This window comes from Cobetia sp. BMC6, assembly GCF_029991385.1.
In the GTDB taxonomy this organism is placed as follows: Bacteria; Pseudomonadota; Gammaproteobacteria; order Pseudomonadales; family Halomonadaceae; genus Cobetia.
The window spans coordinates 345,324-402,994 of sequence record NZ_JAKUMF010000003.1; the positions used below are offsets into that span (position 1 = coordinate 345,324).

The following is a 57,671-nucleotide window of genomic DNA, read 5'->3' on the forward strand; positions in this document are numbered from 1 at the left end:
GGCGTCCGCGCCCCCTGCTGCATGATCAACGAGGCTGCGCCTTCCACGGCCAGCCGTGCGGGGATCTGCTCCTGCACCAGCTCCCACGCCGTCAGGCGAGAGCCTTGCCACCAGGGGCGCGTTTCGTTGACATGCACACGGCCAAGAATGCCCTGAGCGTAGGCGGTACGGATCACGCCCAACGCCGTGCCGTGGCCGCCGGTGGCCAGCGCGCCGGTATTGCAGTGGGTCATGACCTCGCACCGCGTCTCGCCTTGTGCAAGGGAGGCCGCAATCACCTGGGCACCAAACTCGGCCATGCGCAGATTGTCGTCCAGATCCTGCTCATGAATGCGCACGGCCTCCTTCAGCAACGCTTCATACGGGGCCTGCGACTGGGTGGCGTGTGCGGCAATCACCTTGCGCATGCGATCCAGCGCCCAGAACAGGTTGACTGCTGTCGGACGCGAGGCAGCCAGCACATCACAGGCGCTGGCCAGGCGTGACTGCCAGTCGCCGCCCTCGCGGTTGATGACGAAAGCCTCCAGCGCCACGCCATAGGCGGCGGCGATCCCGATGGCCGGTGCACCGCGAACCACCATGTCGGTAATGGCAGTCGCGACCCCGCGTGCATCCTCAAGCAGCACCTCGCGAGTTTCACCCGGCAGCAGGCGCTGGTCGAGCAGCGCAAGCTTCACCGCCGGCTGAGTGACATCAGAAGTGACATCATGAGTGACGCCAGCGCGGGCATCGGGCTGGGCTACTGCCGTGTCTTCTTCCCGCGACGCACACTCTTGCTGGCTTACCCAGCGAATCGGAACCAGGCTCATGACCACTCCCCGTTGCTACATGACAATAATGTCGACTGGCCATCGCGCGTGGCGCGACGTCCTGCCCCATCGTAACGCAAGTGCCCGTCATGATGAGTTTTTTGCGCTGGACGCTGACCCGCGACGGCAGTCGGATTAGAATGGTGGAATCGTGCCCGAGGGTAAGGTGCCTGTACAGGCCTGACACCTCCCGAACAGCACTTCCGTAACGGTAAGGATGCAAAGATGAGCGATAACGACACCCAGCAAGATGCCCAGCCCCAGGACCATCTGGGCAATGTCGATGCCAGCGAGATCGCCAAGTTCTCGGCATTGGCCAGTCGCTGGTGGGACCGTGACAGTGAATTCAAGCCGCTGCATGACATCAATCCGTTGCGGGTCGACTATATCGACACCCACGCTGGCCTGGCAGGCAAACGCGTGATCGACGTCGGCTGCGGCGGCGGCATTCTCTCCGAAGCCATGGCACATCGTGGTGCCCAGGTGACGGGTATCGACATGGGTGAGGCGCCACTTTCCGTTGCCCGCCTGCACCAGCTGGAGTCCGGTGTCGAAGTGGACTATCGCCAGACCACCGCCGAAGCCGCTGCAGAAGAGATGGCCGGCCAGTTCGACGTCGTCACCTGTCTGGAAATGCTCGAGCACGTGCCGGACCCATCCTCGGTGATCGCGGCCTGCGCACGGTTGGTCAAGCCCGGCGGCATGGTGTTCTTCTCGACCATCAACCGCAATCCCAAGGCGTATGCCTTCGCGATCCTCGGCGCGGAATATGTGCTGCAGATGCTGCCACGTGGCACTCACGAGTATCGCAAGTTCATCCGTCCGGCCGAGCTGGGTCGCTGGACACGTGATGCGGGCCTCAAGATGGAAGGCTCCACCGGCATGACCTACAACCCGCTGACGCGCAAATATCGCCTGAATTCCTCCGACCTCTCCGTCAACTACCTGATGCACACGCGTCGCCCGACCGAGGGAGAGCTTGCGTGAGCCTGCCGGCCGCGCTACCTCGCCCCGCCGCCTTGATCTTCGATCTCGATGGCACCCTGGTGGACACCGCGCCAGACCTGGCACGCGCCACCAATGAGCTGCGTCAGCATCACACCCTGCCGGCGCTGGACTACGACGTGATTCGCGCCGAAGTCTCGCATGGTGGCAGCGCTCTGGTGACGCTGGCCCTGGGCCATGAGCTCGATCATCCCGAGCATGCCAGCGAGCGCACTCGCCTGCTGGAGTTCTATGCCCGCGATGTCGCGGCGCACAGTGTGCTGTTCCCGGGCTATGACGCCCTGATCGAGATCTGTCAGCGCGCAGGCCTGCCGTGGGGCATCGTGACCAACAAGCCCCGTCAGTTCGCCGAGCCGCTGATCGCCGCGCTCGAGCTTACGCCCGGCTGCCTGCTGTGTGCCGATGACCTGCCTGTCAAGAAGCCGCATCCAGAGCCTCTGTGGGAGGCGGCGCGCTGCCTCGGCGTCGATGCTTTCGAATGCTGGTACCTGGGGGATCATGACCGTGACATGCAGGCGGCTCGCGCGGCGGGCATGCTGGCGGTCGCGGTGCGCTACGGCTATGTCCGTGAGGGTGACGATGTGGACGCCTGGCCTGCCGATGTGTGGTTTGACACCTCGGAAGAAGTCATCAATGCCGCGCTCCGGGCAGCAGACCTGCGCTGACCGAGCGACATGGACACAGCTCGCACGAACCAGCCCCTACGAGCGAGTGATCCGCAGATGAATATCAGAAGATAGACACAAGCAGCCAGACACAAGAACGCCGACGGCCAATGCCGTCGGCGTTCTTGTTGTAGGGTACATCGAATGACACGCCTGGCGGCGTCACTCGTCATCCGATGAGGCGTTGATAATCGACCAGCACTCAGGTTTTCGGCGGTTGGGCATCGAACATCTCGCCGGTACGACCACGACTGTCCGGCCCCATCAACCACAGATAGGTCGGCATGATGTCGGCGGGCGTGCGCAGGGTATCGGGGTCTTCGGCCGGAAACGCCGACTTGCGCATCGGAGTCCGCGTGCCACCGGGATTGAGCGTATTGACCCGCACCTGACTGGTATTCTCCAGTTCCTGAGCCAGCATCTGTGAGAAGCCTTCCGTGGCGAACTTGGAGACACTGTAGGCGCCCCAGAAGGCACGCCCCTTGCGCCCGACACTGGAGCTTGTCAGCACGACGGAGGCATCCTTCGAGGCCTTGAGCAATGGCAGCAACGCCTGGACCATCCAGATGGGCCCATTGATATTGACCTGCATGACCTGCTCCCACAGCGCCGGATCATACTGCTCGAACGGAGTGATCTTGCCCAGCAGGCTGGCGTTGTGCAGCAGACCATCCAGACGACCGAACTCGCTGTGCAGGGTATCAGCCATCTGCTGATAATCCTTGAGGGAAGCCCCTTCAAAGTTGAGCGGATAGATGGCCGGCTGTGGTGCTCCCAAGGCCTCGATCTCGTCATAGACTTCTTCCAGCTTGGCAATGGTTCTGCCCAGCAATATCACCGTCGCCCCATGTCGCGCATATTCGACTGCCGCTTCACGCCCAATGCCGGACCCCGCCCCGGTCACCAGAATGATTCGCCCTTTCAGCATGTCGTCCGGGGCCTGATAGTCGATCTTGCACTCTGCCATGGTGATATCCCTGTCTGAGATCTGTCGTCAACGGCCGATAAGAGTCACTGCCTCTTCACCGGCAATACTTGCTTGGCCACATGGGTCGCGCTCGGGTCGCCTGCCGATGGCATGATGGGCCGAGCGCCACATAACGCAAAGCCCCCACCTGGTAGAATACCAAGCGCGGGCTTTGGGGAATACAGGTGGCCAATGGCCACGGGCACTCAGGTGCCGGAGGATAGGAAGTCCTTGGCCATGGTGCCAGCCTTGCTGTCCGGATACTGCTGGACCAGCTTCTGGAGCAAGGAGCGACTTTCCTGTGCCTTGCCTTGACGCGCCTTGACCAGCCCCAGCTTGTACATCGCATCCGGCACCTTGCTGGATTGCGAGAATTCGCTGATCACGGTCTCGAAGGCCTGGGCGGAAGCATCCAGCTGATTTTTGGCCGAATACAGCTCGCCCAGCCAGTAATGGGCATTGGCTGCGAGATTGGAATCCCCATGGTCCACCACGAAGGCTTCAAAGGCGACAATGGCACCATCGAAGTCGCGAGACTGAACCTTGGCGAAGGCTTTCTCGTAATCCTTCTGGGCCGCTGCACCGCTGTCGGCATTGCTGGCGCCATTGGTGCTGGCTGCAGCACCGCCGGCACTTGCACCGCCAGTGACTGCCGTTGCTGCCTGTGAATCGACAACCTGACCGTTCTCCCCGGCGGAAGCGCCGCCAGAAACCCGCTGCTCCAGATCCAGGTAGCGTTGCTGCGACATCTCGGTCAGGCGCTTGAACTGATATTCCAGCTCATCGATCCGGCCGCGAAGCCGGGCAATTTCCTGTGCCTGTTCGTCGAGTTGGTTGAGAAGGGTCAGGGTGCCGCCGCCACTCAAACGAGTATTGGCCTGCTGATAGAGCGAGTTTGATTGCCCAGTGAGGTCCTCGACCGTCGGTGCGGCCAAAACGGACAACGGGAGCAACAAGGCTCCCGCACCGAACAACCCTTTCAGGCTGTGTTTCATGCTGTCGGCTCCGCCGAATCATCATGGTATCGCGCAAGCAAGCCCGGGGTTCAAGGACATGCCTCTAGCCCGGGCCAGCTCAACACGAGTTTCTATCGTCTCCGCGCCTACTTGGGGAGGAGCGGAGGTGAACCGTGCTTAGTAGTCGAAGACCACACGACGGTTTTTGGCGTAGGAAGACTCGCCGTGGCCCTGGACTGCCGGACGCTCTTCACCGTAGGAGACGATCTCGATCTGTGACGGAGACACGCCCTGGACAGTCAGGAAGCGTGCGACAGACTTGGCACGACGCTCGCCCAGACCCAGGTTGTATTCACGAGTACCGCGCTCATCAGCGTGGCCTTCCAGAACGACATTGGCGCTGGTGTTGGCTTTCAGGTACTGAGCGTGACCCATCAGGACGCTTTCGAACTCAGGACGGATGGTGTCCTTGTTGAAGGCGAAGTAGATGGTACGCACGTCAGGCATGGTGGCGTTGCTCATCTGGCTGGCGTTGCTGTTGGCACCAGTGTTCATGCCGACAGTGTTCGCACCGCTGTTGGCTGAATCCATGTCGCCGTCCTGAGCGCCGCCGCTGCTGGAACAACCTGCCATGACGCTCAGGGACAGGGCAACCAACAGACCTTTTGCATACGGGGTGAACTGCATTGTGAAACTCCTTGCTCTAATGGGTACGAATGCCAAGCCTTTCTTGGTGACTCAGTTGCATTCTAGTGGTTTAGTTCAGGAACGGCGACCACGCAGGTTCACGCACGTCGCCTTGTGCTGACGGCAGGGAGAATTGTGCCCTTCCGTCTGCCGACACCTGGCCCAGGACCCCGCGGGTTCCTTGCTGAGTGGCATATATCACCATAGTGCCATTCGGCGCAACACTTGGTGATTCATCCCACTGAGTATCGGTCAGGGAGGTAACCCGACCGCTCTTCAGATCTTGCTTGGCAACCTGATAACCGTTGCCTGCGCGGTTGATCATGAACAGGTTCTCGCCATCGGGTGAGATGCGCCCGCGGGAGTTGTAATTGCCGGTATATGTCACACGTTCCGTGCCGCCGGACAGATCAAGACGATAGATCTGAGGGGAGCCTGCACGATCAGAGGTGAACACCATACCGCTACCATCCGGCAACCAATCCGGCTCGGTATCGATCGCAGGATTGTTGGTCAGACGCTGAAACTGTCGACTGGCAATATCCATCACATAGATTTCCGGCTGGCCGTCCTTTGACAATGCCATTGCCAGTTTACGACCATCCGGCGACCAGGCTGGGGCACCATTGATGCCTCGGAAACCTGTCAGTTTTGCACGACGACCACTACCCAATTCCTGCACATAGATAGCGGGACGTTCGGCTTCAAAACTGACATAGGCCAGCTTCTTGCCATCCGGCGACCATGCTGGTGACATGATCGGTTCATCGGACGCCAGAACCTCCTGACTATTGTGGCCATCTGAGTCCGCCACGTACAGGGCAAAGCGAATATTGTCGCCAACACCTTTGGCGGTAATGTATGCGATTTTTGTCGAGAAAGCACCGCGAATTCCAGTAATTTCCTCAAATATTTCATCGCTCATATAATGGCCACGCGCGCGCAGCTCACCATTGCTTCCGGTGATGACTTCGCCAAGCATGCGCTTGTTACCCAGCACGTCCATCAGCTCATACTGGATGCTATAACCACCATTGCTGGCCGTCTTTACCTGCCCCACCACGAGGTAACTGGCCCCCAGGCGCTTCCAGTCATTGACAAAGACGTCCTGCGTCGTACCCGGCAACGCGATCAGATTGTCGCGCTTGATCGGGTCGAACTGGCCACTGCGCGCCAGGTCATCGGAGATGATGCGTGCGAGGTCCTGCGGCAGACTTCCCCCGGTCAGATTCTCGAACGGCACGACAGCGATAGGTGTGGCGCTGTCATTGCCCTTGGTGATCTCGATGGTCAGGTCAGCTCTTGCCAGGCTGGTCACTGCCAGCAAGGCGGCTGCCATCATCCATGCGGTCAATCGTCTCATCGGCCCAGGTCCTCTGGATTGAAGTACAGGTTGAAGTTTCGGAACTGGCTCTTGGCACCAGCCGGCAGGTCCTGCATCTCGGTAAACGGCGCTGCTTTCTGGATCGCCTGAACTGCGGAGCGATCGAAGGCGGCGTTACCACTGCTCTTGCTGACCGCAGCCGCTACCAATTCGCCTGTCGGCAACAATGACACTCTCAGCGTAACCGTCATACCGGGAACGGAGCCCGAGGGCCGATTCCAATTCTGTCCGACATACTTCTTGAGCAGGTTCTCGAAGCTGTTGGCTGCCTGAGCGGCCTGTTTGGCGCCACTGATGGCGTCACTTTCACTGTCTATCAGGCTATCCAGCGAGCCGGCAGAGGCCTGCGCCGCTTTCTCGGCAAGTGCCTTCTGGCGTGCGGCCTCAGCGGACGCTTTCTTGCGCGCTTCTTCCGCCGCCTTGGCCTTGGCTGCTTTCTCCTTGGCGGCCTTTTCCGCTGCTGCCTTGGCTGCCTTTTCCTTCTCGGCCTTTTCCGCTGCTGCCTTGGCCTTGGCTGCCTTTTCAGCTTCCGCCTTCTTGGCTTCAGCGTCTGCCTTGGCCTTGGCGGCCTTTTCCGCTTCGGCTTTCTTGCGTGCTTCTTCTGCAGCTTTTTCCTTGGCGGCCTTTTCGGCTTCCGCCTTGGCCTTGGCAGTCTTCTCGGCTTCCGCCTTTTTCAAGGCCTCGGCCTTGGCCTGCTTTTCCGCTTCTGCTTTCTTGCGATCAAGGGCAATCGCCTTGGCTTCCTCTGCACGCCTGGCCGCTTCTGCCTTGGCCTTGGCGGCCGCCGCCTGCTCGGCCTTCAACTGCTCTGCTGCCTTGGCCTGTTCAGCTGCCTTTTGCTGTTGAGCCTTCTGGGCAGCCGCCTTTTCCTCGGCGGCGCTGCGTTGCTGCTCCGCTGCAAGCTCTGCCTCTCTGGCCGCCTCTTCCTTGGCGCTCTGGCGCTGATCGGACTCTTCAGCTGCATCACGCGCCTTGCTGGACTTCGCCTGCTGGGCCTGATTGGTCGTGGTCTCGGTACTGACCAGTGTCGCATTGACGATGGTGGTGTTGGTCTTCTCCGGTTCGGATTCCGGCCAGCTCACCAGAGTCAGAATCAGGATGCCCAGGTGCAGGCCAACGGCCAGCACTACAGGCAATCCCAACCCGACCCGCTGTTCTATCTCTGGCTGACTCATCCATCAGCCCTCGGTCGGTGGTTCTGAAATCAGCCCGACATTGGGGACACCGGCGCCCTGCAGCGTGCTCATCAGTCCCATGACATCGCCGTAGGGCGCTGTCCTGGCACCCTTGACCAACACGGGCGTCTTGGGCTTCTCGGCCACGATGGACGCGACTTTGCTGCCCAGTTCATCCAGTGCCACCGGCGTGCGCTTGTCTTCATCCGACCCCAGATCGATGTAGTAATTGCCGCTGTCGTCCAGCGAGACGATCAATGGCGTCACATCATCGGGATTGTCGATCGGCTTGGAGGTGACCTTGGGCAATTCGACCTGAACCCCCTGCGTCATCATCGGCGCGGTGATCATGAAGATGACCAGCAACACCAACATGACGTCGATGAAGGGCACCACATTGATCTCGGAGGACAGCTTGCGCTTGTGCCCTCTGCTATACGGTCCTTTCATTGACTCGCCCCCCTTCAAGCGTCGTTGCTGCCACGACCGTGCAGATTACGATGCAGAATGGAGTGAAGTTCTTCGGCGAAGTCTTCATAGCGACCCAGTAGCTGATCAGCACGGCTGGCCAGACGGTTGTAGAAGATGACGGCCGGGATGGCCGCGAACAGGCCCATGGCAGTCGCGACCAGGGCTTCGGCAATCCAGGGGGCGACGGTGGTCAGGGTTGCCTGCTGAGCAGTACCCAGCGCCTGGAAGGAGCCCATGATGCCCCACACGGTGCCGAACAGACCGACATAGGGGCTGACGGAGCTGACCGTGGCCAGAAACGGCAGGTGAATATTCAAGCGCTCTTCCTCACGTGACAGCGTGACGCGCATGCTGCGTTGCACGCCATCCATCACCGCATCGGCATTGCTGGACTTGGGCTTGAGTCGGCTGTACTCGCGGAAGCCGGCACGAAAGACGCCGGAGGCACCCGGGGTGGACTCTTCATCCGCCGGTAACTCACGATAGAGGTGATTGAGGTCGACCCCGGACCAGAAGCGCTTTTCAAATGCCGCGTAAGCCTGCTTGGCACGGGACAATGCCATCCCGCGCTGAAAGATCACCACCCAGGATGCAATGGAAGCTGCCAGCAACAGCAACATGACTGCCTGAACGACCAGACTGGCGTTCACGAACAGCGAAATGATCGACATCGAATCTTCCACGGAAATCCCTCTTTACTTGGTTCAGTCTGTGCCACCGTCATTCAGTGACACGATAAGTAATCTGTTCATCAGCCTGGTGTCTCTGTGCCTGGCTGACAGCGGCCTCCTCGCGCCTTGTGGTCTCAGACCTCAAGAGCCGCGAGCAATTCCCCGGGCCAGCGTCTGGGGCGCAAGGTCGTGGCATCAACGCATGCGATCACGACTTCCGCTTCGCTCAATATCTGCTCACCGCGCAGCGCCTGTTGGGTGAACGTCAAGCGAGCACCGCGTAATGCGCCTGCCGTTGCCGTCACGGTCAGCAGATCATCCAGATACGCAGGACGAAGATAACGATTTGTTACACTGTGTACTACCAACTGAATGCCCTTTTCAAGCAAGGCTTGCTGCGTGAAGCCCTTCGCTCGCAACCATTCACTGCGTGCGCGCTCCATGAAGCGCAGATAATTCACGTAGTAGACGATGCCACCGGCATCAGTATCCTCGATGTAGACACGCACAGTGTGGTGAAAACATGCAGCTTCACCCTTCAACGTATTTCCTGCGTCTTCAGATGTCATGACGCGTCATTTCCTTCCTGTCCCAGGCGCGCCTGCTCTTCGCGTGGGGTGATCCCGAAGTGCAGATAGGCCGAGCGTGTGACCAGACGCCCACGCGCCGTGCGCATCATGAAGCCCTGCTGGATCAGGTAGGGCTCCAGAACATCCTCGATGGTATCGCGCTCTTCCCCGATGGCCGCCGCCAATGAGTCGACCCCGACCGGCCCGCCATCGAACTTCTCGATCATCGCCAACAGCAGTCGACGGTCCATGTGATCCAGACCGTGGCTGTCGACATTGAGCATGTTGAGCGCCTTGTCGGCCACTTCCAGCGTCAAGCGACCATCCGAGCGCACTTCGGCGAAGTCACGCACCCGGCGCAGCAGGCGATTGGCGATACGCGGCGTGCCGCGGGAACGTCGTGCAATCTCCAGTGCCCCGTCCATCTCGACTTCCATGCCGGAAAGCCTGGCACTGCGGGCCACGATGTCGGTGAGTGACTCGATATCGTAGAACTCGAGGCGCTGAACGATACCGAAGCGATCGCGAAGCGGCGCCGTCAGCAGCCCCGCCCGCGTCGTCGCGCCCACCAGGGTGAACCGTGGCAGCTCAAGCTTGATCGAGCGGGCTGCGGGGCCTTCACCGATCATAATATCGAGCTGATAATCTTCCATCGCCGGGTAGAGCACTTCCTCGACAGCCGGTGACAGGCGGTGAATCTCGTCAATGAACAGGACATCGCCTTCCTGCAGGTTGGTCAGCATCGCTGCCAGGTCGCCTGCCCGCTCCAGCACCGGCCCTGAGGTCGACTTGATATCGACACTCATCTCGCTGGCGATGATATGCGCCAGCGTCGTCTTGCCGAGACCGGGCGGGCCGAAGACCAGAGTGTGATCCAGACTATCGCCTCGCCCTCGCGCGGCACTGATGAAGATTTCCATCTGTTCGCGGACGATGGGCTGTCCGATGTAGTCACTCAGCGTGCGCGGCCGGTTGGCGCGATCGATCCGCTCTTCCGGATCATGCGTCGCCGCGGAGATCAGTCGGTCCGACTCCATCATGATGCTTGCTCAACTCCTGATGACGCAGGTCACGCACATGACACGGGTCATGGCCATGAACGTGCGTCAGTGGCAGGTGACAAGGTTCGCCAAGGCTATGCAACGATCTAGCGCATCTGCGTTCAAGCGCGCACTTTCTACCCCAGTAACCTGCCAACCCCTAGTCAATAAATCCAATCACGATGCGCCATTTCCTTCACGGAAACTATAGGGCGCATGTTTGCTGCTCTGGCAGGGTCTCAGCTGGCCATCTTGCGCGCCAACGCCGCCTTGATGAGCGCTTCCGTAGAGGCGCCGGTCTCCAGTCCGGAGAGCATCTTGGCCGCCTCGACAGGCTTGTAGCCCAGTGATACCAGCGCGGCTTCGGCGTCCGCCAGAGGATGCGTGATCGGCGGTTGTGGCTGGGAGGCACGCGCCATTTCATCCAGACCATCATCCGCCGGCAGCGTCCAATGCTTGAGGCGATCGCGCATCTCGATGATCAAGCGATCCGCCGTCTTCTTGCCGACGCCCGGCAGGCGTGTCAGCGCTCGGCTATCTTCGTCATGAACACAGCGGATGAAATCGGACTGCTCCATTCCCGACAGAATCGCCAGCGCCAGTCGCGGACCGACACCGGAGATCTTGATCAATTCACGGAACAGACGACGCTCGGGCTCCTTGCCGAAGCCATACAGCAACTGCGCGTCTTCGCGCACCACCAGGTGGGTGTAAAGCTGGCAATGTTCGCCCACGGCCGGCAAGCCCAACAGGGTGTTCATCGAAGCTTCCAGTTCATAACCGACACCCTGTACGTCAAGCACCAGCTGCGGCGGTTGTTTTTCCAGCAATGTCCCGGTCAGGCGTCCAATCATGTTGCGGCTGTCCTTGCTCGGCAGAGAATGTATTCGTCAGGATCCTGCTGCTGGCAGGCCCGATTCTCTGCACGGATTGTTACAATGCGGGCAAGCCTACCAAAGATGAAGCGCAGGCGGCATGTCCCAGTGTCACGACGAATTTGTCGCATCTTTCTGACAGTCATACCTTGGGTGAGGACCCGAAGCCTGATGCCGCGCGGCTTGGCGCATCACGCAATCGGCTGCTGCCAAGCTCGGCAGACACTCTACAAGTGACTGAAAAATCGCTATTAATTGAGCACAATACCGCATTTGTCGCTCAGCGGCATGTCAGGCGTCAGGCTCGAAGTCTCGCCAGCTGCTGCTACGCCCCACGCGGGTTCCCTTGCGTCGACTGGTATTCCCCAGCCCCAATGCTTCCAGCTGGTCATTGCCGGGCGTCAGTCGTCGACGCGCGAAACAATGCGTCAAGGCGATGGCCAGCGCATCGGCGGCATCGGCCTGCGGCGTGGCGGAGAGCTTGAGCGTATGCGTGACCATATGCTGCACCTGAGACTTCTCGGCGGCACCGGTACCGGTCACGGCCTGCTTGATCTGCCGCGGCCCATATTCGAACACCGGCAAGCCGTGATTGGCCGCACACACGATGGCAGCCCCGCGCGCCTGGCCCAGCTTGAGCGCCGAATCGGCGTTCTTGGACATGAAGACCTGCTCGATGGCGAATTCCGCGGGGCGATGCAGGGCGATCACCTCGCTGATACCGGCATAGATCTGCGCCAGGCGCTGGTCCAGGCTGACCTGTGACATGCGGATGCAGCCACTGTCCACATAGCGAGGCTGAGCCGCAGAGACATCCAATACCCCATACCCGGTCAGACGTGAGCCCGGGTCGATGCCAAGAATGATCATGCCGCTGCCTCGTCTCTCACACCTTGCGTCTTCGCTGTCGTCATCACGCCATCGCTCTTACTGTGTATATAACCAGCCACCATGCCACAAAAAAGGCGGTGCGACACTGTCATTGCCTGACGTGAACGCCAGCAAACAGTCTCGCACCGCCTTGTCGGGCTTGCTCGCCCACTAGCCTATCAGGCCAAAGGGGCAAACCTGCCACCGCGGGACCGCCCGGGTCTGATCGAATCAGTCCAGACGGCCCCACCAGTCACTCTCTCGGTCATGCGCCGCTGAATCAGGCCTGGCCGCTTTCGTCTTCGACCTTGACCTTCTGACGCAGACGGATGTTCAGCTCCTTGAGCTGCTCACCGCTGACCACGCCCGGAGCGTCGGTCATCATGCAGCCGGCGCTCTGGGTTTTCGGGAAGGCAATCACTTCACGAATGGTCTTGGCGCCGGTCATCAGCATCACCAGACGGTCGAGACCGAAGGCCAGACCACCATGGGGCGGCGCGCCGAACTTCAGGGCGTCGAGCAGGAAGCCGAACTTTTCTTCCGCTTCTTCTTCACCGATGCCCAGCACTTCGAACACGGTACGCTGCATGGCCTGATCGTGGATACGGATGGAGCCACCACCCAGCTCGGTGCCGTTGATGACCATGTCGTAGGCGCGAGACAGTGCCGCTTCCGGGTTGGCCTTGAGCTCTTCCGGTGTGCAGGACGGCGCGGTGAACGGGTGGTGCAGCGCACTCAGGCGGCCGTTGGCATCGGCTTCGAACATCGGGAAGTCGACGACCCACAGCGGTGCCCACTCGCGGGTGTAGAGGTTGAGGTCTTCACCCAGCTTGACGCGCAGCGCACCGATGGCTTCGGCCACGATGTTGGCCTTGTCAGCACCGAAGAACACGATGTCGCCATCGACGGCGCCACAGCGGTCCAGCACTTCGTCCACGACGTCTTCCATGAACTTGACGATCGGCGACTGCAGACCCTCGATGCCCTTGGCACGTTCGTTGACCTTGATCCACGCCAGACCCTTGGCACCGTAGATGCCGACGAACTTGGTGTAAGCGTCGATTTCCTTGCGTGACAGGCTGGCACCGCCCGGCACACGCAGCGCGGCGACGCGGCCCTTGTCGTCCTTGGCCGGGCCGGAGAAGACCTTGAAGTCCACGCCGCTCATCAGATCATCGACATCGACCAGTTCCAGCGGAATGCGCAGGTCCGGCTTGTCGGAACCGAAGCGGCTGATGGCCTCGGAATACGGCATGGTCGGGAAGTCGCCCAGCTCGACATCGAGCACTTCTTTGTAGAGACCACGGATCATGGTCTCGGTCATGCCCATGATGTCCTGCTCGTCGACGAAGCTGGCTTCGAGGTCGATCTGGGTGAACTCCGGCTGACGGTCAGCGCGCAGGTCTTCATCACGGAAGCATTTGGCGATCTGGTAGTAACGATCGACACCGGCGACCATCAGCAGCTGCTTGAACAGCTGCGGAGACTGCGGCAGTGCGAAGAAGCTGCCGGCGTAGGTGCGGCTCGGCACCAGATAGTCACGTGCGCCTTCCGGCGTGGCGCGGGTCAGGATCGGGGTTTCGATGTCGAGGAAGCCCAGGGCTTCGAGCTGGGCGCGCACGCTGTGAGTGATGCGCGAGCGCAGGCGAAGCTTCTCGATCATGTCGGGACGACGCAGGTCGACATAACGATACTTGAGGCGAACTTCCTCACCGACCTTGTTGTGGTCGTCGAGCTGGAACGGCGGCGTCTGTGCAGTGTTGAGCACTTCGACGTCCTTGGCCAGCACTTCGATCATGCCTGTCGGCATGTTCGGGTTCTGGGTGCCTTCCGGGCGCAGACGGATACGGCCCTTGATACGCAGCACGAACTCGCTGCGCGCCTTGTCGGCAGTGGCGAAGGCATCGACGGTGTCCGGATCGACGACGATCTGGGCGATGCCATCACGGTCGCGCATGTCGAGGAAGATGACGCCACCGTGGTCGCGACGGCGGTGCACCCACCCGCACAGAGTGACATCCTGATCGATCAGGGTCTCGTTCAGTTTGCCGCAATAGTGGCTGCGCATGTTGATTCCTTGTTGCTCAAATTCATGATCGACGCGCTGATGCGCATCTGTCTCAGAGGGCCTGCCGTTGGCGATGAGGGTCAAGGGTACCCGTTGGGCGCCCTTGACCCTCATCACGCTGATGCCTGACGCACTATCCCAGCTATGTCAGGCGGTGCTGTCGCTACCACCGGCCAGATTCTTCTTGCTGCCGGACTTGAAATCCGTCTCGTACCAGCCACTGCCTGCCAGACGGAACCCGGCGGCGGAGACCAGCTTCTCGAGCTGGTCCGTCTTGCATTCCGGGCACTCCGTCAGCGGCGCAGCGCTGATCTTCTGCAACTTGTCCATCCGATGGCCACAGGCCTTGCAGTGGTATTCATAGATCGGCATGGTTTTCTTTCCTGACGATACTGGTCACGGGGCTGTCTGAGCACCGTGAACCATGACAATGTTATGCCTTGCGGCGCGTCTTGCGTTCAGCGCACCTGCGGCCCCAACATGAGAGCTTTCGCAAGCACCAGCAAGAGACGCCTACAATAAGGCCAGTTGAGCGGCTTTCAAGTCAAAGCGAAAGGGACACATTATAGCGTGCTCGGCCCCGTGCGGGGCAACACCCAAGCACAAACCGGCCCAGACACCAGGTACTCGACCTTGCGGGCCAGCCTTTCTGTCTTCCTATCTATCTTCCTACGCCATCATGAGGCACCTATGTCCGATCACGATCGTACTGCGCAGTCTCCCTCGCATTCTTCCACGCCCGCTTCCTCTCACTGCGAGCCCACCTCGTCTACCGGCGCCCCGCAGGCCGTCATGCTCGATGCCGGCTCCGTCGGTGATGGCCTGGACTTCTCGCGCCTCGAGGCCCGTCTGGAAGGATTGGTCTGTCATGACGCCACCGCGCCCGAGGAAGTGGTGCCACGACTGAGCGGTGCCTCCATCGTGTTGGTCAACAAGGTACGCATCGAGGCGCACCACATGGATGAGCTGCCGACCCTCAAGCTGATCGCGGTGATGGCGACCGGCACCAACAATATCGACATGGCGGCCGCCGAAGCACGTGGCATTCGGGTCATGAACGTCAATGCCTACGGCACTCATTCGGTGGCACAGCACACCTGGATGCTGCTGCTGGCACTGGCTGGCCGCCTGCCGGAATACCAGACCGACATCGCCGCGGGCGAGTGGCAACGCAGTCCGACCTTCTGCCTGATGGGCCGCCCCGTGGTGCAGCTGTCCGGCAAGCATCTGGTCATCATCGGCAAGGGGGAGCTGGGCACCGCGGTGGGCAGGCTGGCCGAGGCGTTCGGCATGCGCGTGACCTTTGCCGCTCGCCCGGGCACCGCCCCCACCGCCGAGCGCCCCGCGCTGGAAAGCCTGCTGCCCCAGGCCGACGCCATCAGTCTGCACTGCCCGCTGACCCCAGAGACGCAGCATCTGATCGATGAGCAGGCGCTCGCCGCCATGAAGCCCGGTGCATTGCTGGTCAATTGCGCCCGCGGGGGCATCATCGACGAGGACGCAGCACTGGAAGCACTGGCCACCGGACAACTCGGCGGCCTGGCGGTGGATAGTCTGCCGGAGGAGCCGCCGCGTGAAGGCCATTCGCTACTCTCGGCCCTGGAAAGCCAGCACCATTCGGCGAATGCTCCCTTGAATCTGATCGTCACGCCGCACAATGCCTGGATCAGCCAGGAGGCGCGCCAGAACATGCTCGATCTCAGTCTGGCCAATATCGAGACATTCCTGAGCGAACACGCCTGACACGGCCACAGCCTCGCTGCGCCAGGCATCGACGCCGAGTGGCAGGTGCGAGCGGTACATCACGAAAAAGCCCCCGAACCGGCATATATGCCGGTTCGGGGGCTTTTTCCTGAGTGGTCAGCATCAACGGATGCGGATATGCATGCCCGCCGCCTTGAGGGCATTGCCTTCAGCATCCCATGACACCACACGGCCACGTGAGCTCAACAATACCCATCGGGTGCCGTTCGCTCTCTCCTTACTCTCCTTCTCGTCGCCCTCTTGCGCGCCTCCCGCCCGTACACCACCATCGCCAGCGGCCAGGCTCCGCTGTTGCAGGGGCTTGTCGCCGGCATTGCCTGTTTCGGCGTCCATGTCGACTTCGTTCATTCCCATCGCCTCGATCTGCTGAAGGTCCTCTTCCTGCGGCGCACGCATCCGGTACTGGCACTCACAGCTTTCGCCATAGGTAGTGATGATCTTGTGTCTGAGCGCATGTACCTGCTCGAGATCCTCCGGGTGAATCAAACGATCGAAGTCCATTTCACGCATCGCCAATGGTTCGTGGCCCGAAGCGCCGAGCATCTTCCAGAGATTGGGGTGGATATGAACGATGCGCTCAGGTATGTCCACTTCCCACAGGCTATCGCCACTGGCTTCGAGGGAATCTAGCAAGCGACGCTCGCTGGACTGCAATTCCTTCTGCGTCTGGCGCAGCCGCTGATACATCTCTTCGGCGGTGGCGTTGGCGTCATCCAGCTCGACGATGCCACTGCCGCCCGCGGATTCGACCTCCGCACCCATGCCGATGCGATGCAGTCGTTCACGCAGCTCGGCCAGCGGCACCGAAAGGCGACGGCTGATGTGGTGCGTGCGCCAGCCCATGAGAATGAAGAAGGTGAAATAGAACAGGATCAGGCCGCCGACCAGCGCCATGCCGACCAGCTGGAAGTTGCGCCCGATCTCGGCGGTACGAAAGAAGACGGCACTCTCTTCGACCATGCTCAACATGATCCAGCCATTGCCCGGCAAGCGCTCCCACGCCACCTTGTAGGGCGCCCCCGCCACATTGACGCTTTCCAGGCCACGCCGCTGCTCCAGAATACGGGGCGCGAGTCTCTTGAAGACATCATGACCTTTCAGCTCCAGCTGAGCGGGCCGAATGACATCCTCTTCCTGGAGGTCATTGGCATCGGGAATTTCCAGCGGCAGCAGCGACAACAACTGCTCACCGGCCCGCGGGACGGCGAGTGAGCGTCCCTCGGCATCGAACAGCATCGCGAAGCCTTGCCAGGGCAGCTCCATCGCCAGCACCTGATTGACGATCACGTCCAGGGTCATGTCGACGCCGACGACGCCGAGAAATTCGCCCTGCTCGGAATAGAAGGGACTGACGGCCGACGCCATCCAGCCATTGTCGGCCGGGTCTTCGTAGATATCGGTCCAGATGGTGTTTCGCGAGGGATTTGCCTCTGGCGCGGCCAGATAGAAGAAGGAGAAATCCCGACAATCGTGGTCGGCTGGCACCAGCGAGGCCAGATCGACATAGGGGAAAAGGCGGACATAGCAATCGGCCATCGTGACGAAGGACTGCACCACGGCCGAGTGCGAAGATACGACACTGCGCATGATCGGGTCGACCGCTGTCATGCGCAGTGCCAGGGGAATGTCCTGCTCGAGGCCTGGCAAGGCGGGATAGAAGCCGCTGCCCTGATTGTCCGCCGTCTGCTGACTGGCCCAGACACCGCTTGGCAAGCTTGCGTGACGGGCAATCTCGCGAGCCGCCACCCCAGTGCTGGCGTCGCCCATGGCCAGTTCGCCTGCCTGGGCACCGAGCCCGCGTGACAGGTTCTGGACATGTTCCAGTTGCTGGCTGAGTGACTTGGCCTCCCGTAGCATCGCCAGATTGAGCTCACTGCTCGACTGGGATTGCAGGTAATTGAGGTTGGCATCACGAATCTCGTCATTGGACACGAAATACACCGCCACCAGGGCGGTCTCGACCAACAGCAACGGAATCATGGTACTGGTGAAGAGTGCTCGCCAGACCCACTTCTTGATCGTGACGGCGGGTTGCTTCGACTCCGACATGGGCGACTATCCTGAATCCAGCGAGATGACAGGAAGTATGCACTTTCTCTTGCGTTCCAAGAGGCTAATAGCTTCAACGCTTAAACATGACCTAAAGGTCAGACCTTGGTGATACGACTGGGGACAGGCGGCCAAGGCTTTGCTAGGATGCTCGCCCCCAAGGAGGCTGCATGCTTTACAACTACGGTTCTATCAATATCGATCACGTCTATCGGGTACCTCACCTGGTACGACCGGGTGAAACCCTGGCGAGTCTCTCCTACCGTCAGGTACTGGGTGGCAAGGGTGCCAACCAGTCGCTCGCGCTTGCGCGCGCCGGAGGCGACGTCACGCACTGGGGCCGCCTTGGCAACAGTGATCGCTGGGCACTTGAGCCGCTGGAAAGCGCCGGTGTCATCACCTCGCAGGTCGAGCTGAGCGCCAGTGCCAGTGGCCACGCCATCATCCAGGTGGACGACCACGCCGAGAACAGCATCATTCTGCATCCGGGTGCCAATCACGGTTTCACCGATGAGCATCTCGCGACGCTGTTCTCTGGTGTGACGCAGGGAGATTGGCTGCTGCTGCAAAATGAGTGCAACGCACTGGGCAAGGTCATCGAGCTGGCACATGCCAAGGGCATGAAGATCGCCTTCAATCCGGCCCCGATGGGGGCTGATGTCCTGCGCCTGCCGCTGGAACACTGCCAGGTGCTGTTCCTCAATCGTGGCGAAGCGGCACAGCTGGTCGAGCTGGAAGAGAGCGCGCCTGTCGCCACCCTGCTCGCCGCGCTGCACACTCGTCTGCCTGATACCGAAGTGGTCATGACTCTGGGCAGTGAAGGCGTCTGCTACCAGCTGGGGGAACAGCGCATCCAGCTGCCGGCGCATCGCGTCAATGCCGTGGACACCACCGCGGCAGGCGATACCTTCATCGGCTATTACCTGGCAAGCCAGATCGAAGGTCAGAGCATCGAGGAAAGCCTGCGTCGTGCCAGCACCGCCTCTGCCCTGTGTGTGAGCCGCGAAGGCGCAGCGCCGAGCATTCCGCTGGCCAGTGATGTCGCCGCTGCCCTGGCCGAATGGCCGACACTCGACGTCCTGAGCAACTGAGTCTTCGAGCAACAAGTCTCTGAACGACTGAACTACCTGCACGGGGCACCACCACGTGGCCCGTGCTAAGCCCGTGTCACCTCATGGGCGCCCTGTTGGCGTAACGCCCTCTATTGCAGGTCACTTCTTTCACGAGGTCAGCATGAAAACACCGATTATCTTTGATACCGATCCGGGCGTGGATGATGCCCAGGCGATTGCCATCTGTCTGGCGCATCCGGACATCGAATTCCTCGGCATGACCACCACCTTCGGCAACGTCACCATCGAGACGGCCACCTCCAACGCCCTGCTGCTGGGCGAACTGGCGGGCCAGGAGATCCCGGTCGCCCAGGGCGCTGCCCAGCCGCTGGTCAAGGACAAGTTCCCGGCGCCGGCGCACATCCACGGCGCCAATGGTCTCGGCAACATGGAGATCCCGGAGCCCAAGGGCAAGGCGCTGTCCGTCAGCGCACCGCAGTTCATCGTCGAGCAGGTCAATGCGCGTCCGGGCGAGATCACCCTCGTCGCCGTCGGCCCACTGGGCAACCTGGCCACCGCACTGCAGCTGGACCCGAGCATCATCAGCAAGGTCAAGCAGGTCGTCATCATGGGCGGCTCCATCCGTGAAGGCGGCAACGTCTCACCGGTCGCCGAAGCCAACATCTTCAATGACCCGCATGCCGCCGCCAAGGTGCTGACCGCCGGCTGGCCGCTGACCATGGTCGGTCTCGATGCGACGCACCGCTGCGTGCTGTCTCCGGCCCATGTCGAGCGTATCCGCGTCGCGCAAGGCGCACTTGGCGAAGTGCTGTCCGGCAGCTATCAGTTCTACAAGGCCTTCTATCAGGAAGCGCGTGGCATCGATGGTTGCTGCCCACACGACAGCTGCGCCCTCGCCTGGCTGATGAAGCCGGAGCTGTTCACTACCGAGCGCGGCCACCTGAATGTCGAAGTCGAAGGCCTGGCCGAAGGTCAGACACTATTCGCCCCTGAGGGTCGCGAATTCCTCGGCAACCAGTGGTCCCAGACGCCGCTGGTCGACGTCTGCATCAATGCCCAGGGCGACAAGGTCGTCGAGTGGATCACCGACGTGCTGACCGCCAAGGCGTCCTGATCCGATGCCCGGCAGGCCCGCCTGGGTCTGCCATCGGCCTTGCCAACAAATCGAGCCAACGCCCGTCAGCCTCATTGCTGGCGGGCGTTGGCTCGATTTGTGCATTCGCGCTTGTTCACCTTCCCCTATCCTTTCCTTCCCTCTTCTCCTCTCCGGCGTCTCTCCTTTTACCGCAACTGCCTTCCCACGCCCCGAATACCGAGAAGTTGCTGAGTCATGAAGAATTTTTCAGCAAGATAACGGGATAAACTTTTGAATAACCCTTACCAGACGAGAGTGAATGACGAGCCGTTCGGCGCATGCACATAATCTGATACGCTAGCGGAATCTCACTGGGCAAGCGCCTTATACGCCGCCCCATCCTGCCTGCCACGGAGCTCATCATGCCTTCGACGACAACGTTGCCCTCTGCCCCCGCTGCAACGCTTCGCACTCAGGATTCTCCCGCGATCGCCGACACCCAGTACGACTGCCTGGTCTTCATCGGTCGCTTCCAGCCCATGCACCATGGCCATGTTGCCGTGATGGAAGAAGCCCTGCGCCTCGCGCGGCAGGTCATCGTGCTGGTCGGTTCTGCCTGGCAGGCACGTTCACTGCGCAACCCGTTCACCTTCTCTGAACGCACGCGCATGATCCGCAGCTGCTTTGATGATGCCAACAATGCGCGCCTGGAAATCGTGCCGTTGTTGGATGCCCTCTACAACGACGATGTCTGGGTACGTGATGTGCAGCGCAAGGTACGCGATATCGCGCGTCCGCAGGCCAATCGAATGCCGAGAATCGCGCTGATCGGTGCCAATCGTCGTGACAGCAACAGCCAGTCAAGCTACTACCTGAGCCTCTTCCCGCAGTGGGAGTCGGTAGCGGTGCCACTGCGCGAGGGGATGGAGGCCAGCCGTATTCGTGAGGTCATCTTCACCGAGCGCGCCCGCGCAGAAGATTGGCTGGACAACGAGGGGCTGGAGCTGCTGCCACCGCCGGTGGCTCAGCATCTGCATGGCTTCCTGGAGGAGACCGCGTGGCAAGGGCTGGTCGAGGAACGTCGACTGCTGGAGCAATACCGCGCCGCCTGGAGCGATGCGCCCTACCCGCCACTGTTCATCACGGTCAACGCCGTGGTAGTGCAGTCCGGTCATGTGCTGCTCACCACACGTCGCGCGGCACCCGGTAAGGGGCTTTACGCCCTGCCTGGCGGCTTCGTGCAACCCCAGGAGCGCCTGCTGGATGCCTGTTTGCGTGAGCTCAGGGAGCGTGTGCGCCTCAAGGTGCCGGAACCAGTCCTGCGTGGCTCTCTGCGCGGTCAGCGTCTGTTTGATGCGCCGCATCGCAGCTGGCGCGGGCGCACCCTGGCAGAGGCCTTCTACTTCGCCCTGCGACCGGAGCAGCAGCTTCCCAAGCTCAGAAGCGGCGGCGGCGAGAACGAGGAGCAGGCACGCTGGGTCGCGCTGGCGGACCTGGAGCCCGACACCCTCTTCGAGGACCACTTTTTCATCATTCAGAACTTCCTCGGCCTGCATGCCGGACAGACCGGTTTCTGACGGCTGGGATGTGGTCCACACACGAAAACGGCAGCCCAATGGGCTGCCGTTTTCGATCAAGAGACACGCAGGTCTTCTACACCGGTAATACACCGGCAAGGCTCAGGCTTCGAGGAAATCTCGCGGCAGATTCATCAGCTGCTTCCACAGCTTGTCGATGCCGGGCTTGTGAACCAGTGAGCAACGATAGAGACGAATCTCCAGCGGGATATCCCACGCCTCGTTGCCCGCACGCACCAGCTTGCCGCTTTCCAGCTCATCGCGAATGCAGAAATCCGGAATCCACGCCATGCCGACGCCCTGCAAGGCCATGCCCTTGAGGCCCTCGGCCATCGCCATCTCATAGACGGTGCGCAGGCGCAGGCGCAGCGGATCATTCTTCAAAAGCATCTTCACGCTGCGGCCCAGAAATGCCCCTTGGGTATAGGACAGCAAGGGAATCGCATCCTGGCTGGTCTCGCTCTGTCCGGTCAGCGGGAAGCGGGGCTCGCCATTCTCCAGTGGCACGCACACTGGCAGCATATTGACCTTGGCGACCGAGAAGGACGGGAAGGCCTCGGCGTCCAGCTGCATGCTGGCGTAAGGGTCGTAATAGGCGAGCATCAAGTCGCAGTTGCCTTCGCGCAGCGAGTGAATGGCGTCGCCGACATTCATCGCGGACAGGCGTGTCGGCAACTCCCCCAAGCCCTGCTGGAGACGCGAGATCCACTTGGGGAAGAAGGCCAGCGCCAGCGAATGCGCGGCCGCGATATCCAGGGTCTCGTTGGCCATGCCCAGCCCGCGCAGGTGGGCGAGACACTCTGACAGCTGCTCTGTCAGGTTGCGCGCGGTGACCAGGAACAACTGGCCCTCCGGCGTCAGACTGACCGGGGTCGTCGAGCGGTCGACCAGCGTAGTGCCCACGGCCTGTTCAAGCGCACGGATGCGGCGGCTGAACGCAGGCTGGGTAACGTGTCGCAGGCGAGCCGAGGTGGAGAAGCTGCGGGTATTGGACAGCGCAACGAAATCTTCCAACCACTTAGTTTCCAGGTTCACCCGAACTCCCAAAAATGTCGAACATGCCCAAGCGAGGCTTGCCTGGCCGGTCATGCAGGGTCTTGTCATGGAGAATGGTGCGTCGCGGCGCACCACCACCTTCGTCTTATGCGTTTGACGTATACGGCAGCGTTGAATGGCATTGGCCGCCGAGGGGCTGCGCTGGTTACCCTTGTCCACCTAGCCGCCATTCAAGCGCCACAGTGTACTTCAGCCAGGAGTTCCGCCCAAGTGAACCATCTCTCGGAAACCCCCATCGCCGCCAATGCCGCCCCGGCAGCTTCCACACCGGCCGACTTGAGCCATGCCGAGCGTGAGGCACTGGCCAACGGCTTCCGACTTGAAAAGGATCTCCTCGGGCGCGAGCCGGTGCCGTCTGACGCATACTATGGTGTGCAGACCCAGCGCGCGCTCAACAACTTCCACCTCTCCGGGGTGCCGCTGTCGCACTTCCCGCGTCTCGTCGAAGGGCTCGCGCTGGTCAAGGCCGCCGCCGCCGAAGCCAACCATGCGCTGGGCTATCTCGAGACACGTGAACACGATGCCATCCAGCACGCCTGTGCACGTCTGATGAATGGCGATCACCATGATCAGTTCGTGGTCGACATGATCCAGGGTGGCGCCGGCACCTCGACCAACATGAATGCCAACGAAGTGATCGCCAATCTGGGCCTGGAATTCCTGGGCTACGAGAAAGGTGATTACCAGCAGCTGCACCCCAACAATCACGTCAACATGGCGCAATCCACCAACGACGCCTACCCGACCGCCATCCGTGTCGGCCTGCTGCGCAGCCATTCGGTACTGGTAGACGCGCTGAGCGAGCTGGCCAATGCCTTCGCCAGCAAGGCGCTGGAGTTTGATGACGTGGTCAAGATGGGCCGCACCCAGCTGCAGGACGCGGTGCCGATGACGCTGGGCCAGGAATTCCGCGCCTTCGCCAACACTCTGCGCGAAGACGTCGATCGCATCGCCAACCTCAATGAGTTGCTCAAGGAGGTCAATCTGGGCGGGACCGCGATCGGCACCGGCATCAATGCCGACCCGCGCTACAGCGCACTGGCGATCGAGGCTCTGGCGCGTCGTTCCGGCATCGACTTCCGTCCGGCGTCGGACCTGGTCGAGGCCACCAGCGACATGGGTGCCTTCGTACTGTTCCACGGCATGCTCAAGCGCCTGGCGGTCAAGCTGTCCAAGATCTGCAACGATCTGCGCCTGCTGTCCTCAGGCCCGCGCACCGGCTTCAACGAGATCAACCTGCCGCCTCAGCAGCCGGGTAGCTCGATCATGCCGGGCAAGGTCAACCCGGTGATTCCGGAAGCCGTCAATCAGGTCGCCTTCGATGTCATCGGCAACGACACCGCGCTGACCATGGCGGCTGAAGCCGGCCAGCTGCAGCTCAACGTGATGGAGCCGCTGATCGCCTACAAGCTGCTCGACTCCATCCGCCAGCTGAGCCGCGCCATGACCATGCTCAGGAATCGTTGCGTGATCGGCATCACCGCCAATCGTGATCGCTGCGCCGAGCTGGTCAACAATTCCATCGGCCTGATCACCGCGCTCAACCCGTATATCGGCTACGACAATGCCACCCGCATCGCCAAGGAAGCCTTGGCCAGCGGCCGCAGCGTGCTGGAACTGGTACGTGAGGAAGGCCTGCTGGACGAGGCACGCCTGGAGGCATTGCTGTCCCCGCAGGCCATGACACGCCCGCGTCAGATGAAGGACTGACAGCTCGCTGAAGCATGGCCCATCAGTGCGTTTGACTTTCAGTGAAGCCACCCAAGTGAATCCCTCCAAGTGAGAAAACCCGCCTGAGTCTGACTCAGGCGGGTTTTTCTTTGCCCTCATACGGCATGCGGACCACGCGGCAAGGCACGCGGATCCCTTGGATAGAAGCTTTCGGGTTGCGCCTCGATATGATCGAAATGCTTGGTGTTCTTGTAGGGCATCTTCATGAAGCCGGAAATTCCCAACCCGGAGATCAGCGGCACCGCATCGAGAATCTCCGCCAGCAAACGCGTGAATTCCTGCTCGCGCGAGGGATCCAGCAGTCGGTAATAACTGTGAATCTTGAGGTGGTGTGGCAAGGCTTCGAAGATCAGCATGCCGGTGTGATGGATGGCATTGAGTGACTCCAGTGCCTTCAATATCTCCTCGGGCAGCACCAGCAGTTCCTCAGGATCCGGTCCGTCCTCGAAGTAGGAGTGCACCCGGGAGTCATCCTCAAGCTCCGGCACCGCGCTGACCTCATAGCTCAAGCGAGGTCTGGCCTCCCCGTCTGCCGTCGGCGCGAAGACGAAGGCGGCCTCGGGGTCTCCCCGCTCCAGATGCAGGGTATCGCGAGCATTGAACAGACACGCCTTGAACACGCCCTGGCGATAGATGGCACGCGCCAGAGCGACCATGTTGTTGATCGCGACGACGAAGGCGCCCTTCAAGGCAGGGTCATGCAGGTGCAGCGCGGTATCCACGAAGATGCCCTGTGGCTCCCAGCGAATCGCCAGACCGCCGACGATCGGGTATTTGCCCAGACGACTGACAGCGGCCAGGAAGGCTTTTTCGGTGCCTCCCATGCCTTGCATGAAGTTCTTGTAGTAACGATCCAGCTGGACATCATTGACGGCGTCCAGCGCGTTACCAGCGTGTTCACCGGACTCGTCCGCCTCGAAGGCCTCACGCAGGAAGGATTTGCGCGAGGTATAGACAACCGTGTCGATCTCGCGCGTTGCCGGCCTCACCCAGACCGGCAGCAGAGACTGTGGCGGCTCGAGAGGCAATTCCGGCATCACCAGCCGTGCGATCCTGCCCATCTCGCGCAGGAAGTAGTCGCCGGCCTGCATACGCAGCTGCGGGTCATCCGCCAGCATGCCGTCAAGCAGACGCGCGAATTCCCGCGGCAACCCCAGCGACACCGCCGGGATGGCGCGCACGCCGAAGCGACACGATTGCCCAGAAGCCAGGGCGTAAAGAGTGGCGGCCACACCCTGCTCATCAAAGCGCGGCGAGGACAGCGCACCATTGAGCTGCTCCTCGCCGATGAAATAGACATCGCCCAGACGCGCATTGGTCTGTTGCAGGTTATCCGACATCAGCTGCATCACGTTGGTGGTAATGAACTGCTGATGCTCATCGAGCTGAGCGAACACCGAACTGCCCCAGTCGATCAATGCCACCTGTTCCCGCTCGACATCGAAGACCAGATTCGACGGTTTGATGTCGCCATGCACGATGGGTGGTGTATTCGCTCCCGTCGATGACCCGCGCAACGACTTGAGAATATCGGCCAGCTGACTGGCGATCTTGACCACCAGACGCGGCGACATGCGCCCATGACGCAGCGAATATTCCTCGAGATTGATGCCCGGTGCACGCTGCATGACCAGAATCGACTGCCGCCGTACCCGCTGATAGCTGATCAGACGCGGAATCAGCGGGTGGGCGACCTGGTCGAGCATGTAGGCCTCTTCCTCCAGACGGTCCTGCAGTGCCTGGGGCAGAGTCACCCGCGTGAACTTGAAGACGTGCTCTTCATGCGTGCGCCGGTCTTCGCCCAGGCGCCAGCCTGCGAACACGAACCCGTAGGCACCCTTGCCGACCAGATGGATATCCCGGTAGCCAAGCCCCTCCAGCTGGGAGATGCACAGCGCCACCCAATCCTTGAGCTTCTTGGCATCATGATGCGAGAGCAGATAGATCGACTGCTCTTCCGGGATATAGAACTGTTGCAGGCGCTCGTGGGCGCGCGCATCACTCATGCAATAAGCTCTCTGGCCGACGTCTCATGACAGCGACAGCAGCATTTCGTCAGGGTGCTCCAGATAGTGTTTCCACAGATTGCTGAAGCGCGCGATGGTTCCGCCATCGATGATGCGATGATCTCCCGCCCAGGTAATGGTCATGATGTCACGCGCACAGACATTGCCCTCGCCATCGAAGCGCGGCAGACGCTGAGTGCGACCCAGCGCGACGATGGCGACCTCCGGCTGGTTGATGATCGGCGCGGCATACGTGCCGCCCAACGCACCGATATTGGAGATCGACAAGGTACCGCCCTTGAGGTCCGCCTGGGCAACGCGCCCGCTACGCGCAGCCTCGGTCAGCCGCCCGACCTCACGCGCGATCTCGAGAATGCTCAGGCGTTCGACGCTCTTCACGTTCGGGACCATCAGTCCGCTGGCGCTGTCCACCGCCATGCCGATGTTGCAGGCGCCCTGATAGAGAATCTCGCTTTCATTCTCACTGAGGCGCGCATTGAGAATCGGCTCCTCGATGACCGCCAGCGCCATGGCCTTCATGATGAACGGCATCAGGGTCAGCCGAATGCCCTGCTGCTCGGCGCGTACCTTGAGGCGGGCCCGCAACGCCAGCAGGTCGGTGATATCGAGCTCATCGCCATAATGGAAATGCGGGATCTGCGTGCTGGCCTGTACCATGCGCCGGGCCATCACCGCCGCAACTCCCTTGAGCAGTACCGCTTTCGACTCAAGGCGTGACGACCTCTCCTCGTGACTGGCCACAGCACACGCTTCGGCAGCTGCCTTGTCGGTCTCGACAGCCTCGCCGACCTTGTGAGCATCAGCAGGCACCACGTCAGTCTCGTGAGCCTCGGATTGCTTGAGATAAGCCAGCACATCTTCCTTCAGCACCCGGCCGTTTCGCCCCGAGCCAGCAATGGCCTGGAGTTCGAGCTGATGCTCGCGCAACAGGCGACGCACGGCAGGGGTCGCGGGTATTCGAGGCCGGCTCTCCCCGTGACTCCCGTCTAGCCCACTCTTTTTGTCGCTCTTGTCGTCGCCCTCCTGGCGGTGCTCCGCCAGATACTCTGGCTGCCCCTGCTTGTGTTCAGGCGCGGTGACTTCACTCTCAGTGCTCTCAGTGCTCTCAGTGCTCTCAGCGCTTTCAGCCTCTGCCTCCTCATCAGGCACATAGGCATACAGCGGCGTATGCACTCGGGCATTTTCGCCCTGGGCATAATGGAAGCGCACGATACGCCCGGGCTCCGAGGCGGTGATCTCGACCAGCGCCTTGTCGGTCATCACATCCACGATCGTCTGGTCTTCTTCCACTGTGTCGCCTTCCGCGACGTGCCAGGTGACCACCTCACATTCGACGATGCCTTCACCGATATCCGGTAGGATGAAATCACGCGAGCGTCGTTCAAGGGCCGCGGCTGTCTGTGTGCTAGCTGCACCTTTGCTGGCTGGTTTGGCAGACGCTGACGCAGCGACATCCGACTGACTGCTGGCCGCCTGGCTGGCGGCTGACTGAGTCGGTGCCGTCGAGCGAGCAGGTGCTGCAACCGTCATGACATCGCCGGCGTGCTCATCCTCGCGCTCGCCGTGTCCGGTCTTCTCGCTATCACTGTCACTGCCATCATCCACCGCAAACAGCGGCGCATGGACACGGGCAATCTCGCCTTCCTGACAGTAAAGCTTGACCACGGTACCGGCGTGGGGCGCGGGGATCTCCACCAACGCCTTGTCTGTCATGACCTCGGCCACCGGCTGATCTTCCTCGATCACGTCGCCTTCCTTGATCAACCACTTGACCAGCTCGCACTCGACGATGCCTTCGCCGATATCGGGCAGGATGAAATCATTCATGGCGCGCATCACTCCCTGTCATCAGTAATTCAAGCTTTGCTTGATGGCCTCGTAGATCTTGAGCTCGTCCGGCAGATGCTCCTTCTCGAGCACCAGCGGAAACGGCGTATCAAGGCCAGTGACGCGCCGGATCGGCGCCTCGAGATACAGGAAACAACGCTCCTGCACGGTGGCGGCGATCTCGCTGGCAAAGCCTCCCGTCAGCGGGGCTTCATGACTGACCACCAGACGACCGGTCTTGAGCACCGAGTCACACACCGTCTTGATGTCCCAGGGCAGAATGCTGCGCAGATCGATGATCTCGCAGTCGATGCCATCCTGCTCGGCAAGCGCAGCGGCCTTCTCGATGACTTCCATCTGAGCGCCCCAGCCGAGCAGCGTGATATCGCGGCCTTCACGGATGACATCGGCCACGCCCAGGGGCAGTTCGTAATCGGCTTCTGGCACCTCGCCTACCGAGGCGCGATAGAGCCGCTTGGGCTCCATGAACAGCACCGGATTGGGATCACGAATCGCTGCCAGCAGAAGGCCCTTGGCCTGGTGGGGGTTGCGTGGAATCACGATCTTGAGGCCCGGGGTATGCGCGAAATACGCCTCGGGCGACTGGGAGTGATAGAGTCCGCCTGCGATGCCGCCACCATAGGGCGTGCGAATCGTCAGGCCGCCGACATCGAATAGATCACCGGAGCGGTAGCGGAACTTGGCCGCCTCGTTCACGATCTGGTCAAAGGCGGGGAAGATGTAGTCGGCGAACTGGATCTCGGCCACCGGCGTCGACCCCTGTGCCGCCAGCCCGTTGGCGAACCCTATGATACCCTGCTCGGTGAGTGGCGTATTGAAGCAGCGCTCTCGACCGTATTTGTCCTGCAGGTGGCTGGTAGCTCGGAAGACGCCGCCGAATACCCCGACGTCCTCCCCGAACAACACCACACGGGGATTGGCGGCCATGGCAATATCCAACGCATTGTTGATCGCCTGCAGCATGTTCATCTGTTTCTTGCCCGAGGCCGAGACCGCTGCATCCTTGCTGCCAGGCGCGGCAGACGCTTCTTTCGCCGCTGAACCCGCCGCAGCTGAGTCGCTTGTAGCTGAGTCTGTCACTGGCGTTTTCTCCAACGGCTGTTCACTCATCTGCTCGCTCATGATGTCTGGCCTCCATCTACACGCTGATGGCGTTCCTGATACACCTTGCGGCTGTCTTCCAGCTCCTGCGCAGTGAATCCCATGCTGGCGGCGCCCTTGGGGTAGGCGTGCGGGTACTTGCGAATATGTTGTTTCACGTCTTCGAGCTGCTGTGTGAGCAACGGCGTCGGCGTGTCGTAGACATCACTGATCAGCGTGTCCAACGCCGGTGGCGCCAGTTTCTCGGCGCGCTTCATGGACTCAAGCACTTCGCGACGCAGCTGATCACCAGTGGCCTTTTCCTCCTCCTCGCTCCACCAGCCTTGCGCCTCCAGCCAGTTGCGCATGCGCAGAATGGGGTCCTTGTCGCGCCAGATGGCCTCCTCCTTCTTGCTGCGATACCCGGAGGGATCATCCGAAGAGGAGTGCGCCGCCAGACGGTAGGTCATCGCTTCGATCAATACCGGCTGATTGGTCTCGACCGCGATCTTGCGCGCCGCCAGGGTGGCTTCGTAGACGGCGATCACGTCATTGCCATCCACCCGGATGCTCTGCATGTGATAGCCGAAGGCACGTGGCGCGATGCCATCGGCGGCGAATTGCTCGCATGACGGGGTGGAAATGGCATAGCCATTGTTGCGACACAGGAAGATACACGGTACCCGGTGCACGGAGGCCATGTTGAGGGCGGCATGGAAATCGCCCTCGGAGGCGGCCCCTTCACCGAAGATGGTGATGGTGCATTGCCCCTTGCCTGCCAGCTTCTGGCCGTAGGCATAGCCAGTCGCCTGGGGAATCTGGGTCGCCAGCGGCGAGGAGATGGTCATGTAGTGCAGGTCACGCGACCCATAGTGGATCGGCATCTGACGGCCCTTGCCGTAGTCGCGCTCGTTGCCGAACATCTGGTTCATGAATTCGTCACAGCTGAAGCCGCGCCAGGCCAGCGCCCCCTGCTCACGGTATTGCGCCATGATCATGTCATCGTCTTGAAGCGCCGCCGCACTGCCGATCACCGTGGCTTCCTCGCCGGTGCATTGCATGTAGAAGCTCAAGCGCCCCTGCCGTTGGGCGGCCAGCATGCGCTCATCCAGCACCCGGGTGAACAGCATCGTCCGGTAGATCTTCAGCGCCGTGTCGCGCTCGATCGGATCGCGCTCGATCGGGTCGCGTTCGTTAGGTGAAGCGTCCTGTGACGGCTCTCCCTGTACCTGCGACTCATCGACGGGATAAAGGGTGCCGTCCTGACGCAGGCGCTTGAAGATCGGGATGCAGAGTTCATCGCCGGTCATGAAGGCCAGATGATGCAGCACCGTCGGCCCCTGCGGGGCGATCTGGTCTGCCGTCGGCATGGCGGTCAGGTCATTCAGCTCTGGCTGCAAGCCATCGGGCGGCGCAGTCCCCGGGGAGGCGGGTCCGCGTGTTGTTGTATCGGACATGCTCAGCGTCCTCTCTTACCGATCAGGCGTTTGAGGGATTACCCAGCCCTCGTGAGGCCGGGCAGGCAATGACGTACCTTCAGGAATGTCGAACCGGAAGCTGTCGATTCGACGATGGCAACAGTGCCTACCATCAGACTAGTGGAAAGTCGCTCTGGCGGCCTAACAGTTAACGTTAACGTCAAGGTATCGTAAAGACAGACGATATGCCTGCCTGACAACTACTTCTTTGGTGGAACCTTTTGCGGCATGGGCTCATGCGCGTTCTGCATGGAAAGCTGAATTCGCGTGTAAGAACGCTTTTTTGCGACTAAAGGTGCAGAGGGTGAGTGAAGGCTGACTGTTAATCTTCCCGCACCAAAAAAGTGCTTAATGCAGTGCGCAATCGTGACAAGGCATCGAGACGACAGACTCGGGCGCGCCCTGAGCATCATCAGCGATGATCATCGCTAGACACCTAAGGACAGTTCCATGAGTGATTCCTCTCGCCCTAACCTGTGGCGCCGTTTGCCGTTGTGGCAGAAGATCCTGGGCGGCCTCGCCCTGGGGATACTCGCTGGCGCCCTGATGGGAGAAAGCGCCAGCATGTTCAAGCCGCTGGGCGATATCTTCATCAATGCGATCAAGATGCTGATCGTGCCGTTGGTCTTCAGCACCCTGGTGGTCGGTATCACCTCGATGCGTGACCCGCAGAAGATGGGCCGCATCGGCGGCAAGACCATCGCCCTCTACCTGCTGACGACCGCCTTCGCGATCGCCATCGGCATGCTGGCCTCCAGCATCTTCCAGCCGGGTGCCGGCTTCGAGTTCAACTTCGACAAGGCGATGGAAACCAAGGATGCGCCTTCGCTGGTGCAGATTCTGGTCGACCTGGTGCCGAGCAACCCGATCGATGCGCTGGCCAACGGCAACATCATGCAGATCATCGTCTTCGCCATCGGGATCGGCATCTCACTGATCATGATCGGCGACAAGGGCGAGCCGGTAGTGCGCGTCTTCGATAGCTTCGCTGAAGTGATGTACAAGCTGACCGAGTTCGTGATGGCCTTCGCGCCGTTCGGTGTCTTCGGCCTGATGGCGCATGTCTCCGGCAACTACGGCCTGGATGTGCTGCTGCCGCTGGCCAAGGTGATCGGCGTGGCCTACCTGGCGAGTATCGTGCACGTGCTGGTGGTCTACTCCGGCCTGCTGGCGACGCTGGGCAAGCTGAACCCGGTGCGCTATCTGCGCGGTATCGTCGATGCACTGGTCGTGGCTTTCTCCTCGGCCTCAAGCTCCGGTACCCTGCCGATCTCCATCCGCTGCGCCCAGAAGAACCTCGGCGTATCAGAAGGCGTCTCCGGCTTCGTGCTGCCGGTCGGTGCGACCATCAACATGGATGGCACCGCCATCTACCAGGGCGTGGTGGCACTGTTCATCGCCCAGATGACCGGCATCGAGCTGTCGATGATGGATTACGGCATGATCGTGCTGACCGGCACGCTGGCCTCCATCGGCACCGCCGGTGTACCGGGCGCCGGCCTGATCATGCTCTCCATCGTATTGAGCCAGGTAGGCCTGCCGCTGGAAGCCATCGCGGTGATCGCCGGCATCGACCGTATCCTCGACATGGCACGTACTACCGTGAATGTCGCGGGCGATCTGATGGTCACTACCCTGGTCGGCAAGTCCGAGAACGAGCTGGATCTCGAGATCTACAACGCGCCCCAGCACAAGAAGGACGCCTGACGGCAGGCTCAGGCGCTCGCACCAGCGCCTGGCCTTGCAATACGTATCGTAAACACGAACCCCCCGCTCAATGAGCGGGGCGTTCGTGTTTCAAGGGCTGTGTTTAAGCTCCGTGTTTCAGGCTGTCACCAACAGGGAGAAATCAACGGCAAGGTCAGGCAGATTCCGGCGGCGAGTCGCGCAGTTCACGTCTGAGCACCTTGCCGACGTTGGTCTTGGGCAACTCGTCGATGAAGACCACCTGACGCGGCACCTTGTAGCTGGCCAGTTCCTTGCGCGACCAGTCTCGCAGCGCATCCGCCTCGAGATCTGCACCGTCCTTGAGCACGACATACAACTTGATTGCCTCCCCACTGCGCTCATCCACCACGGAGACGGCAGCAGCCTCGAGCACATCCGGGTGACGCACGATGACGTCCTCGACCTCATTGGGATACACGTTGAACCCGGAGACGATGATCATGTCCTTCTTGCGATCGACGATGCGCATATAGCCATCGTCCTGGAAAACCGCGATATCACCGGTGCGCAGGAAGCCATCGGCAGTGAAGCTGTCTTTCGTCGCCTGCTCACGCTGCCAATACCCCTTCATCACCTGCGGCCCCTTCACGCACAGCTCGCCCGGCTCCCCCATCGCGACCAGCGCGCCTTCATCGTCATACAGACGCACCTCGGTGGAGGGCATCGGCCGACCGATGGTGCCGAGCTGTATGGCATCCAGCGGATTGAACGACACGATCGGCGAGGTCTCGGTCATGCCGTAGCCCTCGGAGATATCACTGCCAGTGACCCGCTTCCATTCTTCTGCTGCCTTGCGCGTCAGCGCCACGCCTCCTGAGGTGGTGATCTTTAGCTTCGAGAAGTCCAGGGCCTGGAAGCCGGGGTTGTTGCACAGCGCCACGAACAGCGTATTGAGACCGACGAACATCGTGAAGTCGTGCTTTTGCAGCGTCTTGACGAAGCCCGGGATATCGCGCGGATTGGGAATCAACAGGGTGTGATTGCCTTCACTGAGCATGCACGCCAGATGAATGGTGAAAGCGTAGATGTGATAGAGCGGCAACGGCGCCACCAGCGTCTCATGACCGGGATTCAAGCCCTGTGTGAGGGCCATCTTGCCTTGCAGCATGTTGGCGAGCAGGTTGCGGTGAGTCAGCATCGCGCCCTTGGCGACCCCGGTGGTGCCGCCGGTGTACTGCAGCACAGCGATATCATCGAGTGCCAGTGTCGGCCGTTCCCAGCGCTCGGCCTTGCCCTGCGAGATGGCCGTGCGCAGCGGAATGGCGTCAGGCAGGTGGTAACTCGGCACCAGTTTCTTGACGTGCTTGACCACGGTATTGATCAACAGCCGCTTGAAGGCCGAATGCATGTCGCCCAATTCACAGACCAGCACATACTCGAGGCCTGTGCGCTCCCGCACGCGTTCGACCTTGTCCGCCATGTTGGCCAGCACCACCAATGCCCGCGCGCCGGAATCATTGAACTGATGTTCCATCTCACGTTCGGTATACAGCGGATTGGTATTCACCAGCACCAGGCCTGCCCGCAGCACGGCGAAGGCCACCACCGGAAACATCAGTGTATTGGGCAGCTGGATGGCGACCCGATCGCCCGGTTTCAGGTCGGTCTCATGCTGGAACCAGTCCGCCAGCTGGCGACTGGTGGCATCCAGCTCCGCAAACGACATGGTGCGGTCCATGCAGGTAAAGGCCGGACGCTCGCCATGCGCCGAGCAGGCCTTCTCCAGCATGTCCATCAGCGAATCGTAGCCGCTGAAGTCTACCTCCTGAGAAGACCGCAGGCACGACATGCCGCTCATGTCGTCTGGCGCTGGCTGTGCTCTCGAAGCGTCGGGCGAAACATCTGCCACGTGGGAGGCTTCTGTCGTGGAGTCGAGAGTGGAATCGGGAGTGGACTTGCCTGACTCATCGGGTCGAGCCGCTAGGGGATCATGCATGGCGTTGCTCCTTGATCAGTACGTGGGGCGCTCGGCGTCACTGCCCCCGTCACCTTGTTGTTGTAGGACGTTGTTGCAAGACGTCGTCATGAGACTAGATCGTAAGACGTCGTGATGAGATACGTGGTGAGGCGCTGCTGGGGCTCCGTCGGGTGAGTGTCAGTCTATGGGGGCCCTCACTGTCGACAGCATAGCCGCAAACCGATGCTGCGCGCCGTTGGCGGAATCGATGGACCTGCCAGCATTGGAACATACGTACGTTTGATATTGCCTTGCGACCTTGGTGACATGCGCAGGCCTGCTCCGATGCAGAAAAATCGCTGTCGTTAACCGCCTTCTCACTCGAAAGCGAGAATCAACGAGGCCCCTGCCCAGGGGCAGAGGCCTCATGTCTTGCACACCGGACGCCTACGTCAGGCACATACGTCTGGCGCGTAGTCAGGAACATGGCAACTCACGATAGGTCGCGGACCTCGTTCTCGATCATCTTGCGGATATGCTCCTCGTTCTCGATCATCGTTTCGCCGTCCTCACGCAGCGATTTCAACAGCCCGATCATCATGGCGATCAGCACGAAGGTGAACGGCAAGGCACCGGCGATCGAGGCAGCCTGCAGAGACTTGAGCGCCTGATCGCCCCCCAGCAACAGCAGGATCAAGGTCACGGCGCCCAGCATCATGCCCCAGATGATGCGTTGCTGAACTGGGGGGCGACGACCGAAGGCCAGCAGGCGCCCCAGCACCAGGGTGCCGGAATCCGCAGACGTGACGAAGAAGATGATCACCACGACCAGCGCTGCCACCTTGGCCACGGTCGCGGCGATGCCGGGAGTGAGCACCTCGAACGAGTGGTAGAGGGTGCCGGCGTAGTCCCAGTTGGTGACCGCAGCCGTATAGATGCCCATGTCGGCCCCATACAGGGACTGATGGATGCCCGCCGAGCCGATGACGCCGAACCAGACCAGCGCCACGATGGAGGGGATGACCATCACCCCGAGAATGAATTCCCGGATGGTCCGGCCGCGCGAGATACGGGCAATGAACATGCCGACGAAACCGGCCCAGGCGATCCACCAGCCCCAGTAGAAGATGGTCCAGCCGCCCTGCCACACTTGCTCGTCCGGCGTGCGCGCCGTCCACAGTGTCATCGAGACGCCATCGGTGAGGTAATCGCCAAGCGCGGTGATGGAGCTCGCGATCAGATAGTTGGCGTCGCTCACCAGCAGGAAGTAGGCAAGAATGCCGAGGCAGACCCAGGTATTGAAGGTGGAAAGCAGCTTGATGCCACGTGCCACGCCGCTGGTCGCTGACAGGGTAGCGATGACGCTGATCAGCACGATGGAGACCACGGTCACCATGCGAGACTTCTCTTCGATGAGACCCAGTGACATCAGGCCGGAGCCGATCTGCTCGACGCCCAGACCCAGCGTGGTGGCGATGCCGAAAATGGTACCGAACACGGTCAGGATATCGACGGTGTGCCCGATGGGCCCGTAGATCCGGTTGCCGATCAGCGGGTAGAGGGCCGAGCGCATCGAAAGCGGCAGGCCCTTGCGGAAGGCGAAATAGGCCAATGACAGCCCGACGATGGCGTACATGGCCCAGGCGATCGTGCCCCAGTGGAAGACGGTGAGCTTGATACCCCCGGCGGCCGCTTCCGCGACGCGGCTGTCAGGCACCGGGAAGCCTTCGTCGCCCGGCATGAGACCACTCGCCAGGGCGGCCTGCTTGGCCTCGAAGAAGGCGGCGACGGCCGCCTTGACGTCAGCACTCAGAAACGGATTGCCGCCGCTCCAGTCACTCGCGAAATGGATCATGGGCTCGGACATCGAGAAGAACAGCATGCCCGCGCCGGTCCCGCAGCCGAACAGCATCGAGAACCAGGCAAAATTGCTGAACTCGGGCCGTTCATCGTCACGCCCCAGTCGAATCTTGCCGACACGCGAACACATCACGTAAAGACAGACCACGAAGGTCGAGAACATCACCAGCACGTAGTACCAGCCCAGGGTGCTCTCTATCCAGGACTTGATGCCCAGAAACTGATCACTGGCCGTCTTTCCCAGCAGAATCGCGTAGAGAATGAAGAACACGGTCATGGTGATCGCGGTGATTCCGAGCGTCGAGTTGAGCCCCTTCAGGACACCTCGCTGCTCGATGAGTGCATCCAGTTCCTTTCCTTTCAACATGTTCCTACCTCGTGACAGGTTTTTATTGTCATGTTTCATGATGCCGCTGACGTCGTTCGTGACATTGGTACCGTCGTTCATGACAGCGGTTACGTCGTTCATGACTGCGGATGCCGAGACTCAAGGAACCTCAGTCGTCATGGGGCCATTGCGGGCAGATCGCGTTCACCTTCGGTCAGTCATGGGCGGGAACCCTGGCAGGCGACTACACCGCGGCATGTCATCAGGCCCCTGCCGATAGGCGATTTTGTGGGAAGAATCCATGCTAGAGCCCCCCTGCTTGCGAGACAAATAAGATCTCGACGTCGCCTGGATAAGCAGAGCTAATGACTGAGCCGAGAAATAGAGGCCTCCCATTCCTGCGTCTTTCGACAGAGGCAATGTCCAGGCCGGTTCTCGCAAGGAGCCTCATCCAGACAGGCAAAAGCCCCTGGCGGATTTCTCCACAAGGGGCTTCTGTATCATGACGACGCGTGAAGCGTCACTGACTGCCCGTCAGGTCATTGACCGATGGACTGGCTCAGACGCAGCTGGTGCAGGTAATGCATATGACGCTCGTACTGCTCGAGCAGATCATTGATGACCTGGTCCTTGCTGTAGCCCATCAGGTCATAGGACTGACCGCCTTCCTTGAGGAAGACTTCGGCACGACAGTAATCCTCTTCATCGCCCTCGTCTTCCTGATCCAGATTGAGGTCCGGACGCAAGTGGGAGCGAATGCGTACGCCATAGATGAAGTCGTCTTCCTCACCGTGGCGCGCATTGAAGTAGACCCGGTCACGGCTAGTGGTGACTTCGACCTCCAGCCCCTGGCCGCGCAGTTCTTCAGCCAGCTCCTGCATGCCTTCCACGACAGTGCCGCGCAGGAAGCCACGTACCATGGCCCGCGTCGGAAAGCTCATCAGGTGCTGGGCGCGCTTGCGCCAGTTGCCCTTCTCGCCCATCGGCGTCGCGGCTGCGGTATTGACCGACAGGGAGCGGCGCTTGACGGACTCGAGATTGAGCTGACGCAGCAGCCCGAAGATCGCGGCCAGCAGGATCATGCCAAACGGCAAGGCGGTGGCGATGGTGGCTGTCTGCAGCGCCCCCAGACCACCGGCCAGCATCAGCACGACAGCCAGAAGACCCACCGCGAAGGCCCAGTAGATACGCTGCCAGGTCGGGGTGTCTTCACGACCACCGGAGGCCAGCATGTCAACCACCATCGAGCCGGAGTCCGCCGAGGTGACGAAGAACACGATGACCATCACCAGCGCGATCATCGAGGTGATGGACGACAGCGGAAGCTGCTCGAGGAAGGTGAACAGGGCCAGCGAATAGTTGTCGTTGACGGTATCGACCAGCGCCGTGACGTTCTGTTCCAGAATCATCGAGATGGCGGTGTTGCCGAAGATGGTCATCCACAAGAGGGTGAAACCGGCCGGTACGAACAGCACGCCGATCACGAATTCCCGGATGGTACGGCCGCGCGAGACACGCGCGATGAACATGCCGACGAACGGAGACCAGGACATCCACCAACCCCAGTAGAGCAGCGTCCAGCCACCGATCCAGTCATTGGGTTCGTAGGCGTAGAGCTCGAAGGTCTTGCCGACGATATCGGCCATGTAGAAGCCGGAATTCTGGACGAACGCCTTGAGCAGGAAGGCGGTCGGGCCGAGCAGCAGCACGAACAGCAACAGCACCACGGCCAAGCCGAGGTTGATCTCGGACAGGATACGGATGCCCTTGTCCAGGCCGGTCACGACCGAGATGGTGGCAAGGCCGGTGATCACGACGATGATCGCGACCTGGGTCCAGTCATTGTTCGGCATGCCGGTTAGGTGCGAGAGCCCGGCATTGACCTGTGCCACGCCGTAGCCCAGCGTGGTGGCGACACCACAGACAGTGCCGACGATGGCGAAGATGTCCACCGCATGGCCGATCGGGCCGTAGATGCGCTTGCCGATCAGGGGATACAAGGCACTGCGCAGCGTCAGCGGCAGGTCATGGCGATAGCTGAAGTAGGCCAGAATCAGCGCGACAATGGCGTAGATCGACCAGGCATGCAGCCCCCAGTGGAAGAAGGTCAGCTTCATCGCTTCACGTGCGGTCTCGACCTGCTCCGGGGTGCCCGTCGGTGGATTGAGGAAGTGCATCACCGGCTCGGCAACGCCGAAGAACATCAGACCGATGCCCATACCCGCCGAGAACAGCATCGCGAACCAGGTGACATTGCTGTAGTCCGGCAGTGAGTGGTCCGGACCCAGTCGAATCTCGCCATGACGAGAGAAGCCGACATACACCACCGAGATCAGCACGATCGCCACACACAGGATGTAGAACCAGCTCACGGTGTTGGTGATCCAATGCTGGACCGATTCAAACACCGACATGGCCGTGTCCGAGAACACCGCGGTGAAGATCACCAATAACAGGATGATGGCATTCGCGCCGAAGAAGACCGGCGGGTTGACCTTGGCAAACAAGCCGGCGCGCGGCTCGGCACTGGCAGCTTCGCCACCGCCCGCTGCAGGGGTATTGCGCATGGAGATTTCCTTGTGAGTGTCCGGGAGAGACGCCGCGAGCTGTCTCGGCGCTCTGCTGGCAAACAACACTATAATGAAAAAACATGATCAGATTGCGCGCGGATAATATCACCTAATGCCTACATGACCAATGTCTTGTCCAACTACCGTCCAACTTTCTGGCAAGCACATGGCGCAGGATGTCATTTGTTTTCGGGTATACGGATTTAATGGTTGATGGGGCACCTTCACCCCATCAATCTGATACCACCCTCAGATGGTTGATAGATCGACTCCGTAGTTGAGTTCCTCTGCGAAGTCCGGCAGTCCGTAACCGATGGTTTTCTTGTAGAAAGGAGAGACCTTCGCAGTCGGTGCCTTCTTCTTGTGCTTCGTGGTGTAGAGCATTCGTGCCCGCATCACCTCGAAGGAGTAACCGCGCCCTTCACGGTTCTTGTCCTTGGCCAGTCGGTTGATGGACTCCGTGTAAGCGTTGGTGACGGGCATGTCCGTCTCGAAGTAGGTCATGGTCTCTTCGCGCCAGTTTCCCACTGCCCTGACCAGATCGCTCCAGACTTCCTTTTGGCCCTTCGGGATGGTGGCTATCCACTCGTCCAGGGCGGCTTCTGCCTGGAGCCGTGTGGTGGCGTCCCAGATGCCGTAGAAGCGCTCCTTGTGCTCGTAGGCGGCCAGCAGTTGCGGGAACGCGCCTGTCCAGGTCTCCATGATGAGGCGCTCCCGGTCTGAGACTTCGTGAGCGCGTTTCAGCAGGATTTTCCGGTCTCCCTTGAGAGTCCGGCTCTGGGACGGTTTCAGCTCCTTTCTGAGGCCCTTGCGCACTCTCTCTAGGGCATCGTTGGCCATGCGCACCACATGGAACTTATCGACCACGATACGGGCCTGGGGCAGCACAGCCTTGACCGCTGCCCGGTAGGGGTTCCACATGTCCATGCTGACGATCTCGACCTTCTGCCGGTCTTTCAGCTTCATCAGGTAGTTGGTCACCACGTCCTGGCGGCGGGTGGCCAGCAGGTCGAGCAGGGTTCGCTCCTCAATGTTGGTCAGAATGCAGCGGTAGCGCTTGTTCAGGTATAGCTCGTCAATGCCCAGGATGCGGGGCGTCTCGAAGCGGTGCCAGCGCCCCAGGAACTCGGCGCGGGCGTTGAAGATGTCGCGCACCGTCTTCTCGTCCAGGCCGGTCTGTGCCGCCACAAAGGTGTAGGGGTGGTTGAAGGATTCCTTCTCCACGTACTCATGCAGCCGCAGTGTCATACGGAATCCGTCCACCATCTCCGGTAGCTGGGGCCTGAATGTTGTCTTGCAGGCCCGGCAGGTGTATCGGCGGCGGACCACCCAGAGAGTGACCCGCTTGCCGTGGATGGGCAGATCACGATAGGGAACGTCACGCTTGCCGAACCGTACGAACTCACCCTGCACGCCGCATTCCTCGCAGGCGATGGGATCGGGCACGTCCACCTGGAAGTGCATTTCGTCGTCGGTTGATTTGCAGCCCAGTACTTGGTATTGCGGCAGGTGAAGGATGTTGTCGGGAAGTTCGGTCATGATGTTGTATAGGCGTAGGTGTCAGTCAGATCCATCCGACTCGGCATTGGTGTTTGCTTTTTTACCCAACAAGCTGCTGGAAACGAAAAGTAAGGCACCGAGGACAATTGCAATATCAGCCAGGTTGAAGGCCGGCCAATGCCAGTCTCGCCAATAGAAATCAAAGGAATCCACAACATAGCCGCGAAAGACCCGGTCAATCAGGTTGCCCATGGCGCCACCGAGGATAAGACTGTAAGCGATGGCTTCTCCTTTATGACGATTTTCAAGGATCAGCTTGATCAGAAAAATCGAGACCACTACCGCGATTCCGATAAAAAAGTAGCGCTGCCAGCCTCCACCATTCGCAAAAAGACTGAATGCGGCACCGGTGTTCCATAGGTGCACCCAGTTAAAGAACGGGGTCACCGAAACATACTCGCCATAGGCCATTGATTGCTGCACCAGCCACTTTACAGCCTGATCAGACGCTGCCAGCAGGCCCGATATGGACAATAGGGCATACGGCGAGAGCTTTTTGCCAATAATGAGCATTATTTAACCCTTCAACGCCAAAATGCGTCTGGCACCGTTAAGTACAATGCCCCCCGCGATGGTGCCGATAATCAGATCCGGATAATTGGAACCGGTCCACGCGACCAGGGCGCCGGCGGTGATGACCCCCAGGTTGATCACCACGTCGTTGGCCGAGAATATCCAGCTTGCCTTCATGTGCGCCCCGCCTTCCCGATGTTTGGATATGAGCAGCAGACAACTGGTATTGGCAATCAATGCGACGAATGCGATAGCCATCATCACCAGCGATTCAGGCTCACTACCGAATACAAAGCGTCTCACCACCTCTACGAGCACGCCCACAGCCAAGATCAGTTGCAGTACACCAGCAAGATGCGCGGCACGTACCTGCATTTTCACGCTATGTCCAACCGCATAAAGGGCAAGCCCGTACACCGCCGCATCGGCAAAATTGTCCAGGGATTCTCCAATCAGGCCGGTGGACCGGGCGATCAGACCGGCAGTCATTTCCACCACGAACAGAAGTGCATTGATGCCGAGCAACCAGCGCAGGGTCCCGGATTCTTGCTTAGCAGAAGCTGCCGAAAACTCGGCGGCCTTGATGGTCTCCGGATTTGCAGCGACGGTTTCCTGAAGCGAGGCGCCTAGCCCCAAGGTCTTCAGTTTCGAGGTGACGGGCTCGACCTCGCCGTCATGCACGACCTTCAGCCGGCGGTTCGACAAGTCGAAGGACAGCGCCCGAATCTCCTCAAAGCCGTTCAGGGCTAGGCGAATCATTCGTTCTTCTGATGGACAGTCCATCTTCGGCACGGCATAAACACTGACCCATCTCCCTGGCGCCTCGGAGGAGGCCTGTATATCGGTATCCGCTGCGGACGTTGCATCACCGCCACAGGCGCCACCACAGGATTTGCTCATGATACGACTCCACTTGAACAATGTTGTGGTACCATTTAAAACTATAAAGCTACTATAAGGTCAATAGAGTAAAGAATCCGTTGGGGAGGAGGCTGATGCGCATTGGTCAGTTGGCGCAGTTGGTAGGGGTCGAAACACAGACGATCCGCTTCTATGAACAGCAGGGCTTGTTGCCGCCGCCTGATCGGCAGGACAACGGTTACCGTGTCTATACCGAGAAGCATGGTGAGGGGCTGGCCTTCATCCGTCGCTGCAGAATCCTGGGCCTGTCACTGGCTGAGATTCACGAACTACAGAGCTATCAGGACGACCCTCATCAGCCTTGTACCGCCGTCAACACCTTGCTCGATGATCACATCTCTCATGTGCGGTCGCAGATAACCGCTCTGCAAGCGCTTGAGAAACAACTCGTTTCACTGAGAGCGAGTTGCAACGATGACCGGGAAGTTGAGGCGTGTGGGGTTCTTGCTGGAATTAGCGAAGGAAACATGCACCAGCAGTAGGTGAAGCATCAACCAGATAATCCGATGAGATGCCGGTCTGTCTCACTCTCATGCAAAGGTAAGATCAACCATTTAATCCGCTTACCCTTGTTTTCTTGATGCTTGCACGCTGGCACCCAACGCCATCGGCACACTCAAAAGCCATGCTGGTCACATAGGAGTATACGCATGAGTCGCAACCATCATTCCGGCAAGGGCCCCTTGCGCGCGCTCGCGCTGTCTCTCGCTCTGTTGAGTGCCCTGCCGACCACGTCCGCCATGGCGGGCCCGGGGCATGGCCGCTTCGACGGGCCGGGCTACATAGGCCCCGACATCGTGATCCGGCATGGTGAGCCCGGTCGTCTGATTCGCTGGGCTCCGGGTGGCCCGGGGTACGGTCATGGTCTGCCCGCAGGGGCGCGCGGTGTCTGGGTGGGCGCTACGCTGTATTACCTGGCGGCGGGCACCTATTACCTGTGGGAAGAGAGTCAACAGCAATACCTGCCCGTCCAGGCCCCCGCTCAGGCGACACTCACGGCCGCGGCGGTCGATGTCATCGCCTACCCCACCAAGGGCCAGAGCGAAGACCAGCAAGCGCGTGATCGCTATGAGTGCCATCGCTGGGCCAATCAGCAAAGTGGCGCCGAAGCCAATTCCGCGGCGCCGCCCGTGACCGCCAGCAACGCAGACACCTATCGCCGCGCGCTGAGTGCCTGCTTCACCGGTCGCGGTTACAGCGTGCAATAGTCAGCCCGAGGCATGAGGCTTCGCTGGAGTTCATGGCTCTCAGGTCAAGGCTGAGATCCGAGAACTGAAAACCATGAGCATGAAAAAGCCCCGCCAGCTCGCGACAATCGCGGTCTGGCGGGGCTTTCTTGTATCCATTGTCGGCTTTCAGTTGTCTGATTTGGCTGCTTGCGGGGTTTGCGGCTCGTGGCGATCAGCCGCGCCGCTTCTGATGCCGTTCGCGGTTGTTGTCACGCGCTGAGCGGGATTTGCGCAGCATCACCAGCGTCGCCCCCAACCCACCGTGGCGCGGTGTGGCACTGCTCCAGGCCTGCACCTCGGGCATCTGCTCCAGCCAGTGCACCAGGTAGGCACGAATCAAGGCGGCATGCGATTCGCTGTCACGCCCCTTGCCATGAATCACCAGCAGACAGCGCAACTCGCTGCGCCAGGCGTCCTGGATGAAGCGATGCACCTCACGGCGACACTCGATGAGCGGACGACGCATCAGATTGAGTTGCGCCTCGGGTGGGTAACCGCCCTGGCGCAAGCGCTCCAGCACACCGGTCTGGATGCCATCGCGGCGAAACTCGACCGGGTCATGCGGCGAGAGATGCTCCACGTAGCTGTCGGACAGCCCGTCCAGCTCGTTGCCCAAGGTCTTCTGCGCGTCTTCACGCCGTGCCAGCTGAGCCTCGCTGGGGCCCTTGCGGGCCGTGGTGACATCGGCGCGGTCCTTGCCGCGCGTCAGAGGAGCAACGCCTTGCATCTCACGACTGAACAGATCATCCGCCTCGGCACTGCTCAACTCACGGGCATGCGCCGCCGACATCATTGCAGGGGAAAAACGTGACATGGCACCCTCCAGTCTTCACCAGGACGTGTCAATTACGTGGAGCGCGCAGTCAAGGTCGACAAACGACGACGCCCCGAGACAGAGCATGCCTCGGGGCGTCGGTTCAGCTCAAGTCGCTGACGTGATTTCTTGCGTCATCACGATTCAAGCACCGATCAATGCCCGGTCTTGAGCTGCTCCCAGTACTTCTGATAGATAGACAGCGCATCGCCGACATCGGTCTGGAATTCGCCACGGGCGAGATCCAGTTGAGTCGGGAAGACCACCGAATTGTCACGCACTTCCGGGGCCATCATGTTCTTCGCCGCCAGGCTCGGCGTGGTGTAACCCACGTACTCGCTGATTTCCTTGCTGACTTCCGGGCTGATCAGGTAATCGATGAACTGATAGGCCGCATCGACGTGACGCGCGTTGGACGGAATCGCCATGGTGTCCATCCACAGGATGATGCCTTCCTCGGGATAGACATACTCGACCGGCACGCCTTCCTGGTTGGCCTGATAGACCTCACCGTTCCAGATCAGGCCGGCATCGACCTCGCCCTGCATGAAGGGCACGCGCGCCGCATCGGAGTTGAAGGCGCGCACGTTGGGCATCAACTGGGTCAGCTTCTCGTAAGCCGCCTTGATCTCGTCCGGGTCCGTGGTGTTGCCACTGAAGCCGAGGCTTGCCAGCGCGACATGGAAGACTTCGCGCATGTCGTTGGAGAGCAGCAGCTTGTCACGATACTTGTCGTTCCACAGATCGTTCCAGCTGGTCAGCGCGCCCTCTTCGACATAGTCCGGGTTGTAACCGATACCGGCACTGCCCCACATGTAAGGCACGCTGTACTGGTTGCCCTTGTCGAAGTCACGATCGACCAGGTTGGGGTCGAGGTCCTCGAAATGATCGAGCTTGCTGACATCCAGCTTCTGCAGCAGGCCTTCACGCGCCATCTTGTCGATGTAGTAGGTTGACGGGAAGACGAGGTCGTAGCTGTTGTCGCTGTTCAGCAGCTTGAGCTTGGCGTACATCGCTTCGTTGGAATCGAAGGTGGAATAGACGACATCGATACCGGTCTGCTCTTCGAAGCGCTCGATGACCTCATCGGGCATGTACTCGGTCCAGTTGTAGACGTAGAGGACCTTGTCGCTGTCATCCGCAGCCAGTACGGGGGCGGATGTGGCCACGGAAGCCAGGCTGACGGCAGCCATCAGGCCAGCGGCGCGCAGCGGGAAACGGGTACCTTGCATGTTATTTTTTCTCCTTGAGCAACAACTGTGAAATCAACAGCAGACAGAGCGACAGCCCCAACAGCAGGGTTGCCAATGCATTCACTTCAGGTTTGAGCCCCAGTCGCACCATCGAGTAGATCCGCAATGGCAGCACCTCGAACGTCGGGCCGGTGACGAAGGTCGAGATCACCACATCATCCAGCGACAGGGTAAAGCTCAGCAGCCAGCCGGAAGCGATCGCCGGCATCAGCGCCGGTACCAGCACGTGCCAGACGGCGCGGGCTTCACTGGCGCCGAGATCACGCGCCGCTTCCAGCAACTGCGGGTTGATGCCCGTCAGGCGGGAATAGACGGTGATCACCACGAACGGCAGACAGAAGGTGGCGTGCGAGACCAGCAGCGAGAAATAGCCCAGCTGGATCCCCAACGCAATGAATAGCGCCAGGAAGGCGATCGCCATCACGATGTCCGGCATCATCATCACCGTGAACAGCATGCCATTGAGCAGCGGCTTGCCACGAAAGCGATAGCGATAAAGCGCGGTGGCCGTCAGCGTGCCGATCAGGGTCGCCAGCGTCGCCGCCGTCACCCCGAGCCACAGCGTATTGAGCGCAGCCTCCATCAGATTGCCATTGCCCAGCAGCTTGTCGTACCAACGCAGGCTGAAGCCGCCCCATACGAAGGGATTGCGTGAATCATTGAACGAGATGCCGATCAATACCAGGATCGGCACATATAACAGCGTGAAGATCAGCGTCAGATAACAGCGGCTGAACCAACGCAGCGCGGCGCTCGCCTTCATAGGGTCACCTCACGCTTGAAGAGCTTGACGCTGCGGTAATAGGCCAGCAGCAGGAATGCCATCACCAGCGTCAGCATCACGCTGATCGCTGCGCCGAAGGTCCAGTTGTTGGCCTCCAGAAACTGGCCCTTGATGATGTTGCCGATCAGCGGATGGCGTGAGCCGCCCAGCAGGTCCGAGACATAGAACATGCCCATCGCTGGCAGGAACACCAGCAACACGCCCGCGATGATGCCCGGCATGGTCAGTGGCAGCACGATATGTCGGAAGGTGGCCAGGCCATTGGCGCCCAGGTCCCTCGCCGCCTCCAGCGTCGGGCGACTCAATTGCTCGAAGACGGCGTACAGCGGCAGAATCATGAACGGCAGCAGCATGTAGACCAGTCCCACAATCACCGCCTCCTCGGTATACAGCAGGCGCAGCGGCGCATCGATCAGGCCCAGATTCATCAGCAAATCGTTGAGCAGCCCGCGCGTCGCGATCAGCGTGCGCAGGGCGTAGATGCGGATCAGCGAGTTGGTCCAGAACGGAATGATCACCAACAGCAACAGCAAGGGCTGCAGGCGCGGGCTGGCCCGCGAGATCATCCACGCGAAGGGATAGCCGAGCAGCAGACAGATCAGCGTCGTGATCAGGCCGATCCACAGCGAGTGGCCAAAGACGCTCAGGTACACAGGGCTGATCATCTGACCATAGTTGGTCAGAAAGCCCTGCCACAGCGTGCTCAACGACAGCTCACCGCCCAGCAGCTGGCCGGTGTTTTCCGGCATCAGACTGACCAGCACCACCAGCAGCGTCGGGGCCAGCACCAGCACGATCAGCCAGCCCCAGATGATGGTCAGGGTGGCGGTCTTGAAGGGATTGCGCACCAGACTCATGCACCCGCCCCCGTCACGGCCGGCTCATCATCGGGCAGGATGATCTCCCAGTCCGGTACCCAGCTGACGCGCACGCGCTCGCCGAGGCGGTAATCGAAGTCAGGGTCATCCTCGTCGAAGAACTCGCTGGCCAACAACTGCTGACCGCTGTCCAGCTCCAGCACCGTGTCCAGGGTCATGCCCTTGTAGTTGCGCTCGATGACGCGCGCCGGGAAACCTTCGCTGTCCTCGGCGCCCTTGAGTCGCATGTCTTCCGGGCGCAGCAACACCTGCACCGCCTCTCCGCCCTGATAGGTGCGACCATGGCTGCTGAGTTCCAGCGTCTGACCGAGCAGCGTGATCTCGATGCGCCCGGCCGTCGCCGCGGGGCGCACGACCTGCGCCGCCAGCTGGTTGATCTCACCGACGAAGCGCGCCACGAACAGCGTGCTCGGCGATTCATAGACCTCACGCGGCGTACCGATCTGCTCGATACCGCCTTCGCGCATCACCACCACGCGATCGGACATCGACAGCGCCTCTTCCTGATCGTGGGTGACGAACACGAAGGTGATGCCTAGGCGACGCTGCAGGCGCTTGAGCTCGTTCTGCATCTGCTTGCGCAGCTTGTAATCCAGCGCCGAGAGCGGCTCATCGAGCAGCAGGACGCGGGGACGCTTGACCACGGCGCGGGCAATCGCGATGCGCTGCTGCTGCCCGCCGGAGAGCTGGTCCGGGCGGCGGTCCGACAGATGGGCCAGTTGCACCATCTCCAGCGCTTCGCGCACCCGCTCATGAATCTCGGCCTTGGCGACCTTTTCCATGCGCAGCCCGAAGGCCACGTTGTCGTAGAGGTTCATGTGCGGAAACAGCGCATAGCTCTGGAAGACGGTATTGACCGGGCGCTGGTGAGCGGGACGCTCATGCAAGGCCGTCGACTCGAGCGTGATGGTGCCGCTATCCGGCGATTCGAAGCCGGCGATCATTCTCAGCACGGTGGTCTTGCCGCAACCGGACGGGCCCAGCAGCGTGACGAACTCACCATCGTTCAAATCCAGGTCAAGGCTGTCCAACACCTTGCGATCACCAAAGGTCTTGGAAATGCCACGCAGCTTGACCAGCGGGGCCTTCTCAGGAGCAGAGCTTTTCATCGGCGGGTTGTCACCTCCAGCGGGCGTCGCGAACGGCACCCTCATGCATGTCAGGCGCGCCAGGGACTGGCACGCCACATCGTCAATTCCATCGTGCCTGGCCACCGGCTGACTGCCAGCTCTCGCCGCTCGCTTTGGCGCTGGCGCGCAGGTCGCGCAAAGGTCACATCAGACAGCGGAAAGGCGCCGTCGCCAGTCTGGCATGCCAACCTTTCACTTGCGTGTCTGCCCGGCGAGCCGCTGCCAGCTGACCTGTCTCATTCATGCCTCGACCACGCCTCACCCTTACCTCGCTCACTCCTCACCCTGGCTCTCCAGCGTGCAGGCCGAATTGCGGCAAGGCAGGCGAGCGGTTCCGGTTGATGTGCGAGAGACAAAGGAAAAGGCCCGAACAGGTGTCGGGCCTTTTCATTGCCGTCATCGCTTTCGATATCGGGGCATCGGCATCCGCCTCAACCCCCGTCGGGATGAGCAGACGGCACAGGGTGCGCATTCTGCCCATTCGGCTTCAGGCTGTCACCTTGCAATCACGTTCCTGTGCCGCTCAGGAAGTCGCAAGTCGCGGATCTTGCGGGTCTTTTTCCTCCTGAGTCATGGCCTCATCACCCACCTCACCGACACTGGGCAGCACCTCGACCAGACCGCAGGTCATGCGCTCCTTCTCGGCGGCACGCGCACGCGCCAGCGCCTCACGCAGGGGTTCCAGGCGCGGATGCGGCGCTTCGCCCGCCTCGCCGGCCGGCAGTTCCCACGGCAAGGCGTGCGCCATCTCCCACAGCGAGTAATGACTGAGATCACGCCCGAGCACCCATTGGCCATCCTGGGTCTGGCTGGCGATGTTCTCGGCGATCAGCGGCTTGAGCACACGACGGTAACGACTGCCCAGCACTTCCGTGAGTCGATCATCGGACAGCGGCTCACCGCGTTCATGGGCATCCTTGAGCAGCATCACGGCACCGAGGGTCTGCCAGAACGGTGGCCAGCGATGCCAGTCAGCATTGGAGCGCTCGCCCATCCAGGCCGCGACTTCCGCCCCCAGCAGCACGATGCACCAGGACAGGAACACCCACAGCAGGAAGAGCGGAACGGCCGCGAAGGCGCCGTAGATGGCCTGATAGGACGGGAAATGCGTCACGTAGAGCGAGAAGCCCGCCTTGGCCAGCTCCAGCGCCAGCGCCGTGGTCAGCGCGCCGACCGCGGCGTCACGCAGGCGAACCTTGCAGTTGGGCACCGCGGCATAGATGAAGGTGAAGGCCGCAGCGCTCAACAGCGGCGGCAACAGACGCAGCAACAGTGCCTTGCCGCCCAGCATCTCGGCGGCCGAGTCGAAGAAGGACAGCGAGGTCAGAAAGGACGACAGCAGAAAGCCCGAGCCCAGCATCAGCGGCCCCAGCGTCAGGACGGCCCAGTACATCAGGAAGCTCGACAGTCCCTTGCGCCCTTCCGGCACCTGCCAGATGGCATTGAAGGCGCCTTCGATGGTGATCATCATCATCACCGAGGTCACGAACAGGAAGATCAGACCCACCGAGGTCAGATTGCGCGCCTGACCGGAGAACTCGTTGAGATACTCGAGCACCGTGGCGCCGGTCGAGGGCAGAAACTGGGAGAACACCGTGGTCTGCAGTTGATCGCCCACGCCGTCGAAACTCGGAATGACGGCGAACATCGCATAGATGACCGTCATCAAGGGCACGATGGCGAACAGCGTCGTATAGGTCAGTGCCGACGCGGTCTTCTTGCCGTCGTGATAGTTGAAACGTGATACCAGCTTGAGGATGACGCCGATGGCGGGCATGACCCGCGAGATCCCTGGCAGTTGTGGCATTCTTGTGCGCCCCTCTACAATGCGTTCCTGATTCATTCGCCACCGCCGGCCATGGCCAGTAGCGCTTGCGTGAAACCCATCACCTGTCCGGAAACGGAGACAGTCATGTCAATATTGAAACTCTACCATAACCCACGCTGCTCCAAGTCACGGGAAACACTGGCGCTTTTGACCGCGCGCCTCGAGGGCGATGCCTTCGAGACCGTCCGCTACCTGGAAGACCCCCTCGATCGTGAGCAGCTCGAGGCCCTGGCCGCCCGAGTGGAAGGCGGGGCGCGGGCTCTGACCCGCGAGAACGAAGCCGAGTGGAAGGCGCTGGGCCTTGTAGACCCCAGCGATGCGCAACGCCTTGACGCGATTGCCGCAACGCCGAAATTGATGCAGCGGCCGATTCTCGATGATGGCACCCGTGCCGTCATCGGTCGCCCGCCCGAAGATGTGCTGGTGCTGTTGAGCGACGCCTGATCCCCTGATGACAGAGTGTGCTCACGCAAGCCCCGCTTGCCCCTTTCGATAGATTGTCATCCACCTGAGGAAGCTCATGTCCGCAACGACCCCCGACGCGACGCCGTACGTCCTCGTCCTCTATTACTCGCGCCATGGTGCGACCCGCACGCTGGCCGAGCAGATCGCCGCCGGCATCGAGTCCATCAGCGGTGTCGAGGCACGCCTGCGCCGGGTGCCCGAGATCTCGGCCACCTGCGAGCAGACCGAGCCGGAAATCCCCGACAGCGGGGCCATGTACGTCGAGCTGGACGACCTGCGTCACTGTTCGGGCCTCGCGCTGGGCAGTCCGACCCGCTTCGGCAACATGGCGGCGCCGCTCAAGTACTTCCTGGACTCCACCAGCGAGCTGTGGATGAACGGCGCCTTGATCGACAAGCCTGCCACCGCCTTCAGCGCCTCAAGCTCTCTGCATGGCGGTCAGGAAACCACGCTGATCACCATGCTGATCCCGCTGCTGCATCATGGCATGGTGTATGCCGGTGTGCCCTACAGCGCCACCGAGTTGCTCGAGACCACCCAGGGCGGCACGCCCTACGGCACGACCCACGTCAGCGGCAAGCGTGGCGACAACGATGTCGATGACAACGAACAGCGCCTGGCACTGGCGCAAGGCAAGCGTATCGCTCGCCTGGCCCTTGCCATGCAACCTCTCAGGGAGACGAAATAGATGCGCGCCTGGCTTGAACGACTGGAACGTGAGCAGGGCCTCGACACGCTCGAAGCCAAGAGCCGTCGCGGTGTGATCGCAAGTTTTGCGGCCGTCGCCCTGCTGCTGCTGATCGGCGGCATTCAGCTAATGGCGCAGAGCGAGAACAGCGGCCTGCTGCCGCTGTTGATCCGTCTGCTGCCCATCGCACTATTCCTGCCCGCCATCTTCACCCGCCGGGCACGTGGCCATGTCTGGCTGGCCTTCGTCAGCCTGCTCTACATCATGCAGGGCGTGATGCTGGCCGGTGTGCCTGGCCACGCCGTCATCGGCGTTCTGGAAGCACTGGCGGCACTGGGGCTGTTCATTTCCAGCATGGCTTACGCCCGTTTCCGCTCGCGCAACCTCAAGCGTCAGCCGCAGGCCTGATCAAGCCCTGGCCTCTCCATTGCCCGCCCTTCTCGTCGCGCCATAATCGACTAAAATTGGCGGCTAGAATAGCCGACTAAAATAGGCGACTAGAATAGCCGTAAAATAGCCGACTAGAATGGCGGGTATCGGTTTGCGCCCTCCCACGGCGGCTTGCCACTTACCCCGCCGCTACCCACTGCTTTTCCCAGCGTGTCTCCTCAACCATCGCGAGCCGCCCATGCTGTATCGGCTTTGCGAGTTGATTACAGCGAGGCTTTGCCATGATCGGCCTGACAACACACTTGTCTTTTCCGCGCCCTGCGGGCGTATCGCGCAACCGCCTGACCACTGGCGTGCTGGCGGCTGGCGTGGTGCTTGCCAGCCTGTTGGCGTCGCCAGCGGCACTGGCTGACAAGACGGAAGATGCCATCCAGTATCGCCAGGCAGTCTTCCAGACGCTGGCGTGGCAGTTCAGTCCGATGGGTGCGATGGTCAAGGGCAAGCAGGACTATGATGCCGAGGAGTTTCGCACCCGCGCCGAGCGACTGGCGCTGTTGGCTCAGATGCCATGGGAGGGCTTCATCGCCGGTTCCTATGACGGTGATACCGACGCGCTGAGCAAGATAGAGAGCGACCGTGCAGGCTTCGACAAGCGTGCCGAGGCGCTGATGACCCAGAGCCGGGCATTGGCTGACGCCGCCGCCAGTCAGGACCTTGATGCCCTGCGCAGCCAGTTCGTCGAGACAGCCAAGACCTGCAAGGGCTGTCATCAGCAGTATCGCGCTGACTGATATAGCCAAAGCTCCGTCAAGACGCAAAAGCGCCGCCATGAGATTGCTCGTGGCGGCGCTTTTGCGTCTTGGCATACATGAGGGCGAAAGTGAGAGTAAAAGTCATAGCGAAAGCATGAGTGAAAGCGAGCAGAGCTTACGGCAACTGCGCCCCCTGCCAGATGACCAGAACGGCAATGCCGATCGCCAACCCCAGCGCGAGCCTCCTGCGTGGGCGTAAAGGTGGCACTGGCTCGCCCTCATCCACTACCGATTCATCGCGCCTGAAATGCTTGCGGCCATGCACCATCGCCCAGATCAGCCACTCACCGCGCAGGCCATGCCAGACGATGGCCATCAGATGCAGGGCGATCAGCCCCCACAGCAGCGTGATATTGGTGTGATGCACCCAGGCCAGCCCCTCGGCGACACTCGCTGGGACCCGATCATGCAGGGGCCCTTCGAACAGCAGATCATCGGTGAGAAACAGCCCGCTCGAGGCCTGAATCGCCAGCACCAGCAACATGGCCAGCGTCATCCAGCCACCCAGGCGATTGTGGCCTGCATGGCGTGGCGCGCGTCCCGCCAGAAAGTCAGCGGCGTAGCGCCAGGTCGTGCGCGGTGACGCCACGAAGCGGCTGAAGCGAGCATGCCCGCTGCCCACCAGCCCCCAGATGACGCGAAACGCCACCAGCCCGATCACGCAATATCCCAACCGTGCGTGCCAGACCATCGGAAAATCGAGTCCTGCGCCCACCTCGGCGGTGTACCACATGCCGATGATCGCCAGAATCAGCAGCAGGTGAAACAGCCGGATGGCCAGCCCCCAGATCACGACACTGCGCAGCGGCGAAGGCTCACCCTGATCATGAAGCACCGTCTCAGACGAGGACTTGCGGAATCGGTTCGAACTCATCCTGATGACTCCCTCAGCGAATGAACCTTTGATGGCACGACACGTGATCAGGCAGCGATAGGCAGCCAACGAGCGACTACAGGCCAGTATAGGTGGACTCGGTCTGGCGGCTCACGGCAAATCAATCGGCCGTGCCGCCATGAGACATGTGAAATATCAGCAATGAAGCGCTGATTCAGCACTTTCCACTGCCAGCTGCCACCTTGGCAGCATCGCCTGACGCTTGATGACATTATATGCTGCGTAGATTGCCTGCGGCTTACCGGGTCTCGGCCTCTTGAAGGCTCCCGGCATGTGTCGCCCGTCTTCACCCCGCCTGCGCAGAACGGAACTCTCGCCATGTCATCGCCTTCCACGGCCGGTACCTCGCACGCCTCCCGGGACGACACCACCTGTGCGGGCTCGCCTCCCCGGCAGCCAGTCAGCAGTCGTCACCTATGGCAACAGGCACTCAACAAGACCCTGCCGGTGATGTTCGGCTATATCCCGCTGGGCGCTGCCTTCGGCGTGCTGTTCACCCAGCTGCCGTTGAGCCCCTGGCTGGGCCTTTTGATGTCACTGGTCATCCTGGCCGGGGCCGGCCAGTTCCTGGCGGTAGCGCTGCTCGGTGCGGGCGCCGGCATCACCGAGGTCTTTGTGGCCACTCTGCTGCTCAATTCGCGCCACCTCTTCTACGGCCTGTCGCTGCTGGAGCGCTTCCGCGCGGCGGGGCTTGGCAAGCTCTATCTCATCTTCGGGCTGACCGATGAAACCTACTCGCTGCTGGCCAGCCTGCCACGCAGCGGCGAACGCGATGATCCCGTGGCGCGCCGTGATGACCAGCGCCTGATGTTGCGCATCACCTTCCTCAACCAATCCTGGTGGGTACTGGGGACGCTGCTGGGTCTGGCAGCCGGACAGCTCAGCTTTGACAGCAGCGGCATCGAGTTCGCGTTGACGGCGCTGTTCGTGGTGCTGGGCATCGAACAATGGTTCGCCCTGCGCGAGCGCTGGCCCTTCATGCTCGGCCTGCTGGTCACGCTCGCGGGCCTGTGGCTGCTGCCGGAAGATCAGCTGTTGCTGGGCAGCATCGCGGCAGCCTGCGCCCTCCTGCTCGGGCAGTATCATTACCAGCGTGGCAAACAACAGCCACACGTCACGCCTGCCCCGCGTGACGATCATCCCCCACACGGCAAGCCTGGCGCGCGCCGGACTGAACACAATCAAGCCTCGGAGCACACCACCCCATGACGACCCTGCAGGCCTTGCTGTTGATCGCCGTGTCAGCCGGCGCGACCTTCGCCACGCGCGCGCTGCCCTTCGTGTTCCTGTCCCGCCATTCGGCCCATCCGCTGATTCTGCATATGGGCCGCTATCTGCCGGCCATCGTCATGGTCGTGCTGATCATCGTCTCGCTGTCGGCCATGCAACTGCCTGACATGTCAGAGTCTGCGCACCACATCTCGGCCTGGCAAAGCTGGCTCGTAAGCGCCGAGGGCGCCGGCATGCTGGTCGCGGCCCTCTGCGTGGCGGGACTGCATCTGTGGCGACGCAATGCGCTGCTCTCGATTGCCGTCGGTACCGGGCTTTACATGGCGTGGCTGCAGCTGGGCGGTGTCTGAGGCTTGCGATCCAGCACGTGAGCGGTCACAGTCATGTCATTACATGAGCAATTCATCAAGGGAGCCCACCATGAACCGCGATATCGCCGATGTGCGCAGAACCTATTCCGGTGATGGCCTGAGCCTTGCGAACACACCGCTGGAACCCTTCGAGCTGTTTCAGGAGTGGTTGACCAGCGCCCTGTCCGCCGATGACAACGACGCCAATGTCATGACGCTCTCCACCGTCGACAGCCAGGGCAAGCCGCATGCGCGCATCGTGCTGCTCAAGGGCTGCGACAGTGAAGGCTTCATCTTCTATACCAACTATCAGAGCCACAAGGGCAGCGAGCTGGCCAATGTGCCCTTCGCCGCGCTGACCTTCTGGTGGCCCGCGCTGGAGCGCCAGGTGCGTATCGAAGGCAGCGTCGAGAAGGTCGCGGATGCCACCTCCGATCAGTACTTCGCCTCACGCCCCAAGGAGAGCCAGCTGGGCGCCTGGGTCTCGCAGCAGAGTGTCGAGATTCCCGATCGCGAATGGCTCAGCGAGCGTCAGGGTCGCTTCGAGCAGGTCTATGCCACCACCGAAGTGCCGCGTCCGGAGCATTGGGGCGGCTACCGCGTAGTGCCGGAAATGATCGAATTCTGGCAGGGGCAGCCCTCGCGCCTGCACGATCGCGTACGCTACCAGCGCCTGGACACGGAAGACGGCGAATGGCACAAGCAACTGCTGGCACCCTGACCCGCTAGCCAGTCTCTGCCGCTAGCCAGTCTGTGCCGATAGCCAGTCTGCGCCACAACAGGCGCTCTTCTCGAGGCTCCGCTCATGCGGGGCCTCTTGCGTTGCCGTTCGGGTTACCGTGCGGGGCGCCGGCCGGGTTGCCGCTTGTGTTATCGCTTGCGCTATTCCTTGAGACCCCGCCGGCGCAGATTCGCGCGTTCAGCGGCTTGCCCTCGCCGGGCACAAGCCGGACAATGGCCGCCCTTTCGGCCTCTCGAACGCCAGTCAGCCTGCGTCATTCATAGCGCATCCGACATGGCCTGCGATGCCAGACACGCTCAGATTGGAGGCTTCATGGCCTGGGATGACAGCGGCACCCCCAAGGTGGCACGTCAGACACTGGTAGACCGTCTGCTGGCCGGTTATACGCCGTCCGACAGTCATGGCATCTCGCTGGTCGATCACGCCGTGGTCGGCAATGTGCTGTATACCGTGCTGGAACATCCTCACGGCCATACCTTCATTCGCCAGCACCTGATGCAGGCTCCCAAGAATGGTGACCCCAGCCGCTGGGAATACCATATCCGTGACGAAGGCACGCCAGACATTCCGCTGCAATGCCCCGAGGAGCTGCTCGAACAGTCGACAGCGCCCGGTGAGATTGCCGCCCAGTGGCGCGCCGACACCCGCGCGGCGCGTGATGCCGCCGCAGCACGCAAGCGCAAGATCAAGAAGCTCAAGAAGGGTGAGCTGCTGACCGCACTGGATGGCAGCCAGGTGATCTTCGTGCGCGCCTTCACCGCCAGCCTCTTCATCGGTCGTGCGCCAGAGGATGGTGAGGACGACGAGTACGAGTATCATTGGCAGGATATCGCGCTCTAGACCGCGCCAGCGCTCTAGAGCACGCCAGCAATTGCCTCACTTGCCGTTTCGCCCCGCCCTCCTTGATGTCACTGACGAGCCCTTATGCAGCCACAAGCCGACCCGTTCATCGTTCCCGTCTGCCACGAAACCTACGCGGTGCTGTACGCCGACGATGACATCCTGCTGATCCACAAGCCCAGTGGCCTGCTCAGCCTTTCCGGCAAGCATCCGCTCAATCTGGATTCGCTGCATCATCGCCTGGTCAAGGAATACCCCAGCGCCAAGCTGCTGCACCGGCTCGATTTCGGCACCTCCGGCATCATGCTGGTCGCGCTCAACAAGCCGGCCAACGGCAACCTGACCCACCAGTTTCAGGACCGCAACATCGGCAAGTCCTACACCGCGATCCTGCATGGCCATCTGGAGGAGGACAGCGGGCGCATCTCGCTGCCCATCGCCAAGGACGTCGACCAGTTCCCGCTGCAGAAGATCTGCCACGAGACCGGCAAGACCGCCATCAGCGATTTCCGCGTCATCGAGCGCCTGGAGAATCCGGCGCGCACGCGAGTCGAGTTCACGCCGGTGTCAGGTCGCACGCATCAGTTGCGCATCCATAGCCAGCAGATCGGCCACCCGATCCTGGGCTGCGACCTCTATGCGACGGATGAGGCCTTCTTCATGGCCGAGCGCCTGATGCTGCATGCCGAGATGATCAGCTTCGATCACCCGGTGAGTGGTGAGCGCATGGAAGTGCGCAGTCCCTGTCCTTTCTGAGCCCGCCCGTTCTGATCAGGTCAGGCTAAGCCAGTCCGTTCTGAGCCATTCCGCTCCCGCTCGCCCGGGGTGAGCGACGCGTCATTTGCAGGCACACAACGAAACGCCCCCACAGGAGACCCTGTGGGGGCGTTTCGTCATTCATGACTCAGCGAGTCATGCGTCAGGCATCACTCAGCCGCGGCCGGCAGCCATTCCTTGACGATATCCTGATGGCTTTCCACCCACGCCTTGGCGGTT

53 protein-coding genes (2 of these 53 cut by a window edge) are annotated in these 57,671 nt (G+C 61.1%); 19 read left to right on the top strand and 34 right to left on the bottom strand.

The window, feature by feature from the left end; all coding sequences use genetic code 11:
- Positions 1-809, bottom strand: the 5' portion of a protein-coding gene (gene mtnA / locus MKZ40_RS08865; protein WP_175088758.1) for an S-methyl-5-thioribose-1-phosphate isomerase. 376 nt of this gene lie to the left of the window's left edge; the window shows 809 of its 1,185 coding nt (coding positions 1-809); it begins with the start codon at positions 807-809; its stop codon lies beyond the left edge, outside the window.
- Between the two features lie 270 nt (positions 810-1,079).
- On the opposite strand from mtnA, the gene ubiG reads away from it, so the two are divergent.
- Both ubiG and MKZ40_RS08875 read left to right on the top strand, forming a co-directional pair.
- Entirely contained in the window at positions 1,080-1,796 is a 717-nt protein-coding gene (gene ubiG, locus MKZ40_RS08870; RefSeq protein WP_175088861.1) for a bifunctional 2-polyprenyl-6-hydroxyphenol methylase/3-demethylubiquinol 3-O-methyltransferase UbiG, read from the top strand.
- A 2-nt stretch (positions 1,797-1,798) separates the two neighbouring features.
- Positions 1,799-2,479, top strand: a complete 681-nt coding sequence (locus tag MKZ40_RS08875) for an HAD-IA family hydrolase (RefSeq protein ID WP_175088860.1) — start codon at positions 1,799-1,801, stop codon at positions 2,477-2,479.
- Between the two features lie 202 nt (positions 2,480-2,681).
- Here the strand turns inward: MKZ40_RS08875 and MKZ40_RS08880 are convergent, their stop codons facing one another.
- The 13 genes from MKZ40_RS08880 to MKZ40_RS08940 all read right to left on the bottom strand — a co-directional run bounded on the left by MKZ40_RS08880 (position 2,682) and on the right by MKZ40_RS08940 (position 14,584).
- The gene (locus tag MKZ40_RS08880; protein WP_175088757.1) at positions 2,682-3,446 is read right to left on the bottom strand and encodes a YciK family oxidoreductase; all 765 of its coding nucleotides are present in this window, start codon (positions 3,444-3,446) and stop codon (positions 2,682-2,684) included.
- Positions 3,447-3,652: 206 nt separating this feature from the next.
- The gene (ybgF, locus tag MKZ40_RS08885) at positions 3,653-4,441 is read right to left on the bottom strand and encodes a tol-pal system protein YbgF (protein ID WP_175088756.1); all 789 of its coding nucleotides are present in this window, start codon (positions 4,439-4,441) and stop codon (positions 3,653-3,655) included.
- 138 nt (positions 4,442-4,579) lie between these two features.
- Entirely contained in the window at positions 4,580-5,089 is a 510-nt protein-coding gene (gene pal, locus MKZ40_RS08890) for a peptidoglycan-associated lipoprotein Pal (RefSeq protein WP_175088755.1), read from the bottom strand.
- Positions 5,090-5,159: 70 nt separating this feature from the next.
- On the bottom strand, positions 5,160-6,452 hold the full coding sequence (gene tolB / locus MKZ40_RS08895) for a Tol-Pal system beta propeller repeat protein TolB (protein WP_175088754.1): 1,293 nt from the start codon (positions 6,450-6,452) through the stop codon (positions 5,160-5,162).
- Positions 6,449-7,648, bottom strand: coding sequence for a cell envelope integrity protein TolA (tolA, locus tag MKZ40_RS08900; protein WP_175088753.1), 1,200 nt, complete (start codon positions 7,646-7,648; stop codon positions 6,449-6,451). Before tolA ends, tolB begins: the two co-directional genes overlap by 4 nt.
- 3 nt (positions 7,649-7,651) lie before the next feature.
- Positions 7,652-8,098 carry a protein TolR gene (gene tolR / locus MKZ40_RS08905; protein WP_175088752.1) on the bottom strand — a complete coding sequence of 149 codons (447 nt, stop codon included), beginning with the start codon at positions 8,096-8,098 and terminating at the stop codon, positions 7,652-7,654.
- 14 nt (positions 8,099-8,112) lie between these two features.
- On the bottom strand, positions 8,113-8,790 hold the full coding sequence (gene tolQ / locus MKZ40_RS08910; RefSeq protein WP_175088751.1) for a protein TolQ: 678 nt from the start codon (positions 8,788-8,790) through the stop codon (positions 8,113-8,115).
- A 134-nt stretch (positions 8,791-8,924) separates the two neighbouring features.
- Positions 8,925-9,359 (bottom strand): tol-pal system-associated acyl-CoA thioesterase, encoded by a 435-nt coding sequence (ybgC, locus tag MKZ40_RS08915; protein WP_175088750.1) that lies wholly within the window; start codon positions 9,357-9,359, stop codon positions 8,925-8,927.
- Entirely contained in the window at positions 9,356-10,399 is a 1,044-nt protein-coding gene (ruvB, locus tag MKZ40_RS08920; protein ID WP_175088749.1) for a Holliday junction branch migration DNA helicase RuvB, read from the bottom strand. Before ruvB ends, ybgC begins: the two co-directional genes overlap by 4 nt.
- A 239-nt stretch (positions 10,400-10,638) precedes the next feature.
- Positions 10,639-11,253, bottom strand: coding sequence for a Holliday junction branch migration protein RuvA (gene ruvA / locus MKZ40_RS08925; RefSeq protein ID WP_175088748.1), 615 nt, complete (start codon positions 11,251-11,253; stop codon positions 10,639-10,641).
- A 312-nt stretch (positions 11,254-11,565) separates the two neighbouring features.
- Positions 11,566-12,144, bottom strand: coding sequence for a crossover junction endodeoxyribonuclease RuvC (gene ruvC, locus MKZ40_RS08930; protein ID WP_175088747.1), 579 nt, complete (start codon positions 12,142-12,144; stop codon positions 11,566-11,568).
- A 280-nt stretch (positions 12,145-12,424) separates the two neighbouring features.
- Positions 12,425-14,212: an aspartate--tRNA ligase gene (gene aspS, locus MKZ40_RS08935; RefSeq protein WP_043333603.1), complete on the bottom strand. Its 1,788-nt coding sequence runs from the start codon at positions 14,210-14,212 to the stop codon at positions 12,425-12,427.
- Between the two features lie 147 nt (positions 14,213-14,359).
- Complete coding sequence (locus MKZ40_RS08940; RefSeq protein ID WP_043333602.1) at positions 14,360-14,584, bottom strand: zinc ribbon domain-containing protein; 225 nt, start codon at positions 14,582-14,584, stop codon at positions 14,360-14,362.
- 318 nt (positions 14,585-14,902) lie between these two features.
- Between MKZ40_RS08940 and MKZ40_RS08945 the strand changes: the two genes are divergently transcribed.
- Entirely contained in the window at positions 14,903-15,955 is a 1,053-nt protein-coding gene (locus MKZ40_RS08945) for a D-2-hydroxyacid dehydrogenase (protein WP_175088746.1), read from the top strand.
- A 123-nt stretch (positions 15,956-16,078) separates the two neighbouring features.
- Here the strand turns inward: MKZ40_RS08945 and MKZ40_RS08950 are convergent, their stop codons facing one another.
- On the bottom strand, positions 16,079-18,025 hold the full coding sequence (locus MKZ40_RS08950; protein ID WP_175088745.1) for a cache domain-containing protein: 1,947 nt from the start codon (positions 18,023-18,025) through the stop codon (positions 16,079-16,081).
- A 170-nt stretch (positions 18,026-18,195) separates the two neighbouring features.
- Between MKZ40_RS08950 and MKZ40_RS08955 the strand changes: the two genes are divergently transcribed.
- From MKZ40_RS08955 to MKZ40_RS08965, 3 genes are all read left to right on the top strand, one after another.
- Positions 18,196-19,116, top strand: coding sequence for a ribokinase (locus MKZ40_RS08955; protein WP_054556692.1), 921 nt, complete (start codon positions 18,196-18,198; stop codon positions 19,114-19,116).
- A gap of 142 nt (positions 19,117-19,258) precedes the next feature.
- Entirely contained in the window at positions 19,259-20,212 is a 954-nt protein-coding gene (locus tag MKZ40_RS08960; RefSeq protein ID WP_175088744.1) for a nucleoside hydrolase, read from the top strand.
- Positions 20,213-20,595: 383 nt separating this feature from the next.
- Positions 20,596-21,750, top strand: coding sequence for a bifunctional nicotinamide-nucleotide adenylyltransferase/Nudix hydroxylase (locus MKZ40_RS08965; protein ID WP_175088743.1), 1,155 nt, complete (start codon positions 20,596-20,598; stop codon positions 21,748-21,750).
- Positions 21,751-21,852: 102 nt separating this feature from the next.
- Here MKZ40_RS08965 and MKZ40_RS08970 read toward each other — a convergent pair whose 3' ends face one another.
- Positions 21,853-22,785, bottom strand: a complete 933-nt coding sequence (locus MKZ40_RS08970; RefSeq protein ID WP_054556694.1) for a LysR substrate-binding domain-containing protein — start codon at positions 22,783-22,785, stop codon at positions 21,853-21,855.
- Positions 22,786-23,106: 321 nt separating this feature from the next.
- On the opposite strand from MKZ40_RS08970, the gene MKZ40_RS08975 reads away from it, so the two are divergent.
- The gene (locus MKZ40_RS08975; protein WP_254627014.1) at positions 23,107-24,516 is read left to right on the top strand and encodes an aspartate ammonia-lyase; all 1,410 of its coding nucleotides are present in this window, start codon (positions 23,107-23,109) and stop codon (positions 24,514-24,516) included.
- A 116-nt stretch (positions 24,517-24,632) separates the two neighbouring features.
- On the opposite strand, the gene MKZ40_RS08980 is transcribed toward MKZ40_RS08975, so the two are convergent.
- The 4 genes from MKZ40_RS08980 to MKZ40_RS08995 form a co-directional block, all read right to left on the bottom strand.
- Complete coding sequence (locus MKZ40_RS08980; RefSeq protein WP_175088741.1) at positions 24,633-26,543, bottom strand: protein kinase; 1,911 nt, start codon at positions 26,541-26,543, stop codon at positions 24,633-24,635.
- A 24-nt stretch (positions 26,544-26,567) separates the two neighbouring features.
- Positions 26,568-28,391 (bottom strand): 2-oxo acid dehydrogenase subunit E2, encoded by a 1,824-nt coding sequence (locus MKZ40_RS08985; RefSeq protein ID WP_175088740.1) that lies wholly within the window; start codon positions 28,389-28,391, stop codon positions 26,568-26,570.
- Between the two features lie 21 nt (positions 28,392-28,412).
- A complete protein-coding gene (locus MKZ40_RS08990) occupies positions 28,413-29,381 on the bottom strand; it encodes an alpha-ketoacid dehydrogenase subunit beta (protein WP_175088859.1) in 969 nt (322 codons plus the stop codon).
- A gap of 149 nt (positions 29,382-29,530) precedes the next feature.
- Positions 29,531-30,802, bottom strand: a complete 1,272-nt coding sequence (locus MKZ40_RS08995) for a thiamine pyrophosphate-dependent dehydrogenase E1 component subunit alpha (RefSeq protein ID WP_175088858.1) — start codon at positions 30,800-30,802, stop codon at positions 29,531-29,533.
- Positions 30,803-31,420: 618 nt separating this feature from the next.
- Here MKZ40_RS08995 and MKZ40_RS09000 point away from each other — a divergent pair.
- Positions 31,421-32,677 carry a dicarboxylate/amino acid:cation symporter gene (locus MKZ40_RS09000; protein ID WP_175088739.1) on the top strand — a complete coding sequence of 419 codons (1,257 nt, stop codon included), beginning with the start codon at positions 31,421-31,423 and terminating at the stop codon, positions 32,675-32,677.
- A 154-nt stretch (positions 32,678-32,831) separates the two neighbouring features.
- Here MKZ40_RS09000 and MKZ40_RS09005 read toward each other — a convergent pair whose 3' ends face one another.
- The 6 genes from MKZ40_RS09005 to MKZ40_RS09030 all read right to left on the bottom strand — a co-directional run bounded on the left by MKZ40_RS09005 (position 32,832) and on the right by MKZ40_RS09030 (position 42,326).
- Positions 32,832-34,634, bottom strand: coding sequence for an AMP-binding protein (locus MKZ40_RS09005; protein ID WP_282627831.1), 1,803 nt, complete (start codon positions 34,632-34,634; stop codon positions 32,832-32,834).
- A 454-nt stretch (positions 34,635-35,088) separates the two neighbouring features.
- Positions 35,089-36,822: a BCCT family transporter gene (locus MKZ40_RS09010; RefSeq protein ID WP_175088738.1), complete on the bottom strand. Its 1,734-nt coding sequence runs from the start codon at positions 36,820-36,822 to the stop codon at positions 35,089-35,091.
- A gap of 500 nt (positions 36,823-37,322) precedes the next feature.
- Complete coding sequence (gene betT, locus MKZ40_RS09015; RefSeq protein ID WP_175088737.1) at positions 37,323-39,350, bottom strand: choline BCCT transporter BetT; 2,028 nt, start codon at positions 39,348-39,350, stop codon at positions 37,323-37,325.
- Positions 39,351-39,602: 252 nt separating this feature from the next.
- Complete coding sequence (locus tag MKZ40_RS09020) at positions 39,603-40,892, bottom strand: ISL3-like element ISPpu12 family transposase (protein ID WP_004574636.1); 1,290 nt, start codon at positions 40,890-40,892, stop codon at positions 39,603-39,605.
- Positions 40,893-40,913: 21 nt separating this feature from the next.
- Positions 40,914-41,426, bottom strand: coding sequence for a signal peptidase II (gene lspA / locus MKZ40_RS09025; RefSeq protein WP_003821921.1), 513 nt, complete (start codon positions 41,424-41,426; stop codon positions 40,914-40,916).
- Between the two features lie 3 nt (positions 41,427-41,429).
- Positions 41,430-42,326, bottom strand: a complete 897-nt coding sequence (locus MKZ40_RS09030; RefSeq protein WP_004364974.1) for a cation transporter — start codon at positions 42,324-42,326, stop codon at positions 41,430-41,432.
- Positions 42,327-42,421: 95 nt separating this feature from the next.
- On the opposite strand from MKZ40_RS09030, the gene cadR reads away from it, so the two are divergent.
- On the top strand, positions 42,422-42,829 hold the full coding sequence (cadR, locus tag MKZ40_RS09035; RefSeq protein WP_007148576.1) for a Cd(II)/Pb(II)-responsive transcriptional regulator: 408 nt from the start codon (positions 42,422-42,424) through the stop codon (positions 42,827-42,829).
- 168 nt (positions 42,830-42,997) lie between these two features.
- The gene (locus MKZ40_RS09040; protein WP_217485805.1) at positions 42,998-43,555 is read left to right on the top strand and encodes a hypothetical protein; all 558 of its coding nucleotides are present in this window, start codon (positions 42,998-43,000) and stop codon (positions 43,553-43,555) included.
- A gap of 193 nt (positions 43,556-43,748) precedes the next feature.
- Here MKZ40_RS09040 and smrA read toward each other — a convergent pair whose 3' ends face one another.
- From smrA to MKZ40_RS09070, 6 genes are all read right to left on the bottom strand, one after another.
- Positions 43,749-44,390 (bottom strand): DNA endonuclease SmrA, encoded by a 642-nt coding sequence (gene smrA / locus MKZ40_RS09045; RefSeq protein ID WP_254627006.1) that lies wholly within the window; start codon positions 44,388-44,390, stop codon positions 43,749-43,751.
- A 155-nt stretch (positions 44,391-44,545) separates the two neighbouring features.
- A complete protein-coding gene (locus MKZ40_RS09050) occupies positions 44,546-45,622 on the bottom strand; it encodes an extracellular solute-binding protein (RefSeq protein ID WP_217485804.1) in 1,077 nt (358 codons plus the stop codon).
- A gap of 1 nt (position 45,623) precedes the next feature.
- Positions 45,624-46,406, bottom strand: a complete 783-nt coding sequence (potC, locus tag MKZ40_RS09055; protein ID WP_043333579.1) for a spermidine/putrescine ABC transporter permease PotC — start codon at positions 46,404-46,406, stop codon at positions 45,624-45,626.
- The gene (gene potB / locus MKZ40_RS09060; protein ID WP_175088736.1) at positions 46,403-47,284 is read right to left on the bottom strand and encodes a spermidine/putrescine ABC transporter permease PotB; all 882 of its coding nucleotides are present in this window, start codon (positions 47,282-47,284) and stop codon (positions 46,403-46,405) included. The genes potC and potB overlap by 4 nt, the downstream gene beginning before the upstream one ends.
- Positions 47,281-48,414, bottom strand: coding sequence for a spermidine/putrescine ABC transporter ATP-binding protein PotA (gene potA, locus MKZ40_RS09065; protein WP_153635742.1), 1,134 nt, complete (start codon positions 48,412-48,414; stop codon positions 47,281-47,283). Before potA ends, potB begins: the two co-directional genes overlap by 4 nt.
- A 544-nt stretch (positions 48,415-48,958) precedes the next feature.
- Complete coding sequence (locus MKZ40_RS09070) at positions 48,959-50,242, bottom strand: YihY family inner membrane protein (RefSeq protein ID WP_175088735.1); 1,284 nt, start codon at positions 50,240-50,242, stop codon at positions 48,959-48,961.
- Between the two features lie 105 nt (positions 50,243-50,347).
- On the opposite strand from MKZ40_RS09070, the gene MKZ40_RS09075 reads away from it, so the two are divergent.
- The 4 genes from MKZ40_RS09075 (at position 50,348) to MKZ40_RS09090 (ending at position 52,597) form a co-directional block, all read left to right on the top strand.
- On the top strand, positions 50,348-50,707 hold the full coding sequence (locus tag MKZ40_RS09075; RefSeq protein WP_043333573.1) for an arsenate reductase family protein: 360 nt from the start codon (positions 50,348-50,350) through the stop codon (positions 50,705-50,707).
- Positions 50,708-50,783: 76 nt separating this feature from the next.
- Positions 50,784-51,416: an NAD(P)H:quinone oxidoreductase gene (gene wrbA, locus MKZ40_RS09080; protein ID WP_043333572.1), complete on the top strand. Its 633-nt coding sequence runs from the start codon at positions 50,784-50,786 to the stop codon at positions 51,414-51,416.
- Positions 51,417-51,824 carry a DUF2069 domain-containing protein gene (locus MKZ40_RS09085; protein ID WP_153635739.1) on the top strand — a complete coding sequence of 136 codons (408 nt, stop codon included), beginning with the start codon at positions 51,417-51,419 and terminating at the stop codon, positions 51,822-51,824. It begins immediately after the preceding gene.
- A gap of 284 nt (positions 51,825-52,108) precedes the next feature.
- Positions 52,109-52,597, top strand: coding sequence for a cytochrome c (locus MKZ40_RS09090; RefSeq protein WP_172978663.1), 489 nt, complete (start codon positions 52,109-52,111; stop codon positions 52,595-52,597).
- Positions 52,598-52,733: 136 nt separating this feature from the next.
- On the opposite strand, the gene MKZ40_RS09095 is transcribed toward MKZ40_RS09090, so the two are convergent.
- On the bottom strand, positions 52,734-53,492 hold the full coding sequence (locus MKZ40_RS09095) for a cytochrome b/b6 domain-containing protein (RefSeq protein WP_175088734.1): 759 nt from the start codon (positions 53,490-53,492) through the stop codon (positions 52,734-52,736).
- Between the two features lie 339 nt (positions 53,493-53,831).
- Here MKZ40_RS09095 and MKZ40_RS09100 point away from each other — a divergent pair, with 339 nt between their 5' ends.
- From MKZ40_RS09100 to MKZ40_RS09120, 5 genes are all read left to right on the top strand, one after another.
- Positions 53,832-54,722, top strand: a complete 891-nt coding sequence (locus MKZ40_RS09100) for an AzlC family ABC transporter permease (RefSeq protein ID WP_175088733.1) — start codon at positions 53,832-53,834, stop codon at positions 54,720-54,722.
- Positions 54,719-55,093, top strand: a complete 375-nt coding sequence (locus tag MKZ40_RS09105) for an AzlD domain-containing protein (protein WP_153635735.1) — start codon at positions 54,719-54,721, stop codon at positions 55,091-55,093. Before MKZ40_RS09100 ends, MKZ40_RS09105 begins: the two co-directional genes overlap by 4 nt.
- 70 nt (positions 55,094-55,163) lie before the next feature.
- Positions 55,164-55,814, top strand: coding sequence for a pyridoxamine 5'-phosphate oxidase (pdxH, locus tag MKZ40_RS09110; protein WP_043333565.1), 651 nt, complete (start codon positions 55,164-55,166; stop codon positions 55,812-55,814).
- Between the two features lie 333 nt (positions 55,815-56,147).
- On the top strand, positions 56,148-56,675 hold the full coding sequence (locus tag MKZ40_RS09115) for a hypothetical protein (protein WP_153635734.1): 528 nt from the start codon (positions 56,148-56,150) through the stop codon (positions 56,673-56,675).
- A gap of 84 nt (positions 56,676-56,759) precedes the next feature.
- Positions 56,760-57,431, top strand: coding sequence for an RluA family pseudouridine synthase (locus MKZ40_RS09120; RefSeq protein ID WP_153635733.1), 672 nt, complete (start codon positions 56,760-56,762; stop codon positions 57,429-57,431).
- Positions 57,432-57,601: 170 nt separating this feature from the next.
- Here MKZ40_RS09120 and MKZ40_RS09125 read toward each other — a convergent pair whose 3' ends face one another.
- Positions 57,602-57,671: the final stretch of a glycine betaine ABC transporter substrate-binding protein gene (locus MKZ40_RS09125; RefSeq protein ID WP_225348063.1), read on the bottom strand. Its footprint extends 851 nt past the window's final position; the window shows 70 of its 921 coding nt (coding positions 852-921); its start codon lies off the right edge, out of view — the gene reads right to left on this strand; it ends in the stop codon at positions 57,602-57,604.

Coding starts and splice junctions, on each gene's coding strand:
- MKZ40_RS08880 (WP_175088757.1), bottom strand. CDS start 3,446: ATGGCAGAGTGCAAGATCGACTATCAGGCCCCGGACGACATGCTGAAA.
- ybgF (WP_175088756.1), bottom strand. CDS start 4,441: ATGAAACACAGCCTGAAAGGGTTGTTCGGTGCGGGAGCCTTGTTGCTC.
- pal (WP_175088755.1), bottom strand. CDS start 5,089: ATGCAGTTCACCCCGTATGCAAAAGGTCTGTTGGTTGCCCTGTCCCTG.
- tolB (WP_175088754.1), bottom strand. CDS start 6,452: ATGAGACGATTGACCGCATGGATGATGGCAGCCGCCTTGCTGGCAGTG.
- tolA (WP_175088753.1), bottom strand. CDS start 7,648: ATGAGTCAGCCAGAGATAGAACAGCGGGTCGGGTTGGGATTGCCTGTA.
- tolR (WP_175088752.1), bottom strand. CDS start 8,098: ATGAAAGGACCGTATAGCAGAGGGCACAAGCGCAAGCTGTCCTCCGAG.
- tolQ (WP_175088751.1), bottom strand. CDS start 8,790: ATGTCGATCATTTCGCTGTTCGTGAACGCCAGTCTGGTCGTTCAGGCA.
- ybgC (WP_175088750.1), bottom strand. CDS start 9,359: ATGACATCTGAAGACGCAGGAAATACGTTGAAGGGTGAAGCTGCATGT.
- ruvB (WP_175088749.1), bottom strand. CDS start 10,399: ATGATGGAGTCGGACCGACTGATCTCCGCGGCGACGCATGATCCGGAA.
- ruvA (WP_175088748.1), bottom strand. CDS start 11,253: ATGATTGGACGCCTGACCGGGACATTGCTGGAAAAACAACCGCCGCAG.
- ruvC (WP_175088747.1), bottom strand. CDS start 12,144: ATGATCATTCTTGGCATCGACCCGGGCTCACGTCTGACCGGGTATGGG.
- aspS (WP_043333603.1), bottom strand. CDS start 14,212: ATGCGCAGCCACTATTGCGGCAAACTGAACGAGACCCTGATCGATCAG.
- MKZ40_RS08940 (WP_043333602.1), bottom strand. CDS start 14,584: ATGCCGATCTATGAATACCACTGCAAGGCCTGTGGCCATCGGATGGAC.
- MKZ40_RS08945 (WP_175088746.1), top strand. CDS start 14,903: ATGTCCGATCACGATCGTACTGCGCAGTCTCCCTCGCATTCTTCCACG.
- MKZ40_RS08950 (WP_175088745.1), bottom strand. CDS start 18,025: ATGTCGGAGTCGAAGCAACCCGCCGTCACGATCAAGAAGTGGGTCTGG.
- MKZ40_RS08955 (WP_054556692.1), top strand. CDS start 18,196: ATGCTTTACAACTACGGTTCTATCAATATCGATCACGTCTATCGGGTA.
- MKZ40_RS08960 (WP_175088744.1), top strand. CDS start 19,259: ATGAAAACACCGATTATCTTTGATACCGATCCGGGCGTGGATGATGCC.
- MKZ40_RS08965 (WP_175088743.1), top strand. CDS start 20,596: ATGCCTTCGACGACAACGTTGCCCTCTGCCCCCGCTGCAACGCTTCGC.
- MKZ40_RS08980 (WP_175088741.1), bottom strand. CDS start 26,543: ATGAGTGATGCGCGCGCCCACGAGCGCCTGCAACAGTTCTATATCCCG.
- MKZ40_RS08985 (WP_175088740.1), bottom strand. CDS start 28,391: ATGAATGATTTCATCCTGCCCGATATCGGCGAAGGCATCGTCGAGTGC.
- MKZ40_RS08990 (WP_175088859.1), bottom strand. CDS start 29,381: ATGAACATGCTGCAGGCGATCAACAATGCGTTGGATATTGCCATGGCC.
- MKZ40_RS08995 (WP_175088858.1), bottom strand. CDS start 30,802: ATGACCGGCGATGAACTCTGCATCCCGATCTTCAAGCGCCTGCGTCAG.
- MKZ40_RS09000 (WP_175088739.1), top strand. CDS start 31,421: ATGAGTGATTCCTCTCGCCCTAACCTGTGGCGCCGTTTGCCGTTGTGG.
- MKZ40_RS09005 (WP_282627831.1), bottom strand. CDS start 34,634: ATGCATGATCCCCTAGCGGCTCGACCCGATGAGTCAGGCAAGTCCACT.
- MKZ40_RS09010 (WP_175088738.1), bottom strand. CDS start 36,822: ATGTTGAAAGGAAAGGAACTGGATGCACTCATCGAGCAGCGAGGTGTC.
- betT (WP_175088737.1), bottom strand. CDS start 39,350: ATGCGCAATACCCCTGCAGCGGGCGGTGGCGAAGCTGCCAGTGCCGAG.
- MKZ40_RS09020 (WP_004574636.1), bottom strand. CDS start 40,892: ATGACCGAACTTCCCGACAACATCCTTCACCTGCCGCAATACCAAGTA.
- lspA (WP_003821921.1), bottom strand. CDS start 41,426: ATGCTCATTATTGGCAAAAAGCTCTCGCCGTATGCCCTATTGTCCATA.
- MKZ40_RS09030 (WP_004364974.1), bottom strand. CDS start 42,326: ATGAGCAAATCCTGTGGTGGCGCCTGTGGCGGTGATGCAACGTCCGCA.
- cadR (WP_007148576.1), top strand. CDS start 42,422: ATGCGCATTGGTCAGTTGGCGCAGTTGGTAGGGGTCGAAACACAGACG.
- MKZ40_RS09040 (WP_217485805.1), top strand. CDS start 42,998: ATGAGTCGCAACCATCATTCCGGCAAGGGCCCCTTGCGCGCGCTCGCG.
- smrA (WP_254627006.1), bottom strand. CDS start 44,390: ATGTCACGTTTTTCCCCTGCAATGATGTCGGCGGCGCATGCCCGTGAG.
- MKZ40_RS09050 (WP_217485804.1), bottom strand. CDS start 45,622: ATGCAAGGTACCCGTTTCCCGCTGCGCGCCGCTGGCCTGATGGCTGCC.
- potC (WP_043333579.1), bottom strand. CDS start 46,406: ATGAAGGCGAGCGCCGCGCTGCGTTGGTTCAGCCGCTGTTATCTGACG.
- potB (WP_175088736.1), bottom strand. CDS start 47,284: ATGAGTCTGGTGCGCAATCCCTTCAAGACCGCCACCCTGACCATCATC.
- potA (WP_153635742.1), bottom strand. CDS start 48,414: ATGAAAAGCTCTGCTCCTGAGAAGGCCCCGCTGGTCAAGCTGCGTGGC.
- MKZ40_RS09070 (WP_175088735.1), bottom strand. CDS start 50,242: ATGCCACAACTGCCAGGGATCTCGCGGGTCATGCCCGCCATCGGCGTC.
- MKZ40_RS09075 (WP_043333573.1), top strand. CDS start 50,348: ATGTCAATATTGAAACTCTACCATAACCCACGCTGCTCCAAGTCACGG.
- wrbA (WP_043333572.1), top strand. CDS start 50,784: ATGTCCGCAACGACCCCCGACGCGACGCCGTACGTCCTCGTCCTCTAT.
- MKZ40_RS09085 (WP_153635739.1), top strand. CDS start 51,417: ATGCGCGCCTGGCTTGAACGACTGGAACGTGAGCAGGGCCTCGACACG.
- MKZ40_RS09095 (WP_175088734.1), bottom strand. CDS start 53,492: ATGAGTTCGAACCGATTCCGCAAGTCCTCGTCTGAGACGGTGCTTCAT.
- MKZ40_RS09100 (WP_175088733.1), top strand. CDS start 53,832: ATGTCATCGCCTTCCACGGCCGGTACCTCGCACGCCTCCCGGGACGAC.
- MKZ40_RS09105 (WP_153635735.1), top strand. CDS start 54,719: ATGACGACCCTGCAGGCCTTGCTGTTGATCGCCGTGTCAGCCGGCGCG.
- pdxH (WP_043333565.1), top strand. CDS start 55,164: ATGAACCGCGATATCGCCGATGTGCGCAGAACCTATTCCGGTGATGGC.
- MKZ40_RS09115 (WP_153635734.1), top strand. CDS start 56,148: ATGGCCTGGGATGACAGCGGCACCCCCAAGGTGGCACGTCAGACACTG.
- MKZ40_RS09120 (WP_153635733.1), top strand. CDS start 56,760: ATGCAGCCACAAGCCGACCCGTTCATCGTTCCCGTCTGCCACGAAACC.